Annotated in this window: 49 protein-coding genes and 1 tRNA gene; 29 read left to right on the forward strand and 21 right to left on the reverse strand. The window is 40.6% G+C overall.

What is annotated here, in order from left to right:
* Positions 1-106: 106 nt before the first annotated feature.
* Positions 107-682: a TIGR04376 family protein gene (locus tag ACFE93_RS16540; protein WP_292775396.1), complete on the reverse strand. Its 576-nt coding sequence runs from the start codon at positions 680-682 to the stop codon at positions 107-109.
* A 176-nt stretch (positions 683-858) separates the two neighbouring features.
* On the opposite strand from ACFE93_RS16540, the gene ACFE93_RS16545 reads away from it, so the two are divergent.
* The gene (locus tag ACFE93_RS16545) at positions 859-2,394 is read left to right on the forward strand and encodes a DUF3131 domain-containing protein (protein WP_375474303.1); all 1,536 of its coding nucleotides are present in this window, start codon (positions 859-861) and stop codon (positions 2,392-2,394) included.
* A 98-nt stretch (positions 2,395-2,492) separates the two neighbouring features.
* Here the strand turns inward: ACFE93_RS16545 and ACFE93_RS16550 are convergent, their stop codons facing one another.
* Both ACFE93_RS16550 and ACFE93_RS16555 read right to left on the reverse strand, forming a co-directional pair.
* Entirely contained in the window at positions 2,493-2,762 is a 270-nt protein-coding gene (locus tag ACFE93_RS16550; protein WP_375474304.1) for a hypothetical protein, read from the reverse strand.
* 207 nt (positions 2,763-2,969) lie between these two features.
* Positions 2,970-3,512: a Uma2 family endonuclease gene (locus tag ACFE93_RS16555; protein ID WP_375474346.1), complete on the reverse strand. Its 543-nt coding sequence runs from the start codon at positions 3,510-3,512 to the stop codon at positions 2,970-2,972.
* Positions 3,513-4,015: 503 nt separating this feature from the next.
* On the opposite strand from ACFE93_RS16555, the gene ACFE93_RS16560 reads away from it, so the two are divergent.
* A complete protein-coding gene (locus tag ACFE93_RS16560; protein ID WP_375474305.1) occupies positions 4,016-5,656 on the forward strand; it encodes a metallophosphoesterase in 1,641 nt (546 codons plus the stop codon).
* Positions 5,657-5,864: 208 nt separating this feature from the next.
* On the opposite strand, the gene ACFE93_RS16565 is transcribed toward ACFE93_RS16560, so the two are convergent.
* A complete protein-coding gene (locus ACFE93_RS16565; protein WP_375474306.1) occupies positions 5,865-6,797 on the reverse strand; it encodes a serine hydrolase in 933 nt (310 codons plus the stop codon).
* A 9-nt stretch (positions 6,798-6,806) separates the two neighbouring features.
* Here ACFE93_RS16565 and ACFE93_RS16570 point away from each other — a divergent pair, with 9 nt between their 5' ends.
* The 3 genes from ACFE93_RS16570 to ACFE93_RS16580 all read left to right on the forward strand — a co-directional run bounded on the left by ACFE93_RS16570 (position 6,807) and on the right by ACFE93_RS16580 (position 9,933).
* A complete protein-coding gene (locus tag ACFE93_RS16570; protein WP_375474307.1) occupies positions 6,807-7,511 on the forward strand; it encodes an NlpC/P60 family protein in 705 nt (234 codons plus the stop codon).
* A gap of 14 nt (positions 7,512-7,525) precedes the next feature.
* Positions 7,526-8,539, forward strand: coding sequence for a glycosyltransferase family 2 protein (locus ACFE93_RS16575; RefSeq protein WP_375474308.1), 1,014 nt, complete (start codon positions 7,526-7,528; stop codon positions 8,537-8,539).
* 140 nt (positions 8,540-8,679) lie between these two features.
* Complete coding sequence (locus ACFE93_RS16580) at positions 8,680-9,933, forward strand: MFS transporter (RefSeq protein ID WP_375474309.1); 1,254 nt, start codon at positions 8,680-8,682, stop codon at positions 9,931-9,933.
* 39 nt (positions 9,934-9,972) lie between these two features.
* Here the strand turns inward: ACFE93_RS16580 and ACFE93_RS16585 are convergent.
* A tRNA-Arg gene (locus tag ACFE93_RS16585) sits at positions 9,973-10,046 on the reverse strand.
* 34 nt (positions 10,047-10,080) lie between these two features.
* Between ACFE93_RS16585 and moaC the strand changes: the two genes are divergently transcribed.
* Positions 10,081-10,587: a cyclic pyranopterin monophosphate synthase MoaC gene (moaC, locus tag ACFE93_RS16590; RefSeq protein ID WP_375474310.1), complete on the forward strand. Its 507-nt coding sequence runs from the start codon at positions 10,081-10,083 to the stop codon at positions 10,585-10,587.
* A 70-nt stretch (positions 10,588-10,657) separates the two neighbouring features.
* Here the strand turns inward: moaC and ACFE93_RS16595 are convergent, their stop codons facing one another.
* On the reverse strand, positions 10,658-11,350 hold the full coding sequence (locus ACFE93_RS16595) for a Uma2 family endonuclease (protein ID WP_375474311.1): 693 nt from the start codon (positions 11,348-11,350) through the stop codon (positions 10,658-10,660).
* Between the two features lie 123 nt (positions 11,351-11,473).
* Between ACFE93_RS16595 and ACFE93_RS16600 the strand changes: the two genes are divergently transcribed.
* The 3 genes from ACFE93_RS16600 to ACFE93_RS16610 all read left to right on the forward strand — a co-directional run bounded on the left by ACFE93_RS16600 (position 11,474) and on the right by ACFE93_RS16610 (position 12,658).
* On the forward strand, positions 11,474-11,731 hold the full coding sequence (locus tag ACFE93_RS16600) for a hypothetical protein (protein WP_375474312.1): 258 nt from the start codon (positions 11,474-11,476) through the stop codon (positions 11,729-11,731).
* 119 nt (positions 11,732-11,850) lie between these two features.
* The gene (locus ACFE93_RS16605) at positions 11,851-12,159 is read left to right on the forward strand and encodes a DUF3181 family protein (RefSeq protein WP_104909101.1); all 309 of its coding nucleotides are present in this window, start codon (positions 11,851-11,853) and stop codon (positions 12,157-12,159) included.
* A gap of 283 nt (positions 12,160-12,442) precedes the next feature.
* Positions 12,443-12,658: an acetyltransferase gene (locus ACFE93_RS16610; RefSeq protein ID WP_375474313.1), complete on the forward strand. Its 216-nt coding sequence runs from the start codon at positions 12,443-12,445 to the stop codon at positions 12,656-12,658.
* A 68-nt stretch (positions 12,659-12,726) separates the two neighbouring features.
* Here ACFE93_RS16610 and ACFE93_RS16615 read toward each other — a convergent pair whose 3' ends face one another.
* Both ACFE93_RS16615 and cobW read right to left on the reverse strand, forming a co-directional pair.
* Positions 12,727-13,197 (reverse strand): ABA4-like family protein, encoded by a 471-nt coding sequence (locus ACFE93_RS16615; RefSeq protein ID WP_375474314.1) that lies wholly within the window; start codon positions 13,195-13,197, stop codon positions 12,727-12,729.
* A gap of 117 nt (positions 13,198-13,314) precedes the next feature.
* Positions 13,315-14,355 (reverse strand): cobalamin biosynthesis protein CobW, encoded by a 1,041-nt coding sequence (gene cobW / locus ACFE93_RS16620; protein ID WP_375474315.1) that lies wholly within the window; start codon positions 14,353-14,355, stop codon positions 13,315-13,317.
* Positions 14,356-14,578: 223 nt separating this feature from the next.
* Between cobW and ACFE93_RS16625 the strand changes: the two genes are divergently transcribed.
* Positions 14,579-14,725 carry a hypothetical protein gene (locus ACFE93_RS16625; protein ID WP_375474316.1) on the forward strand — a complete coding sequence of 49 codons (147 nt, stop codon included), beginning with the start codon at positions 14,579-14,581 and terminating at the stop codon, positions 14,723-14,725.
* Between the two features lie 55 nt (positions 14,726-14,780).
* Here ACFE93_RS16625 and ACFE93_RS16630 read toward each other — a convergent pair whose 3' ends face one another.
* Positions 14,781-15,965, reverse strand: a complete 1,185-nt coding sequence (locus ACFE93_RS16630; RefSeq protein WP_375474317.1) for an acyl-CoA dehydrogenase family protein — start codon at positions 15,963-15,965, stop codon at positions 14,781-14,783.
* A 654-nt stretch (positions 15,966-16,619) separates the two neighbouring features.
* Here ACFE93_RS16630 and ACFE93_RS16635 point away from each other — a divergent pair.
* A complete protein-coding gene (locus ACFE93_RS16635; RefSeq protein ID WP_375474318.1) occupies positions 16,620-18,305 on the forward strand; it encodes an iron uptake porin in 1,686 nt (561 codons plus the stop codon).
* Between the two features lie 226 nt (positions 18,306-18,531).
* On the opposite strand, the gene ACFE93_RS16640 is transcribed toward ACFE93_RS16635, so the two are convergent.
* From ACFE93_RS16640 to sfnG, 4 genes are all read right to left on the reverse strand, one after another.
* Entirely contained in the window at positions 18,532-18,963 is a 432-nt protein-coding gene (locus tag ACFE93_RS16640; RefSeq protein ID WP_375474319.1) for a hypothetical protein, read from the reverse strand.
* A gap of 17 nt (positions 18,964-18,980) precedes the next feature.
* Complete coding sequence (locus tag ACFE93_RS16645) at positions 18,981-19,580, reverse strand: hypothetical protein (RefSeq protein ID WP_375474320.1); 600 nt, start codon at positions 19,578-19,580, stop codon at positions 18,981-18,983.
* Between the two features lie 101 nt (positions 19,581-19,681).
* Positions 19,682-20,890, reverse strand: coding sequence for an SfnB family sulfur acquisition oxidoreductase (locus tag ACFE93_RS16650; RefSeq protein ID WP_375474321.1), 1,209 nt, complete (start codon positions 20,888-20,890; stop codon positions 19,682-19,684).
* Positions 20,891-21,044: 154 nt separating this feature from the next.
* Positions 21,045-22,142 (reverse strand): dimethylsulfone monooxygenase SfnG, encoded by a 1,098-nt coding sequence (gene sfnG / locus ACFE93_RS16655; RefSeq protein WP_292860314.1) that lies wholly within the window; start codon positions 22,140-22,142, stop codon positions 21,045-21,047.
* A gap of 572 nt (positions 22,143-22,714) precedes the next feature.
* Between sfnG and ACFE93_RS16660 the strand changes: the two genes are divergently transcribed.
* Genes ACFE93_RS16660 through ACFE93_RS16670 form a run of 3 tightly spaced genes read left to right on the forward strand, consistent with a single transcriptional unit; the run spans position 22,715 to position 26,031 of the window.
* Positions 22,715-23,764, forward strand: coding sequence for an LLM class flavin-dependent oxidoreductase (locus tag ACFE93_RS16660; RefSeq protein WP_375474322.1), 1,050 nt, complete (start codon positions 22,715-22,717; stop codon positions 23,762-23,764).
* Positions 23,765-23,786: 22 nt separating this feature from the next.
* Positions 23,787-25,805 carry a LysR family transcriptional regulator gene (locus ACFE93_RS16665; RefSeq protein ID WP_375474323.1) on the forward strand — a complete coding sequence of 673 codons (2,019 nt, stop codon included), beginning with the start codon at positions 23,787-23,789 and terminating at the stop codon, positions 25,803-25,805.
* 19 nt (positions 25,806-25,824) lie between these two features.
* Positions 25,825-26,031: a hypothetical protein gene (locus tag ACFE93_RS16670; protein ID WP_375474324.1), complete on the forward strand. Its 207-nt coding sequence runs from the start codon at positions 25,825-25,827 to the stop codon at positions 26,029-26,031.
* On the opposite strand, the gene ACFE93_RS16675 is transcribed toward ACFE93_RS16670, so the two are convergent.
* On the reverse strand, positions 26,018-26,734 hold the full coding sequence (locus ACFE93_RS16675; protein WP_375474325.1) for a heme oxygenase (biliverdin-producing): 717 nt from the start codon (positions 26,732-26,734) through the stop codon (positions 26,018-26,020). The two genes, ACFE93_RS16670 and ACFE93_RS16675, sit on opposite strands and share 14 nt — an antisense overlap.
* Positions 26,735-27,307: 573 nt before the next feature.
* On the opposite strand from ACFE93_RS16675, the gene glmM reads away from it, so the two are divergent.
* The 6 genes from glmM (at position 27,308) to hpsP (ending at position 35,520) form a co-directional block, all read left to right on the forward strand.
* The gene (gene glmM / locus ACFE93_RS16680; RefSeq protein ID WP_375474326.1) at positions 27,308-28,780 is read left to right on the forward strand and encodes a phosphoglucosamine mutase; all 1,473 of its coding nucleotides are present in this window, start codon (positions 27,308-27,310) and stop codon (positions 28,778-28,780) included.
* Positions 28,781-29,120: 340 nt separating this feature from the next.
* A complete protein-coding gene (locus tag ACFE93_RS16685; protein WP_375474327.1) occupies positions 29,121-29,897 on the forward strand; it encodes a glycosyltransferase family 2 protein in 777 nt (258 codons plus the stop codon).
* A 280-nt stretch (positions 29,898-30,177) separates the two neighbouring features.
* The gene (gene hpsL, locus ACFE93_RS16690; RefSeq protein ID WP_375474328.1) at positions 30,178-31,833 is read left to right on the forward strand and encodes a hormogonium polysaccharide biosynthesis protein HpsL; all 1,656 of its coding nucleotides are present in this window, start codon (positions 30,178-30,180) and stop codon (positions 31,831-31,833) included.
* 263 nt (positions 31,834-32,096) lie between these two features.
* On the forward strand, positions 32,097-33,077 hold the full coding sequence (gene hpsN, locus ACFE93_RS16695) for a hormogonium polysaccharide biosynthesis glycosyltransferase HpsN (protein ID WP_375474329.1): 981 nt from the start codon (positions 32,097-32,099) through the stop codon (positions 33,075-33,077).
* 52 nt (positions 33,078-33,129) lie between these two features.
* Positions 33,130-34,305: a hormogonium polysaccharide biosynthesis glycosyltransferase HpsO gene (gene hpsO / locus ACFE93_RS16700; protein WP_375474330.1), complete on the forward strand. Its 1,176-nt coding sequence runs from the start codon at positions 33,130-33,132 to the stop codon at positions 34,303-34,305.
* A 42-nt stretch (positions 34,306-34,347) separates the two neighbouring features.
* Positions 34,348-35,520 (forward strand): hormogonium polysaccharide biosynthesis glycosyltransferase HpsP, encoded by a 1,173-nt coding sequence (gene hpsP / locus ACFE93_RS16705; RefSeq protein WP_375474331.1) that lies wholly within the window; start codon positions 34,348-34,350, stop codon positions 35,518-35,520.
* 2 nt (positions 35,521-35,522) lie between these two features.
* Here the strand turns inward: hpsP and ACFE93_RS16710 are convergent, their stop codons facing one another.
* Positions 35,523-36,236 carry a hypothetical protein gene (locus tag ACFE93_RS16710; protein ID WP_375474332.1) on the reverse strand — a complete coding sequence of 238 codons (714 nt, stop codon included), beginning with the start codon at positions 36,234-36,236 and terminating at the stop codon, positions 35,523-35,525.
* Positions 36,237-36,663: 427 nt separating this feature from the next.
* On the opposite strand from ACFE93_RS16710, the gene ACFE93_RS16715 reads away from it, so the two are divergent.
* Positions 36,664-37,302 (forward strand): peroxiredoxin, encoded by a 639-nt coding sequence (locus ACFE93_RS16715; RefSeq protein ID WP_375474333.1) that lies wholly within the window; start codon positions 36,664-36,666, stop codon positions 37,300-37,302.
* A gap of 115 nt (positions 37,303-37,417) precedes the next feature.
* Positions 37,418-38,002, forward strand: a complete 585-nt coding sequence (locus ACFE93_RS16720) for a Uma2 family endonuclease (RefSeq protein WP_375474334.1) — start codon at positions 37,418-37,420, stop codon at positions 38,000-38,002.
* A 65-nt stretch (positions 38,003-38,067) separates the two neighbouring features.
* Here the strand turns inward: ACFE93_RS16720 and ACFE93_RS16725 are convergent, their stop codons facing one another.
* Positions 38,068-38,766, reverse strand: a complete 699-nt coding sequence (locus ACFE93_RS16725) for a DUF305 domain-containing protein (RefSeq protein WP_375474335.1) — start codon at positions 38,764-38,766, stop codon at positions 38,068-38,070.
* 239 nt (positions 38,767-39,005) lie between these two features.
* On the opposite strand from ACFE93_RS16725, the gene ACFE93_RS16730 reads away from it, so the two are divergent.
* Complete coding sequence (locus tag ACFE93_RS16730; protein WP_375474336.1) at positions 39,006-39,863, forward strand: sulfurtransferase; 858 nt, start codon at positions 39,006-39,008, stop codon at positions 39,861-39,863.
* Between the two features lie 41 nt (positions 39,864-39,904).
* Here the strand turns inward: ACFE93_RS16730 and ACFE93_RS16735 are convergent, their stop codons facing one another.
* Entirely contained in the window at positions 39,905-40,096 is a 192-nt protein-coding gene (locus ACFE93_RS16735) for a hypothetical protein (RefSeq protein WP_099099305.1), read from the reverse strand.
* Between the two features lie 586 nt (positions 40,097-40,682).
* Positions 40,683-41,330, reverse strand: coding sequence for a ribosome hibernation-promoting factor, HPF/YfiA family (hpf, locus tag ACFE93_RS16740; protein ID WP_375474337.1), 648 nt, complete (start codon positions 41,328-41,330; stop codon positions 40,683-40,685).
* Between the two features lie 621 nt (positions 41,331-41,951).
* Here hpf and lipB point away from each other — a divergent pair.
* Both lipB and ACFE93_RS16750 read left to right on the forward strand, forming a co-directional pair.
* Entirely contained in the window at positions 41,952-42,647 is a 696-nt protein-coding gene (gene lipB / locus ACFE93_RS16745) for a lipoyl(octanoyl) transferase LipB (RefSeq protein WP_375474338.1), read from the forward strand.
* Between the two features lie 269 nt (positions 42,648-42,916).
* Positions 42,917-43,117: a hypothetical protein gene (locus ACFE93_RS16750; RefSeq protein WP_094348136.1), complete on the forward strand. Its 201-nt coding sequence runs from the start codon at positions 42,917-42,919 to the stop codon at positions 43,115-43,117.
* 95 nt (positions 43,118-43,212) lie between these two features.
* Here ACFE93_RS16750 and ACFE93_RS16755 read toward each other — a convergent pair whose 3' ends face one another.
* Positions 43,213-43,977 (reverse strand): amino acid ABC transporter ATP-binding protein, encoded by a 765-nt coding sequence (locus ACFE93_RS16755; protein ID WP_375474339.1) that lies wholly within the window; start codon positions 43,975-43,977, stop codon positions 43,213-43,215.
* Positions 43,978-44,056: 79 nt separating this feature from the next.
* Between ACFE93_RS16755 and ACFE93_RS16760 the strand changes: the two genes are divergently transcribed.
* Both ACFE93_RS16760 and ACFE93_RS16765 read left to right on the forward strand, forming a co-directional pair.
* The gene (locus ACFE93_RS16760) at positions 44,057-45,556 is read left to right on the forward strand and encodes an ABC transporter permease subunit (RefSeq protein WP_375474340.1); all 1,500 of its coding nucleotides are present in this window, start codon (positions 44,057-44,059) and stop codon (positions 45,554-45,556) included.
* Positions 45,557-46,022: 466 nt separating this feature from the next.
* Entirely contained in the window at positions 46,023-47,546 is a 1,524-nt protein-coding gene (locus ACFE93_RS16765) for a SulP family inorganic anion transporter (protein ID WP_375474341.1), read from the forward strand.
* A 233-nt stretch (positions 47,547-47,779) separates the two neighbouring features.
* On the opposite strand, the gene ACFE93_RS16770 is transcribed toward ACFE93_RS16765, so the two are convergent.
* Positions 47,780-48,823, reverse strand: a complete 1,044-nt coding sequence (locus ACFE93_RS16770; RefSeq protein ID WP_375474342.1) for a glycerate kinase — start codon at positions 48,821-48,823, stop codon at positions 47,780-47,782.
* Positions 48,824-48,838: 15 nt separating this feature from the next.
* Positions 48,839-49,171 (reverse strand): DUF565 domain-containing protein, encoded by a 333-nt coding sequence (locus ACFE93_RS16775; RefSeq protein WP_375474343.1) that lies wholly within the window; start codon positions 49,169-49,171, stop codon positions 48,839-48,841.
* 804 nt (positions 49,172-49,975) lie between these two features.
* Between ACFE93_RS16775 and ACFE93_RS16780 the strand changes: the two genes are divergently transcribed.
* The gene (locus ACFE93_RS16780; RefSeq protein ID WP_375474344.1) at positions 49,976-50,614 is read left to right on the forward strand and encodes a hypothetical protein; all 639 of its coding nucleotides are present in this window, start codon (positions 49,976-49,978) and stop codon (positions 50,612-50,614) included.
* Between the two features lie 212 nt (positions 50,615-50,826).
* The coding region (locus tag ACFE93_RS16785) for an ArnT family glycosyltransferase (protein WP_375474345.1) at positions 50,827-51,421 on the forward strand (595 nt) is incomplete at its 3' end.

Raw genomic sequence — 51,421 nt, forward strand, 5'->3', positions numbered from 1 at the left:
GGCGTACTCATTTGTTATTTTGGCGTACTCATTTGTTATTTCGGCGTACTCATTTGTTATTTCGGCGTACTCATTTGTTACTTCGGCGTATTTTAGCCAATAGGCGCTACTTCTGCATATTCCGCTTCATTTGTTCTAATTCATCCTGAGTTTCCCAGCTACGGAACTTCTCTTCTAAGTCATCAAAACCACTCGAATAACTGCTAGTCTGATTCGACCAGCCACTGGTTTCAAAACGCTGCTGGGTTTGGGCTTTAGCACGGACTGTCTGTGCTTCAGCGGCTTTAGCTTGCACTTCCTGTCGCCGCTGCTGAATTTTTTGCAGTAGTTCCTGAGATTGGTTAATGCGTTCTTTCAGCCCTTGCATGTGTCCCCAGCGCTGATTTCCTTCGCGCAACAGGGCTGCTTCTCGCTCACCCGCCGCCGCCGCCAAATCCTCTCTATTGGCGTTTTTGGCTTTTTGAATGCGGATATGCCAACGCTGAATTTCTTGCGCGGTGGAGAGAATTTCTTCTTGCGATCGCTTTTCTTGTAATTTTAAATCTGCAATCAGCTTTAATGTGTCTTCTTCTTGCTCACGCAGCTGTTCTAGCAGCGCCTCTAACTCCAAATGTGGATTGTTACGCAAGAATTCTTCTAAACGGTTTTCTAGAAACCGACTCAAATCATCAAATAAGCCCACTGCTAGAACTCCAGAGATCGGGTGCGTGACTACTTTATTGTAGTGGGCGGAATGTAAATTTTAATAGTTCCCATCGGGTGAACTTCTGGGTGTTAGTTAGATTTCAAAATTGGGAAGAATGTATTTGGTGAAACTACGCAAATAACCCTGACTTACAAAATAAGGCTTTAATCAGTATGAGTTCTGATTTTCAACCACCACCTAAGAGCTTGTCCATACTAGCTTCTGTAGGAGGAGTGCTTACTGCTGCGATCGCGATCGCTATTTTAAATGGTTGGTCTAAGCAACTTTCCCAGACTTCTATAAAAAAACCGGAAATATCATCAATATCACCAACTACTTCCCAACCACAGAAAACCCAACCTCCTGTCTCTGGTGCGAAAGAAGCTGAAATAGTTGCCAGTCTTGATGCTAAATCCGTAGTTTTGCCAGGTCAACCCATTCCTAAGAACCAACTAACAGTAGCCATAATTCCCTATACTGCTCCTGGAGTTGGAAAACTAACCCCAGAAGAAATGACAACGGCCCGTCAGGCTTGGTCATACTTCCAGCGCAACTGGAACGATGAAACTGGCTTGATAAATTCCGTTGATGGCTTTGCCTCTATAAGTATGTGGGATCAGACAGCAGCGATCGCAGCCTTAGTCAGTGCTAGAGAACTCAATATCGTGCCTGCGGCTGAATTTAAAGCCAAAATGAGCAAAATGTTGAATACATTAGCATCAATGCCTTTGTACAAAGGAGAACTACCGAACAAAGTTTACAATGCGAAAACACTCGTACCCGTTAATTATGGTCAACTAGAAAAACGGGAAGAAATTGGTTGGTCAGCCATTGATTTAGGAAGAATGGCAATCTGGTTAAAGATTGTCGAGGCAAAGTATCCAGAAATGCGATCGCAAACAGCAGCAGTTTGGAAACACTGGCAAGTTAAGCGTTTGACCACAAATGGCCAAATGTACGGTACTGCTGTCATCAAAGGCAAAGAACAGTACAATCAAGAAGGTCGTTTGGGCTATGAGAATTATGCTGCTTATGGTCTGAAGCTTTGGGGCTTGGATGTTAACAAAGCTTTAGATTATCAGTCTCATACTGCCTTTGTCGATCTTTACGGACAGGGAATTCCTTACGACAAACGGGACTATAAAAACTCTGGAGCCAATAACTACGTTCTTAGTGAACCCTATATCTTAGATGGTATCGAGACTGGGTTTCAAGCTTTGCCTAAAACTTATGCCGATCGGATTTTAGCTGCTCAAGCAGCACGTTATGAAGCCACAAAACAATTAACCGCCGTCACCGAAGACAACTTAGATCGCCCGCCATACTTTGTTTACAGTAGCTTATTTGTTAACGGAGAACCTTGGGCAACCATCGCAGATACCAGAGAACAGTACAACAATTTGCGATTCCTCAGTGCCAAAGCTGCGATCGGCTGGCATGTACTTTATAACACTGCTTATACCCGCCAGTTATTTGATTTCGTTCAAGCCAACCTTAAGTCTAAAGAAGGCTGGTACAACGGCTTTTATGAGTCTCTGCATCAGCCGAATAAAACTCTTACCGCCAACAATAATGGTGTAATTCTGGAGAGTTTACTGTATAAGCAAGTTGGGCAGCCACTTACTGTTTGGGCAGGAGTCAAGAGTCACAAGTCAACCCAAAGGGCGATCGGAAAACCGCAAGTTACAGCTAAGATTCTAAAACAATGAAAAAACTGGCGTTGCATAGAAGTATAAATTTGAGCGATGCCGAATAGCCCGTCGTAGACCTGGCGCAGTCCAAGTACAGACCTAAGACTTGTCCTGCACTAGGTAAATAGCCCAGAGTTCTTGATAGCAACTACCATTTGTGCGCGAACTCGACCGCGATTAGCATTAAACGACCCAATATCTTTTTCCTTTGTATTTACTAGCACTAAGTAAACATCATCAAACCTATCTGTCTTCAAACTATAGAGAACAAATATCAAATTATCGAACTCATAAAATATTGATTTAATTTCTCCTGGATTAAAGTTGTTATGACTAATAACTACCTCATCTGAAAATTTAATAATGTCTAATACCCGCGAACCCAATGCATTATTATCAATGCCGTGGAAGTCACTTTCAGTACAAGTCAGTAAATATATTGGTTCTTCTTTTTTGGGACAAAGAATCAGTATACCTTTAGGAGAGAACAGAGTTTTTCTAGTGTTCTGAATATATACCAGAAGTCTCCGCCTATTTACTCAATTTGTCATAAATATATATAGAAATAGAAAAGGTTTAGGATGTAATTTGCCTTATAAAAAAAGCCTGTTAACAAAAACTGAAACGTCTGGGAAAGCTAGTGGTGTAATTATTCCTTCCCCAGTAGTATGTTCTTCAAGGTATTTTCCATCTTGAGGGTTGCTTAATACAATCACCTGCTTGCTAGATAAGTCTAAAATCCAATATTCCTGAATCGCAGCCGTTGCATAAATCGCAGCCTTGATATCTAAGTCTTTATTTAAGCTTGTCTTGGCAACTTCCACAATCCAAAAGATATCTTGAGGAGTAGGATGGCGATCCTTATAGGATGATTCTGGAAGTCGAACAATTGCAATATCAGGTTCGGGTTCCGAGTTGGATAGTGTAATGGGCCCATTGAAACGAACATCAGCTCTACTTGAGAGCAACTCTTCTAAATATTTTGCACCTCGTTTTGCTGTGGTGTAATGAATCGGGGTTTCTGGACTCATCTCAACAATTTCGCCTGCTAGTAATTCCAGATGACGACCATGCAGAATGCCCGCCTCAACCATGCGATGATAGTCGTCTACAGACCATTTAGCCAACGTCTTCATAGCAGAACTGCTCACATTCTTGTGATACACTTAGTTCAATTTTATAGTTGCTTGACTCAGAAGCACCCCAATCCTTTGAGCGTAATGCAATGTTCAAGGTGTGTATCAAACCATAATATCAAGTTCGGATAATTGTTTCAAGATGAATTGGCAAAACCGGGAATTTGCATCAACTACGATATAGAAAATTTGCAAGCAGATATTAAAACTTTGCAATCAATGGGCTTGCTCTGATTGTGCTTCATGATCCTGGTATATCATTGTTCGCTGTTAGACAGATATATCCCTCCGTATTATCTCGTAGCTTATTTCAGAAATCAAATATGATTCCTATAGTGGGAAAGAAGTAATAATAAAATACGTTCAATCGGTCAATACCCGAAAAATTTAGTATGTTACTCATGCTCAAACGCTTACGCAGCCGTAAAATTTCCTTGGTGGCTATACTTGTACTTGTTATATGCTTTACTCTGGTAAGTGTGCGTTCATTTGGGCAAACAATTATGACATCAGCACCCCAATTACTCACTGACCCATTTTTGCAATTGCCAACTGAAACTTCAGTACGAGTAGTTTGGTTTACTGAATTTGCTGGTGTTAATCACACAGTAACCTACGGCGAAAATCTCAAACAAACTGCTAAGGCAAATACTATCAAACTCAGTCGCACGCGTGAAGACCAACACTCAAGAGTTGCAAACCAAACCAAAGACGGACAAGTTTATCAAAAACCTGTCCAACGGGACATTTGGCGACATGAGGCTGAGGTAACTGGGTTAACTCCTGGTATGCGGGTTAACTATCGTGTCACGAGTGTGCGAAAAGACGGCGAGAGTGTTGACAGTGATGTTTTTACCCTCGCGGCTACTCCCAAATCAGATACACCACTGAAAATTCTACTTACCTCAGATCATCAATTAAAACCGATGACAGCAGCAAATCTGCAAAAGGTGGTAGAAACAGTAGGACGGGTTGATGGCGTGTGGTTTGCCGGTGATTTGGTCAATGTTAGCGATCGCGCCTCAGAATGGTTTGATGATAATATTGGTGGTGCGTTGTTTCCCGGTTTACAAGGTCGTGCTAAATATGAAATGACGCACGATGGTGTTAAGACAACCTATACTGGTGGACAAATAATTCAACATGCACCGATGTTTACTTGCATTGGCAATCATGAGGTGATGGGGCGCTTTGCCAGAATGGGAAGTTTAAATGATGAATTTGATGATACAATTCCCCGTGTGGTTGCTCAAAAAATCTACCCAAATAAATCTTTAATCGATAATTCTTTTAATACTAATACCTATGAAGAAATTTTCTCTTTACCAAAAAGTAAAGAAGGTGAAAAAAGGTATTATGCAGTCAGTTTTGGTGACGTGCGTTTGGTGGTACTGTACATTACGAGTATGTGGCGGACTCCCAGTTTAACCAGAAAGCATAAGGGTAGATATCTAGAAGCAGAAAAGGATTTAAATAATCCTGAAAATTGGGGCTATGGACAAGTTATTTATGAGCCAATTGCTAAAGGCAGCAAGCAATATAATTGGCTAGAGTCGGAACTTAACAGCCCTGAGTTTCAACAAGCAAAATACAAAGTTGTGATGTTTCATCATCCGCCCCACACTCTGGGTGATAACATAGTTCCTGCTTATACAGAACCAGTACAGATAATTGAACGTGATGGTAACAATATCAAAGCAGTGCGTTACGAGTATCCCAAAGACGCAGATTATATTATCCGTGATGTTGTGCCAATACTTGAAGCAGCTAATGTGCAATTGGTATTCTATGGGCATTCTCATTTGTGGAACCGCTTTATTAGTTCCAGTGGAATGCACTTTCTAGAAACATCTAATGTGGGCAATACTTACGGCGCTGCTTGGGCTGACAGAAAGCGAGAAGTACCAATTGGATATCAAGAGGATTATGTTAAGCTTGGCGATCCCAACGGGTTAGAACCGATAGTACCAACAATTGCCCCCTTGCTGGGTGAAAATGGAAAACCGATGCCTTATATTGCGAGTAATGATATTACAGTTTTCAGTATCTTTGATACGGGGGCAGGTACGATAAGTAGTTATCGTTTTGATACTCGTAAGCCTGATTCGGAAGTATTAAAGTTTGACGAATTTAAGTTGAAATAGTAAAGTAGCACTGTCAATTGGTGTCAGATTGTATAAGTTTTGCCCTCACCCCCAGCCCCTCTCCCAATTTTGGCTAGAGGGGAGCAAATTCTCCAGTTCCTCTTCTCCCATGTTGGGAGAAGGGGTTAGGGGATGAGGGCGACCCTATAACCCTTTCGTCTCACCTCTAAGGAAGAAATAGGTATTCTTGCGATCCGATCAGAGTAGATCATAGACTAGCGATCGCTTCGGCAACTCGCCCAGAAATAAAAGGCAAAATATCCCGACTCTTAGCCTGGGCTTTACCTTCAGTAAATACCACTAAGAGGTAAGGGCGCTGTTCTGGTAATTCAATATATGCGGCATCATGGTGAACTTGACTTGTCCAACCTGCCTTTGACCAAATTTGAGCATTTTTAGGGAGTCCACCGCCTAAAAAACCTGTTACCTGATCTTCGTCTCTGTCAGTGGGCAAATCGTTGAGAGTCCGTTTCAGTAAAGCCATCATGGCTTGCGATCGCGCACTTGAAACCGCCACTCCACCGACAATACTATGCAGTAACCGAGCGATCGCATTTGTGGTCAACATATTGCGATTTTCCAGTAACTCTCCCACAAATGCCCGTTCTCGTCCATAAGGGCCATCACTCCAAGTTTTTTGACAGACGTTAATCGTTTCCAATTCTTCCCAACCTAAAGATTGATAATAGCGGTTAACAATATTACGCTGATATTTCCAGGTTTCAAAGGGCCCGGTTGGTAATTGTGGCCCTGAGGTAGTGCCACTCAAAATATCCACAACAAAGCTGGTAGCATCATTACCAGAATCGACAATCATATCCCGCAAAGCTCGCTCCAACTCCTTGGAGGTTTGACTCATGCCTTTTTCTAGCCATTCGTTTACCGCCACTAGGTAAAATAGCTTGACTACACTGGCAGGATAAATCCGCTCAACACCGCGATAAGTAAAACCACGAACAGGGTGATCCCAAAAAGCGTTGGGAGTCAGCGCCCCACCAGTATTTACTCGCACTGGTGGATCGTAAACAACCCAAGTCAGGGCAATTTGGTTACGTGCTAAACTCCCAAATGCTGCCCAAGTTGCATCTAAAATGCCTAACCCAAGATTTTCGAGTTGTTCGTCTTTATTAAAAAAAATCATTCTCTGATAATGTCCTTTAATCTAAAATCCAAAATCCAAAATCCAAAATCAGGGGAGTATCAGTGTTTAGCTGACCTGAATTTATATGATTCTCCTGAATGTACGCGTTTAGCAACTCAAGCTGCATCTGGGAGACATTTGTGGGTAACATCAAATCATCAAAATTTAGCGGTAGAGGTGTATTTATGTGAAGATGACTATCCGGGATGGGTATCTGTTTCAGATTTTGATTCATTACAATCTGCTACTGTACCTTATCAGGCTGCAACATTTTCTGAATTGGAGATTAAAAAACTTCTAGTAGAGATTATCGCCTTTACCCAAAAAGCGATGCAACAATCAAATTATTATCTTTGGGGTGGTACGCTTGGGCCAAATTATGACTGTTCTGGGTTAATACAGGCGGCGTTTGCTTCTGTGGGTATTTGGCTACCTAGAGATGCCTATCAACAGGAAGGATTCACTCAACCAATTACGATTGCAGAATTAGTAGCCGGGGATCTGGTATTTTTTGGAACTAGCCAAAAAGCCACCCATGTCGGGCTTTATTTGGCGGATGGTTATTATATCCATAGTTCTGGCAAAGAACAGGGACGCAATGGGATCGGAATTGATATTCTCTCGGAACAGGGAGATGCGGTTAGTCAGTCGTACTATCAGCAGCTGCGAGGTGCTGGTAGAGTTTTTAAGAGTTACGAACCACAGAGACGCTGAGGACGCTGAGGCTTATGAGGAGTGGGTTAGTTGACCAAGGGGTGATTGGGGAAAATGGGGCGATTTCTGCAATTGTCCCAGATGTTTCGGTGGTAGTACCAATACATGACGAGGTGGAGAGTTTGCCGCTTTTACTAGAAGCGATCGCCTCTACTTTATCCTCTAGTCAAGTAAATTATGAAATCATTTGTGTGGATGATGGTTCTACAGATGGTTCTGGAGAATTTCTCAAGAAAGAAGCGCAAATCCGCACTGATTTAAAGGCGGTGATTTTGCGTCGCAACTACGGACAAACTGCGGCGATGGCTGCTGGATTTTATTATGCAGTCGGTAAAGCGATTGTCACTTTAGATGCCGATCTCCAGAATGATCCAGTTGATATCCCCATGTTATTAGCAAAGCTGGACGAAGGTTACGATTTGGTGAGTGGTTGGCGGCAAAAACGCCAAGATGGGGCTGTAAATCGGTTACTTCCTTCCAAAATTGCCAATTGGCTAATTCGCCGCACCACTAGCGTGAATATTCATGACTATGGTTGTTCGCTGAAAGCCTATCGTTCAGAACTATTGGCAGATATGAATCTCTACGGAGAATTACACCGATTTTTACCTGCTTTGGCGTACATTGAAGGAGCTAGAATTACTGAAATACCTGTACGTCATCACGCCCGCCGCTTTGGCCGCAGTAAATATGGAATTTGGCGGACATTCCGGGTATTGATGGATTTGTTAACCATTCTGTTTATGAAAAAATTCCTCACCCGTCCGATGCACGTTTTTGGGCTGTTGGGCTTAATTTCAATGTTTTCGGGGACTGCGATCGGAATTTACTTGACTTTCGTCAAATTTGCTTTCCATGAGGACATTGGCAATCGCCCCTTGCTGATTTTAGCAGTTCTCTTGTTAGTAACAGGAGTGCAGTTATTTTGCTTTGGACTTTTAGGAGAATTGCTCATGCGTACATACCATGAATCCCAAGGAAGGCCTATCTATCGCGTGCGAGAGGTGGTAGCAAAAAATGTTAAGTAACGTAACAATAGTAGTCATTGGGCATTGGTCATTGGTCATTAGTAAATAATTAAGAGTAAATATTTGGTTGACTCTATACAAAGGACAAATGACAAATGACAAATAACAAATAACAAAAAACCAATTAAATTGCATCTACCTTGAAAGCATTTAATACCTTTGACGCCGAACTGCGGCGCAACCTGCTAATTTTATTTACGGCAGGTTTATTATTCTGGTCAAGCATATCTTCGCTTTTACCAACCCTACCGCTTTACATTGATGATGTGGGCGCAAGCAAGCAAGAAATTGGGATTGTCATGGGCAGTTTCGCTATTGGCTTATTGCTATCTCGCCCGATGGTGGGAAGATTAGCCGATGAACGCAGTCGCAAAATTGTTTTGTTGATTGGTACGATCGTAGCTGCGATCGCACCTTTTGGTTACTTGGCAACCCGATCTATTGGGCTATTGATCCTGGTACGGATTTTTCACGGCATTAGTATTGCTGCTTTTAGCACTGGCTACAGTGCCTTAGTCGCAGATTTAGCACCCGACCAAACTCGTGGTGAAATCATTGGGTACATGAGCCTTGCAACTCCTATTGGTTTAGCAATTGGCCCTGCCTTGGGAGGCTATTTAGAAGCTACAAGTGGTTACGGAATATTATTTCTGTTATCCGCAGAATTGGGTTTTGTCGCCCTCTTGGGGATTGTACAAGTTACGAATCCGCCAGTGCAAAGGCAGGAGCAAACTCAGGGAGAAGATCGCAAATTTTGGCAAATTTTGGCTAGTCCACGGGTGAGAGTTCCAACTTTAGTTATGTTGCTGGTTGGTTTGTCTCTTGGTGCTGTACATACTTTTGTGGCATTGTTTCTCAAATCCACTGAGGTGGACTTCAATGGCGGTCTGTTTTTTACAGCTGCGGCAATTTCTAGTTTTGGGATCAGGATATTTATTGGTAAGGCAAGCGATCGCTGCGGGCGGGGTTTGTTTATTACCTTTAGTATTTTTTGCTACGTTTTGGCGTTAATACTGCTGTGGCAGGCTAACAGCGCCATCGTTTTCTTACTGGCTGCGATCGCTGAAGGTGCTGGTGGTGGTACACTGTTCTCGATGATGATTACCATGATGGCAGACCGTTCACTGCCGCAAGAACGGGGGAAAATTTTTGCTATAAGTATAGCTGGACTTGACCTGGGGGTTGCGATCGCTGCTCCTCTTCTGGGTATTATCGCAGAACTTGTCGGCTACCGCGATATGTTTGGCTACGGTGCTGCGATTACTTCTCTTGCACTTATCCTTTTCCTCACCAGTTCGAGCAAAAACTTATCCAACTCACTGCGCTTTGCATTAGGTCTAGCTCCAGATGCCTACGCCTTGAAAAACTTAAAAGTTAGGAGTGATGAAATTTAACTCATCACTCCTAACTTTCAACTCTTAACTTTTTAAAAACGGGCGAGGAGGGATTCGAACCCCCGACACCGTGGTCCGTAGCCACGTGCTCTAGTCCACTGAGCTACACGCCCCCACCGACAATCTATATTAACACGTTTTAACCAAATGGCGCAAGATATTCCATCTAATTTTGCCAACTTAACCCATCTAGATCGCCAAGGACAGGCACAGATGGTAGATGTGTCTGATAAAGCACCCACCATCCGCCAAGCAGTAGCCGCTGCCAATGTGCGGATGCTGCCAGCCACCTTCGCTGCCATTCAAGCTGGAAATGTCCCAAAAGGGGATGTGTTGGCAACTGCAAGATTGGCTGGAATTATGGCAGCCAAGCAAACAGCCACTTTAATTCCTCTGTGTCATCCGTTGCCTTTGCAAAAAATCGCAGTCGAAATCATACCCGATTCCCAACTACCGGGTTATCAGATTCAAGCCACAGTCAAAACCAAAGCTGAAACCGGTGTAGAGATGGAAGCTTTAACTGCCGTTTCTGTAGCTGCGCTGACTTTATACGATATGGCAAAAGCTTTAGAAAAGTCGATTCAAATCGAATCAATTCGTTTAATAAGTAAGAGTGGGGGGAAATCAGGAGATTATTCGCCGTCAGAGCAATAAGCTATTGGGCATATTAGGTGACACGTAATAGAGAATAATCTGTACCCTATTTCCTTCTTCATCTCCCCAGTCACGGCAGGTTGTCAGGATCAATGCCGAGATTACGTAAGTATGCTGCCAACTGTTCGGCGCGTTGACGTTCTTGTTCGGCGCGTTGGCGTTCTTGTTCTAATAAGAACTCAGCCCGTTCTGCCCGTTGATTGAGTTCCAGGGAGTTCAAAAATCTCTGTCCATCTAAACGGTAAATTACTAACTCTCCTTGCCCAGTCTCAAATCTAATTTCCAAACGGGGACTGACCCAATTATCCATTTGCCATAGCTTATTCAAATGGTTGTTTTGCCGCAACCAGCCATCTAGTTGAAAACTTTCAGGGTCGTATAAATAATATTCTTCAACCCCATAAGTATCGTAAAACTCTAACTTCCGATCCATTTCCTTGGCATCGTTACTTGGGGAGAGAATCTCGAAGACTACTTGCGGTGAAATATTGTCTTCTTGCCACTGACGATAGGAACGACGTTTGCCTTTTGGTCTACCAAAGACAACCATTACATCAGGTGCAGTCGGTGTAATCAGCTGGGAACGGACAGGATACCAAAGTAAATCGCCTACAATTAAAACATTGTCATTATTAGCAAACAGAATCTCCAAATTCTCTTTAATTAAGACAATCCAACGATACTGTTCTGTATTTTCTGCCATTGGTTTGCCGTCACTATCGGGATAAAGCAGATCGGAGTCTATTTGCCCAAAGATAGTCATAGGATTTAACCCAACTGCACTTGACTTGCAATTCAATTATGACTGCTTCTAGAAGTCTAATCGCAATGGCTGCCCCAAAAACCTTAGAATGAGTAAGTGTATTTAAATCTGTAACAAATATTTATGCCTCCTCGTTGGCCTCGCAAACCCGATCGCAAAGACCCTGATTACCGCAAGATTGATGACCGGATGAATTTTGCCATGCATGTAGCGATCGCTGCTACGATTAATTCTGGTTTATGGTTTTTTCACATCTTGAAAAGCACTACCTGGGACTGGCTGCCTTTGTTGACTGCTAGTTGGACAGGAATATTGTTGGTGCATCTGATTTATATTAGTGCGATCGCTAACTACACCGAAACTCCACCAAAATCCACCTGAAGATGGATTACTCATGCTGGGGCGATTGTAACCTCTGGTAGTAGGATTAGGCTGTTAATTGAGCAATAATGTAAAAAAGCCTGAGATTTCGCACTTTTTCTTAAAATAGGGTTATTTTTATGGCTAAGACTAACACCACAGAACTACTAGAAGCCCTAGCAGCTGAAATTGGCGAAAATGTCTACATAGACGTTGCCAAATGGCATCTTTATTTATCAAATGCCAAACTGCATACAGTTGTTGCCGAGCAACTGTATCCCTTAATTACTTCCAACGCTGTAAATGAAGACCGAGTTTTACAAGTTTTGGGATCGATTCCAATAAAAATTGGCGGCGGTAAACGTGAAGTTCCTTTAATCGATTTACTACCCCTGCAATGCCAGGTCACTTTAGTAGATATTTTGGAAAAATATCAACGTAATTTCTAATCGCTAAAACTAAAATTATCTTAGTCGGAGAATTTTATTAATCAGCATTCCCTGATTCAATTTTAGCTTCGGGATTAGGTATGTATTTGCTGTGTCATTTTATAAAAATTAACTTTACAGATACACAGAAATAAATCTTGTGTAATTGATCTGTCGATATCTAATAAAAATTTCCTTTAATAATTAAGGAATCTCCGCGTTCAAAATCAGTTAAGATTTGAGCGAGCTTATCTTTCTTGAGACTCGCTTTGAACTTCCATGCAAACTCATTGAGGCAATTTCTATGCTTTTACAAGTCAAAGATAGTGGCGAATTGGTAAAAATTCTTGAAATTCAGGAATTACTTGACCCGAATACTGATGTTGTTAAAGGAAAAGACCAAGAAGGTCAAGAAGAACAGCAACCTGAGACTTTTAAAAAAGAAAATCTCGTTTTTCCTTCAGGTGAAGTTCTACCGCGCTGTTGGTTAGATGCCGACTATAGACACGACAAAGCTTAATGATTTTAAAATCAGGTAATTGGTAATAGTAGGGTAGCACAGCTGTGTTACCCCTATTTTGTGGCAAATTATGACGCAGCTTTTTCTCTTACCGTCACCCCTTCATTCTGCTGAAACTTTGGAAAAAATGTCTTAGTAATCCAGTCAGTCAAGATGTGAGACAGTAATCCCAAAGGCCCAGCAAACAAAGATAGAGCCAGAGAGTGAATTGTCCAAATACCTGTTTTCTGTCCTTCCCAATAAATCCACCGACCGACGAATAAATCCATCACTAAAAAATGAATCCAACCTGTTGCCGCAGCTGTTTCGTCTGCAAAAAACCGTGCAATATCAGCTAATTGAGGATTTGATAAAGCTTCAGCATTTTCTGGAGTAATGCTGTTAATAAACAAATATAAATATGTTCCTGCTAACAGCACAAAGGGTAGATATGATGACATTATCCACCGTGTGACTTTCCAGTTCGGCAATAAAATCATCAATGCCCAAAATGGTAATACGAAAAGATTGGCAACGTTAAATAGTTGAGAAATCGTCATATTTGTGTAAAGCGAGTAGTTAGGAATTTGAAGTTATTATTGTTTTTTGTTTTGAATTAACTTCAGGAGATATATCCCTGACTTTTAAAATAAGTAGGGGATCTGGGTATACTTATCTTATAAAGCTATAAGTTGCGATTCGATTTCTGAAGACTTCAAATCACGCCCGATAAAAACTAAGCACGTTTGCCTAGCCTCTTCTGGTTTCCAGGGGCGATCGTAAAATTTATCAAATCGGTTTCCCACACCTTGCATCACTAAGCGCATGGATTTATTTGGCACTGCAACAAAGCCTTTAATCCGGTAAATTTCTTGTTGTTGTACCAATGTTTGCAACTGCTGTTGCGGCTTTTCTGGATCAAAAGTACGATCCAAAATTAAATTAGCTGAAGTAATTTCTTCATCGTGATTGTGGTCTTCTTCAGTATCGTGATGACTAGGACGAGAATCTAGATTGTCTTCGACTGCGGCTTGGAATCCTAATAATATAGATGCGTCTAGTTGAGAACGGTCGCTCTCGACAATCTTCACCACTCTGGGCAACTCTTGCTTAATCAATTCCTCAACTCTGGCTTTTGTCTTTGCATCTACTAAGTCAATTTTATTCAACACTACCAAGTATGCACAAGCAAGTTGGTCTTCAAACAGTTCTTGCAAAGGTGTTTCGTGTTCTAGATTATCATCTGCTTGTCGCTGGGCTGCGATCGCCTCTGGATCGCTAGCAAATGTCCCGGCTGCAACCGCCGCACAATCTACCACGGTAATCACCGCGTCTACAGTGGCGGCATTACGAATTTCTTGCCAGCGAAAAGCCTTCACCAGTGGTTTTGGTAAAGCTAAACCAGAGGTTTCAATCAAAATGCAGTCGATGCTATCCCGCCGTTTGATTAACTCTTGCATCGTCGGGTAAAACTCTTCCTGCACGGTGCAGCATAAGCAGCCGTTGGTTAATTCAAAGATATTAGTGTCACCCTCACCATCTTCGGGGCAAATTTGACAAGATTTTAACAATTCGCCATCAATACCGAGTTCGCCAAATTCATTGACTAAAACGGCAATGCGACGTCCTTGGTTATTTTGTAGCAGGTGGCGAATTAGGCTGGTTTTTCCACTACCTAAGAAGCCTGTGATTACTGTGACAGGAATTTTCGGAGCCATATTTTTGCCTGATTTACCCAGTATGGTAAGTTTTACGGGTTACAAACTTAAATACTGAGATTAAGCTTAGTTTGAAGATTGACTTAGTTATTTTAAGCTGAAAATCTATAGTAAACCTGAAAATATTGCCGTTATTGTTGAGTTTAGGTTTGGCTTTAATTCCTCAAATCATTGTGGCACAAACGGTAGAGGAGTTGGAACAAAAGCAACATCTGCCGAAGAAGTGAAAAATTATGAACAAGCCGCTCATATTTGGCTGAATTTCATTGAGCGCGATGTCTACGAAGGGCTACGCCTACGCAAAAACAGCTATGCTTACGCCAAGCTGGCAGAAGATATCCTATCAGATAAGCTTAAAACCCTAATTTAGAGACGCGATTTATCGCGTCTTGAAAGACCAATTATCTACACTAATAACCCTATAACTATGAATAAAAGTTAGGTTTTGGTAGTTGATCGTTTAACGCCCAATTTCCGATCTCTTGAATTTTGTAATCTACCGGATCGTGGAGAGTGAACGTGCGGAGATTACGCCAATAGCGATCAAAGCCGTACTTTGCCGTAGTAGCGCGTGCGCCCATAACTTCAAAAATGCGGTTGGTAATGTCTAAACCGACTCTAGTCGCTGCAACTTTGGCAGTAGCGACGCAAAGCGCACATTCCCCACGTTGTTCGGCGGTGAGTGACCATTCTTTTTCCCAAGCCGCTTGTAATAATTCTCCTGCTTGCTCAGTCAAGCTCTTAGCTGCTTGGAGTTCAACCCATATTTTGCCATAGTGCTGGAGGATGTAAGGATCTTGGGTTGCACTTTCTACACCTGATGTCAGCCAAGGTTTTGTATTAATGGCAGTATATGCTTTAGCAGCTTCAAATGCTCCTTGGGCAATTCCCAAGTAGATATTAGCAAGATTCAATTGAGTTAAGCAGGCGCGAATAGTGTTGAAGGGTTGACTGGGTTTGTCTCTACTACCAAGAATTTCGTCAGGGTACACCAACACATTTTCAAAAGTAACACTACCACTATCTGTTTGACGTTGCCCGATATTATCCCAATCATCATGAACAGTAACCCCTTGCCGTTGGGTAGGAATTACCAAAATATTCAATTCACCAGTTTTTTGATGAATAGCACCGATCGGCAATATATCCGAGTCTTGAGAGCCAGAGCAAAAGCTTTTAATCCCGTTGAGACGAAAATAATCATTTTCCGGTGTCAGAGTCGCTCTTTTATCTAAAGGGTTGAGGGCATTGCACCAAAACCAATTATTGTGAATAGTTTCTGAGTAATATTGCTGTTTTTGCTCTGCCGATCCAAAGATATGCGGAATTACTACGCCTAAATGGTGGTAAGAAAAGACGTGAGCAATGGAACTATCCACCTTAGCAAACTCGCGGCTAATTTGCAGAACGGTAATCCAGCTTTGCCCTAAACCACCGTACTCTGTGGGTACGATCAGTTTCAGTAAGTTACTTTGGCGCAAGCGATCGCGTTCGTGCTTTGGCGTTCCCCCTTTAGCATCCCGCTCGACAGCAGTCTGGGCAAATTCCTGTGCTAAAGACTTAGCTAGAGCGAGATAATTTTGAGACTCTTTCGTTTCGATTAATTGCATACTTTACCACTTCTCCTACTAACCTTATTGTGAGAAGTAACTATACTTGTGACTGAAAATTTTTAATTTGAAATAGTTTTACAAAACTACTTTACTATAAAAACAGTATTGCATATCCTAACTAACAAAGCAAGCTAAAATAAAATAAATCTTGCTAAATTATCTAAGTTGTTAATGCAACATAAAAAATATTTTATCGAGAAGAAAGCCAAATCATAATTGAAAATATTTTTTCTACTCTACTTGTCTTTATAGAATATATATGCAATATTATTAATTTAAAGGCAAAAATCTACTTAAACTTGATACATCTATAGTATCTTGTGGTTAATTGCCGAGAAAATCTGATTATTCTGTAAAATCACAATGTTTTTCCAGATAGATATTATTTTGGGAAATAGATTAGCTTGTGCAAGAAATCTATTTGTGTGAGAACAAGTTTTTTCTACACTGAAATATGCAGATAGAAATACCAGAAATTAACTGATATATCTGGTTATCTCTCAAAGTTTAGCAATATTAGTGAAAAATTTCGAGTGTTAAATTAATTCCACATTATCAGGGCTAGTCATGATTTTTTAGCTTGACAAGTCACTGAAATGTGTGATGGCTTTCACTAAATTTTTCAAACCAAAAATATGAGGAGTGGTAGAAATGTTCAATCGTTCATTTCATAATTTATTCATAGAATCGATGGTTTTGGGGGCTACTTTGCTAGCCAGTACATCAGCCCATGCTGAAGACAGGAATTTAGTGGCTAGGATTGAGACTCAAACAAATATACCAATTGCGATCGCGCAGCCCACCGCAAGCATCACCAATTTTAGAAACAATTCTTCGGTAACAACCATAACACAAACACCTAAAATTCCTGCAATCAATACTGATGCAAATGTCCAACAGACAAATAGTATGTCTCAGGTAACTTCTGTATCTCAGTTTTCAGATGTACAGCCAACTGATTGGGCGTTTATTGCACTCCAGTCTTTAGTTGAGCGTTATGGATGTATTGCGGGCTATCCAAATAGTACTTATCGGGGAAACCGCGCCATCACTCGCTATGAATTTGCAGCAGGCTTAAATGCTTGTTTATCTCGGATCAACGAGCTAATTGCAACAGCTACATCTGACTTAGTTACCAAACAAGACTTAACTACCCTACAAAGACTGCAAGAAGAATTTAGTGCTGAACTAGCAACTCTACGGGGTCGCGTTGATAATTTAGAAGCTAGAACTGCGGAACTAGAAGCAAATCAGTTTTCCACAACTACAAAGCTTTCTACCGAAGCCATCTTTGTGATTACGAATGCCTTCCAAGGCTCAGTTAATAGTGATAACACAGTTTTTCAAGATAGAGTTCGCCTCGTATTCAAAACTAGCTTTACAGGTAAAGACTCTCTATATACTCGTCTAAGTACTGGAAATACTAATATTTTGCAGCTTCCTGGTGGTTCAGCTGAAGGTTTGCAAACCTTCAATCTTGCTCCTAGTAACAACAACCTGGCCGTAGATTGGCTCTCTTACTATTTCCCAGTTGGTAGCAAAATTGATGCTTATATAGGAGCCGTTAACGGAGTATATTTTGATTTTGTTCCGACTCAGAGTCCCTATTTGGATAGTGCCACAGGAGGCCGTCGCGCTTTGACAGAATTTGCTTCCTCTAGTCCTATCTATCGTATTGGTGGTGGTGCAGGTGGCGGATTCAATTATCGATTAAGTGACCAATTGGTATTGAGCTTGGCTTACTTAGCAGGAGACCATGCCAATCCTCAGCCAGATAGCGGTTTTTTTAATGGTCAATATAGCGCATTTGGACAAATAGCATGGAACCCCAACAGTAACTCTGGCATTGGTTTGACTTATGTAAATGCTTACCAAAATCGGGGAGGAATATTTGACCTGGGTAGTGGTTTTACACTAGTCGGAACAGCTCAAGCCAATACTCCATTTGAGCGGACGATTACCAACTCCTACGGAGTAGAAGCTTTCTATAAATTTAATCCTCGATTTGCAGTCAATGGGTTCTTTGGCTACACTAACGCCAAGAATCTGGCAGGTAGTGGTAGTGCAGATATTTGGTACTATGCTTTAGGATTGGCATTCCCAGATTTAGGGAAACAAGGCAACCTTGGTGGCGTTCTTGTGGGTGCAGAACCTTATCGAGGTGGTAATCCTGAACCTGCAAATGATTTATCCTTACATATTGAAGGCTTTTACAAGTATCAGCTTACAGATAACATTGCTATCACCCCTGGCGTAATTTGGATTACGGCTCCTGCTCAAAACAATGACAATCAAGATGCGGTAATTGGCACTCTCAGGACAACCTTCACGTTTTGAATCATCTCAGCAACGTTACAAATGCGTTGCTGATTGAGAATATGAATTTGCTTAACGCACAGACGCAGAGAGTAAAATTTGAGAATGTTTTCATTTATTTAGATAGCACTTCTATATTCTTCTCTGCGCCTCTGCATGAGATAACAAATGCAGAAATGAAAGCCAAATTACTAATTTTTAATTCGTAGTTAACAATATAATTACGAATTACGAATTACGAATTATTCTAACGTCCTTCACGATTCAAGCTCAGGGGTTGTTCTTCAACTAGTGGCAGCACATCCTGCCAAAGGCTAATTCCGTCGTATAATCCTGGAGCCATTAAAAATACTTGCACCCAAAGGATATTAAACCACCAGTAAAGCCCTTGGATAATATTTTCCTGACCTATCAGATATACTGTCAGCAGGTACAACAAGACCGAAATTATTAAACTAGCAACAGATGCAACTATGCCTTTTGTGGGCTGTGACAACTCTGTGAAAGGCCACATATTAAATTGCCAAACAAATCCTAAACCAACAGTTGTCCAAATTGCTGCAAAGGTTGACCCTGTCGTTGTTGTAAATAAATCCAGTCCTAGTTGTTTGAGGAATAATTCTGTAATCAGAGTGAGTAAAAAAATAATACCTGTATGAAGTAACCCCAAACGTGGCATTCCTAGTTCCAATTTGTTCAAAGGCCAACGTTCAAAGAAACTGCCGAATACTGTCGAACAAGGATACCAATACCAAGGAATGTAAAATGGTTGAAGTCCCCACATTTGCGGCAAAAAGTGAGGGCAGGGGCAATAAAGAAGATGGCAAAAAAGATATTGAGAAAGCCGCTCACTGGATGCCAGTTGCGTACTTTTTCGGTGGTGACAATCGTATTGTCAAAGAAGAACAAACTGGCGGCGGCTACAATGATTGCTGTTTGTCCCCACAAGCCAACAGCTGTATCAGTGAGAATTGCTTTTGCAGAGATGATTTTCCAAATTTCTCCAGTTATGTAAACTAGCGCCAACAGCACTAATAAATTCACTGTTCCTCGTCCAAATCGGGTGGAAGAAAAGCGAGAACCTGGATAGCCATTGAGGGAAAAACCTAGATGCCACCACCAGACGAAGCATATCGTGATGTAAGTCAACTTTGTTCCCACATTCAGCTGAATAACTTGACCAAAGATGAGTTCAAAAATATAGCTAATGACAGCAATTACAGCAATAAAAAACAGCCCCTTAAATGGCTGACTTTTCCAAATGCTCCGCCTCTGGGTTGGGTTTGCAACGCTCATAGTATCAACTTAAATAATGTTGGATTTATCAGGAGTAAAGCATTCTGGTAAATATTAATTCTGAAAGCTTCACCCCAGAGAGAATGTTGCAATTACTGCAATTACAACCAAGGATGGCGCGGGGGATAGACACCATTGAGGAAGTAGTTACCAACAGCGTAGTACTTCCAACGCACGGGATCGTGGAGTGTGTGAGCGCGGGCATTTCGCCAGTGGCGATTGTAGTTGAATTCCTCCAATGTGGATTTAGTACCAGCTAGTTCAAATAATTTGTTGGTAGCTAGTAATGCTGCTTCGGTAGCTAAGGCTTTGGCTTCAGCAACTGCAATTGATGCTTCAACTACCTTGGGTTCTTCTAAGCCTGACTCGTTGGCGATGTCAAGAAATTCGCCTGCACGATGCAGCAATGCTTCAGAAGCGTGAACCTGAATTTGGACATTGCCTAAGTTATAGAGCGTTAGCGGGTCTTCGTAACCTTTTTCTAAATTGCTGTCAACCCAAGGGCGGGTATGCTTGCGAACGAAGTGGATGGTATCACGGACTGCGGCTTTAGCAATTCCCACATCTACGGCGGCTTGGATGATTTGCGCGATCGCACCCATTGGTGTAGCCCTCTCAAAGGCTAAGTAGTGCGGAATCACGTGTTCTGCCTTAACTTTCACATTTTCAATAATGGTAGTGCCGCTAGCAGTGGTACGCTGTCCGAAGCTTGTCCAATCATCAAGTAGGGTTAATCCTTCGGCATCTCTTTCGACAAATGCCACCACTGTCTTACCATCTGGATTACTGGCAATCACAGGAACCCAATGTGCCAATAGTGCCCCAGCAGAGTAGTATTTACGTCCGTTGAGTGCGAAGTCAGAGCCATCTGGTGTTAATTTTGTTTGGACATCAGTCACAGACTTAGTGCCAATTTCTGAGAAGGCGTTACCAAAGCGCTTACCTTGTAGAACCAAATCAAAGAAGAACTTCTTTTGCTCATCTGTACCATCCAACCGGACTGCTTCCACCATGTAGAGATGGTTTTGGGGAATTTGACCGAGGCTAGAATCAGCTTCGGAGATGATTTTAATTACTTCTGCCAGGGTGGCACTTGATACAAAAGCACCGCCATACTCTTTTGCGACTGTAATTCCCCACAATCCACTCTGGGAAAACTTTTCTACCTCTTGGGCAGGTAAACGCCGAGTTCGATCGCGCTCTGAGTCTCCCTTGGCAAACTCAGCTGCTAGTTCGTGAGCGATCGCGATCGCTTCTTTGTCATCCCGAATAATATGCGCCTTCTGGTCAGTATTAATTACTGATGTCATGGTGAAACTCCTTGATTGTGATTGAATGACTGATAATCGTCACTACTATGAGACAGCCTTTGGGTTTTTCTTAGTGCCGTTCGGATATAGCTGTTATCTACAACAGTTTCAATCCACAAAACCCGCTCCTACAGAGTATGTTGCTGTTAATCTTTTACACTCCAACCAACTCATCAGCTGTCCGACGATTAGCTTTAAGTTCGCGCACAATTGGTATTACTGTCTTACCAAATGCTGGTAAATCATCTGTGTAGTGTAAGAAGCCACCGAGAATTAGATCGACTCCCGCTTCATGGAACTGGCGAATCTTTTCAGCTACTTGTTCAGCCGTGCCAATCAAGCCCGATCGGAAGCCATCGTTATACTGTACCAAGTCTTCAAAATTGGAATTCGCCCACATTCCCTGACGTTCACGAGTAGAAGATCCCGCCTGTTTCACCGCTTCGCCAAATCCTTTCACCGCCTCTACATCCGCTTGGGCAATAATATCGCGCAATACTTCATGCGCTTCTGCTTCTGTATCTCGCACGATGATAAAGGAATTCAAACCAAACTTAATTGTGCGTCCTGCTTGACGAGCTAATTCAGACACCTCTGCAATCTGCTCTTTCACGCCTTCTATGGTGTTGCCATTCATGAAATACCAATCAGACACGCGACCAGCCATCCGCCGTGCTGCCTTGGAGTTACCACCTTGGAATATCTCCGGGTGGGGATTCTGATTAATTGGTTTAGGCTTCACCCAACCACCGTTGATGCGATAAAAGTCGCCTTTGAAGTGAAACTCCTCCTCAGTCCACAAACCTTTGAGAACGCGGATAAATTCTTCTGAACGACGATAGCGTTCGTCATGGTCTAACCAATGTTCACCATATATAGTGAATTCATCTTTGAACCAACCGCTAACTACATTCAGAGCAAACCGACCGTTAGAGAGAAAATCAATACTTGCACCCATTTTGGCAACTACTCCCGGATGCCACAATCCAGGGTGAACTGCTGCAATCAATTTCAATTTCTTGGTGACTGGAGCCAAGGCTGACACAGTTGTAAGTGCCTCTAGCTGATATTCAGCGCCATAGCTAGCGATAAATCTGGCTTGTGCTAGAGCATATTCAAATCCAACTTCTTCAGCCGTCTGAGCTAGTTGAGCATTATATTCGTAAGTCCAATCTGTGCGTTGGGGAATTTTACTAACAACTAACCCACCGCTAACGTTGGGAATCCAGTATGCGAACTTAATATCTACCATAATTGTGCGTTTGTAATTGAAATTGCTTGGTTATTTGTCTAAGTTTGCAAGTGAAGTAACAAAATCTAAATTTGTGATCACTAACAAATCAGCTAAAACTTGATAGGGCAAAATTTTAGTCAAAATCGAAAGCTTGAGAGTGGTTGCAAACTACTTTGAGTTTACAAGTAGACAATTCTTTGATGGCAATAATATACCATAACTCGACTGTGCTACCGTAGTTTTTAATGAATCAGACTTTATCACAACAATTTTTCTGATGTCGTGACTCGATATACTTAAATTCCATTTCCATATTCCATTTTGGAATACTGCCCAATTTTCCTGGGTATTTAATTATTTTTTATACCTGCTGGCTATTATCCTGATTCAGTCAGAGCAATCAGGAATCAGGACTCGACAAAGTATCGATACTATTCCAGATCGTGATAAATAAATGCTTCTCATCTGTCATCTGCAACTATACATAGCAGAAATAAATGTGGTAGTGTGAACTATTAAATTACGGTAAAAAGATATAGCTACCGTAGTTTACTGAATGCCTCGTAAAAAAAAGCACAGGAAAAACATTTATGCCACTTCAGTTTGGAATTTGGTCGCCGGTCTGTGGTGGATGGTTGCGGGTTGTCAACCATGAAGCTAATTTATCTACACAAGACTTGGTAAAGCTGGCAGTTCAGGCAGACGAGTTAGGTTATGACTTTTATTACATTCCCGAACATTACTTAAATGCAGTTCATGGGCCTAACTATAATGTCGCTGACGCTTGGATTACAGCAGCTTTAGCAAGTTTGAACACCAAGAATATCAAGATTGTTGCGGCTGTACAACCTGGTTTTAAACTGCCTGCGGTAGTTGCCAATTTGAGTGCAAACATTCAAAATCAGCTTAGTAACGGCAGATTTGCTCTCAGTGGTATTGCAGGTTGGTGGAAGTTAGAAGTAGAAAGCTATGGAGATATCTGGCTACCTCACAGCGATCGCTACGCACGATTAGAAGAGTACATTGATGTAATCAAGGGGCTGTGGACAGTCGAAGGGTTTAATTATGTTGGCAAATACTACACTATTAAGGGTGGTATTCTCGCAGATCGGCCGACACCAACACCACCCATTTTCATTGCTGGTGAATCAGACAGGGCAATTAACCTAGCGGCTCGTCTGGGAGATTATCTATTTATCAACGCTGATGACCCAGAAAAAACGGCAGCATTGGTGCAGAAAGTGAAAAGATTGGCTAGCGATCGCTACGGTCGTCAGATTAAAGTAGCAATGAGTGCGTTTGCGATCGTTGGCGAACATACCGCCCAAGCCCAAGCCAGATTAGAAGCGATTTATCGTTCTGCCGATTGGCAGCAAATCGAGTACTTTCAAGAGCAAATCGATCCTAACGTAGTTGCCCACAACAAACTAGATATTAGTCAAACCATTGAAGCCAATCTCGGTTTATCTGCTCAACTGGTTGGCGATCGCTATACTGTTATTAACCGCCTGAAAGAATACGAAGCCGTTGGCGTTGACTTAATAGTACTGAAATTTGAATCTATGTTGGAAGACACTATTCGCTTCCACAAACTAGTTATTTCCGAATATAGACAGCAGAGTAGCTTAATTACCTTGTAATTAAAAATCTTGCTTACCTAGCATGAATAATATTAAACTCGAAGACATTACCCTAAATCACCTCAAAATCTTAAAAGCAGTAGATGATTGTGGTAGCTTCTCTAAAGCAGCACAGAAACTAGGTTATAGTCAAGCACTAATTAGTAAAAAAGTCAAACAAATAGAGGATTATTTTGGAGTAATTCTCCTAAATCGCTCACCTGGCTCTATCTGCTTGACTAATAAAGGCAGGAAATTGATTTCTCAGACACTTAATCTAGTAGAAACTGTAGAAAATCTGCAAGAAGAATTTCAGGCAACATTTAGCGCTGAGGGCGAAGATTTGATATTGGGGGCTACTAGTTTAATTTTAGAAGTCTGGCTCAAACAATATTTGCAGCGATTTCAGCTTTGTTTTCCAGGTAGAAATTTTAAAGAGATTGCGGTTAAAAATAGCAGATTTTTTTCCAATTCTCAACTCCTAGAAATGGATCTTTTGCTCAACAGTTGCGCTGGATACAAAGAAGAACACCACTGCACTAGATTAAAAACTCATAAAATGCTGTTGGTATCCTTTGGGGCAAGTAAATATCTCAATGAGCATAGCTTAGTTAAAATAAATGATATCGATCTGGCTGATGTTGTACTTTTAGATGAGGTTCATCAGGAACTATCTAAAAATGAATTTTTGATGAACAAATTAAATGGTGTACAGCTACTACATAGCTATCAAGATGTACTAAATTACGCTTCAAAAAATCAAAAGCTAACGATTTTACCTGACTTTTGTCAAGCTGATATAATATCTCAATACCAAGTCCTAACTTTTCCGATTCAAGATGTCAATGAATATGGAATTTATCTTCATGTTCCTCGCTTTAGTGAATTGTTAATATCCGCAGAGAGTTTGGTGAGAAGTTTTAGACTAGATCCGGATAACTTAGAAAGTTTGCCCAACGTAAATCTATTTTTAGGTAGCTGTTCTCCTAAAGAAGAAAATGTTCTTAGGATAGGTATTCAGAGAGATTCCATAGGACAGTTTATTGCTGGATATGGAACTAAGTATATTTCTGATTTACAGAAAACCTCATCACTTGAACAGCCTATTTTCAAAAATATTGAAATTAATCGAGATTTCGAGTTACAAATTCTACCCTTTGCTTCTGGGGAACAAATGAACCGACAGATGAAGCGGGGAGAACTAGATATTTGTATTTTAGATGATATTTCTCTCTTGAATAATGGTAGCCAATTCTTTGATGATTTAAGTTTTGGTTCTAAATTAATTGGGATTGCTTCGTATAATCTTTTGGGTCAAGATATAAATATTGTTTTGCATAAAGATTCTTCTATAAACACTATCCAGGATCTAAAAGGTAAACGAATTTCTACTTTATTTGGTTCAAATGCCCATAGGTTCATCATTACTCTTTTTGACCTCTATGATATGAATGTCAGTAAAGATTGCAGATTAGTGAATGAAGATCCTCGTAAAGCAAGTAAGAGTTTGGCAAATAAAACTATAGATGCTTACGTATGTTGTCACACTTTTGCCTCAATTTTAGAAGCTTATGCTTTTGTCAGAAAGCTGCCTCTATCTCAAACAATTACTTTAAGAATTCCATCAATCAGAGGAATTGTTTGTCGCTCGCAGTTCATTAAAGAAAATCCTAAAATTGTCGTTGCTTATTTACATGATTTAGTGGTTGCTAACTATTGGTTTAATTCATCTCCAATCAAGGCAGCAGATTTATTAACTAAAGTGATTGATGTGAGAACAACTCAAGTAAATCAGTTTTTTAATCCTGTATTTGGGAACCGCATCGATCCAACCCTGAAACCTCAATGGTCTTGGTTACTAAAAACTTTAAATCGCAGGTTAGAAGGGAAATATGGTATTTCACTATTTGATGTAGATTTCTGGATAGATGATTATTTTTTAAGACTTGTCTATAATTTGCTGAATCTAGATTATCACTTTCATCAAGTTTCTTTTGCAAGTGAATTTTCTAGCAGCTATTTTGTTGAGGAACAGTTTAGCCGACACATAAAAGTTCTCTAATGATTCAGGTTTGAGGTAGTTGACTCCTTCAATCATAATTGAGGGGCAATCTCCCCATGCTTGCTTTCACGAATCAAAAGCAGTCACAAGGCTATTGCCCCTAAATATTTTGAGCTGCGATCGCTCTTTCCCCAGAAACACCTATGAATTATCCTTCATCAGGCTATCTGAACTTATGACTCCACACACCATACTCCGCAATCTCAACACGATTACTCAGCAGTGACGAGTTCAGTACTACCGCGTGTACGACGCCGTGTGAGGCTATTATATAGCATTACACCGATCGCCTTGATTAAATTGCCTTCCAATTCTTGGAACAGCTTCATGTTCGTGCCAAAGGCGGCGTTAGCTTCATCAACAATGCGATCGGTTGCCGCCTCGTCAAGGGGTAATTCATCCAAAATTTGCCGATATTTGGCTTTGAATGCCTTCTCATCAGTAATTTCTGGAAACTCATAAAAGGCTGTTCCTTGTCCATCAGACAAATTCATCGCTGTTACAGCAATATTTTTGAGAATTTGTCCCCCGGATAAGTCACCTATGTAACGAGTGTATGAATGGGCGATTAACAATTCCGGTTCTGTAGCAGATATTTCTCGGATGCGCTGTACATAAGCTTCACCCGCCGGAGATAGTTTGATTTGCTCTCTCCAGTTTGCACCAAAGTAATAACTCAGGTCTTGCTCTAGGCTATGCTTGCGATTTAACTGAGGAAAGTTAATTTTAGAAACTATTGGATGCTGGCGGTGCTTTTCCATTTCCTCTTCCATCGCTGAGTAGACGAAATAGAAGTTAGCAACTAGTTTCCGGTAAGAATTTTTTTCCACTACTCCTTTTAAAAAACACTTGACAAAACCTACATTTTCTGCCATCGTGTGGGCTTTTTTAGTGCCTACACGTAATTTGGTTGCTAAATTGCTGCTCATGCTAAATTTCTCAACTTTAAAAAGTTTACTGCCGGAGTTTTAATTCACTAACGGCTAAAAAAGCCATTAAAACGTTACCTTAAAACTATTTGATGAGAATTTATATTAAAATTTTTTAAGCTGCAATGATTTTGTCATTTTTTACACAACAACAAGGTCAAGAGAACATAAATTTAGTTTTTAGTTTTTTAATTTTTTGTTGTTATTAGCTGAATTTTACTTTCATTCTCAGCTTTGCAGAGAATTTTTGTGATACAGTCACAGTAATATTTATTACATAGTTATTGGTTAGTAGCATTGCAATGTGTGAACTAATACAGATAAAAATCAAAACGAAAATTGCTGGCATAAAGGGAATAATTGGCTAAGATGTGGAGACTTTATTAATAACGTAAAAAACAATACTGGCTTTATCAAAGATTTACAATCAAAGAAAGGCAAATTCAGTATTATTACGTAATGATAGCTCGTTCTAAAATGAATTTCTTAAAGAGAAAAAGCATGTCAAAATTGCTGAATAAAGTCTTAAGTGCTATTTATTTTTCAGTGTGATTGTGTGGAGTGTTTAAAAATATGGTTTCATCTATAACTCGGACATCGGGCATTTATGGGGGTTCTACTTCCGAAATTGAGGGATTGGGCAAAGGGATTGAGAGCAGTTTTGGAATGAATTTAATCCCACTACCAGCAAATCCCTTATTTGGTACAGATGGGATTCGCGGACGAGTGGGAGAATTACTGAGTGCCCCTCTTGCATTGCAAGTTGGTTTTTGGACGGGGATTGTTTTACGTAACCATGCGACTCAAGTAGGGCCAGTCATTCTCGGACAGGACTCTAGAAACTCCAGCGATATGCTGGCAATGGCTTTGAGTGCAGGGTTAACAGCAGCAGGGTTAGAAGTCTGGTATTTGGGATTATGCCCCACTCCTGGCGTTGCCTATCTCACCAGCGTCACTGATGCCATTGGCGGAGTGATGATTTCTGCTAGCCACAATCCCCCAGAAGACAATGGGATTAAGGTTTTTGGTGGCAATGGTGGGAAGTTACCGCAAATATTGCAGGCAGAAATAGAAGCGGGACTGCGTGGCAAGCTATCACCAATAACTAGAGTCAGTAATTGCGGACGGCATTACTCACGTTTCGAGTTAGTGGAAGATTATGGTTCGGCGTTGAAAAAACCCTTGAACAGTGCCCTAAATCTTCAGGGAATGAAGATTGTTTTAGACTTGGCGTGGGGAGCCGCAGTTGGATTAGCACCATCAATATTTACACAAATGGGAGCCGAGGTAATCTGCTTGCATAACGAAGCAGATGGCGATCGCATTAATGTTAACTGCGGTTCCACGCACCTAGACATTCTGGCAGCAACGGTACAAGAACACAACGCCGATATCGGCTTTGGCTTCGATGGCGATGCCGATCGCGTCTTAGCAGTAGACAATACAGGCAGGCAAGTTAACGGCGATTACATTCTTTACCTGTGGGGACGGCACTTACAACAAAACCAACAATTGCCAGATAACCTGATTGTATCTACAGTCATGGCCAACTTAGGCTTTGAGAAAGCTTGGCAGCAAATTGGTGGTAACTTAATTCGTACCGCAGTTGGCGACCAATACGTGCAAGCCGAAATGCAGCGTACTGGAGCAATGTTAGGTGGCGAACAATCAGGGCATATTCTTTGCCGTCATTATGCCGTGACTGGGGATGGCTTGTTAACCGCATTACACATAGCATCTTTGGTGAGAGAGGCGGGTGTTCCTTTGAGCGAATTAGTAGATCGAAGCTTCCAAACCTATCCACAATTGTTGCGGAACGTGCGAGTTGTCGATCGCGATCGCCGTTTGGGATGGCAAGATTGCCAACCTGTGCAACAAGCGATCGCTCTTGCTGAAGTTGCAATGGGCGATTCCGGCAGAATTTTGGTTCGCGCTTCTGGCACAGAACCAGTCATCAGAGTAATGGTGGAAGCAGCCAATGCCGAACTCGCTAACTACTGGACACATGAATTAGTTTCGCAAGTTCAGCAGCATCTGATGGACTAAATTAGCTAAAATCTCATCTTTGCTTTAAAAAAACGCCAAGTTTAATTACAGCTTCTACGAATTAACCATCCTTGGTTATGTGTAGAAGCTGTGACATTTTGATTATTCATTAAACCCAAACAATCCCAAAGAGCCAAAGCTATGCTTCATCTCCCCTCACCGTTTGCCGAGAAAGGATTAAGAGGAGCCAGCGCGGTCTTCTCCCTTGGCGTGTGGGGTGCAATGACTGTGGGAATCACAACTCAATTATGCGAACATTATATGAATTCAGTCTTAGCGTCAGTCAGAACGTGGTATTATTTACTCCGAGATTCCTAGCTATTTATTCTGATAAAATACAGTGCTTGTTTTTGTGATCCCACTCAAAAGTGCAAAAGTTTCCAATTCCTGGGAACGTGTTACACAATTATTTGAAAGATGCATTAAATCAGTTTGCAATCAAACCTCACCTAACTTTCATGTTATTGTTGTTTGTCACGAAAAGCCCAAAATAGAATTCACTCATCCTCAAATCACATACATTACAGTTGATTTTTCCCATCCAAACGAGCCTACCCCTGAAGCCAAAGGAGACACAGATAAAGGGCGTAAAATTTTAAAAGGATTGGTTTATGCTCGTCAATTTTCTCCCACTCACACTATGACAGTTGATGCTGACGATTGTGTGAGTGAAAAGTTAGCCAAATTTGTTCAACAACATCCTGATTCTAATGGATGGTTTATAAATAAAGGTTATAAATATCAAGAAGGCAGTAATTACATATATATCAAGAGAAGCAATTTTTATAAAATGTGCGGTACTTGTAATATTCTTCGATATGATTTGAATGATTTGCCAGAAACCGCAGAATATAATCGTGGCTATGGATACTATAGATATTATATAGACCACGCTAAAGTTAGAGACATTTTAAAGAGCAAAGGAAAATCAATCAAATCGTTACCATTTCCAGGTGCGGTTTATATTTTAGCAACAGGAGAAAATCTTTTTAAAAATTCAACAAGATTAAGATTTAGCATTTTTAATCGCAAATCATTAAATCAATCACTTAGAGACGAATTCGGATTATACAAGCTACAGCAATCCCAAGAGATTTATCAACTCTCAGAATTGTAAATTGTTTTTGAAAAATTATAATAATTAGTCTTTTAGGACTTATATTTGATTTTTGAATAGAACTCCGTACACTTTTATTTCTTGTTCTCTGTTCTCTCCCTACGCAAGTAATTTCAGAAATCAAATCGGATTGCTATATATGGCGTGTTAGCGGAGTGTAACGCACCAACAACTTGAAATTGTACCGTAGTTTCAACGCTAACAGACCCTACGTGTCAAAATCAAATATTAGTCCTATATAATGGAGTATTTTGCGAGGCTGATAGGCTACAGTGCCACTATGCCAAAATTCAAATCAAAATCTCAGCAATCTAAAAAATCGAAAAAGCAGGCTAAAAAGGAAACTTCTACCCTTAGCCTCAAAGAACAGTTAGCCCAAAAGCGCAAATCTGCCCAAGTACGTAAAGAACTCACTAGCTTACTCATTACCGCCACTTTTGCTAGTGTCTTGGTTGGCATTCTACTTTTTTTCGTAGCTGGAATTAAAGCAGCAGTCCCTGGTGTGTTAGGGATAATAGTCATTTCCCTTTCCTACAAATATCCGCGCCAAGCTTTATATGCCTTCATCATTTACATACCTGTGGGAGGTACTGTCACCTACTACTTGGGCAATAGTCCCATACTCCAATTAGCTAAAGATGCTTTTTACGTCCCAGCGCTAATTGGACTTTGGCAGACTTGCCGTAGACAGGGGCTACCCTTAATTATTCCCAAAGGCATTAAAATCCCACTTTATATTGTTTTGGCTTGCAGTCTGCTAACACTATTGTTTGTCAATGGTGGACAGCAATTTAACCCGCCTAGTGCGGGACTATTAGAAAAAACACGCCAAGAAATACCATTAGGCATGGGAATTCTGGGACTAAAAGTATTTTTAGGCTATGTCCCCCTGATTGGTTGTGCCTACTATCTAATTCGCGATAAGCGGGATTTTCTATTTTTATTGCGCCTCCAAATTGTCCTTACACTGATTTGCTGCGCGCTGGGATTTATTCAATATTTTTTACTACTAACTGGTGTGTGTCAAGGCACTAGAGGTCTGGAAGGAGATGCCTTATTTAGAGCAACACTCGAAGCTCGGTGTTATTTTGGTGGAGCGCTAGTATATAGTCCCGAAGAAGGGATTATTCGCCTACCAGGGACATTTGTAGCTCCTTGGCAGTGGGCATGGTTCTTAATTTCTAGCACCTTTTTTACTTTTGCCACCGGCTTCAACGATCCCTCCCCAATATGGCGGATAATCGGTTTAGCTTCTTTAGTGGGAGTCTTTATCGATGCTGTAATCTCTGGACAGAGAATCGCCTTAGCTTTAGTACCAATCTGCTTCGGGATTTTGCTATTACTCACCGGACAACTTGGCAACCTGAAACGATTTATCCCGATAGGCGTGGGACTTGCCTTCATTCTGGGAATTGCGATGGTGACTAACCCTGCTGTCGTACAAGAGAGAACCGATAGTTTTGCCAGTCGTTGGAACGCTTCACCACCTCAAGATTTTATCATCCAGCAATTTGAAGAAAATTGGAAAAACGTAGACGGCCCATTAGGAAGCGGCTTAGGACGAGCAACCAATTCTGCCCGTGTGATGGGTGAAACTAAGCTTGTAGAAACCTATTACCCCAAAGTACTTTATGAAGTGGGAATTTTTGGATTATTAGCGTTTCTGGGTTTGGTAACAACTTTAACAATTCTTGGCTTTAAAACCTATCGCTCCATAAAGAACCGTAATTTCCGCAGTTCCGGAGCAGCTTTGTGGGTGTTTATATTGTTTATTAGTTACAACACTTACTATTATCCTCTGGATGTCGATCCTGTTGCTGCCTATTATTGGTTTTTTGCAGGAGTTCTTTTTAAGTTGCCAGAATTGGAGAAACAAGATAAGGAAGATGCCAACCCTCAACAAAAAAATAAGAAAAAACGTCTAAAAACAATTTAAATGAAATAAAAATGCCCAAAGATATGATTAGAGGTCAATAATACCTCAGTATTTCAAACTTACCTCGAAATTCTCGCTATATACTTATTCTTCGATGATACTTATTGATGAGTAAGCAATTTTGTAGTCATGGAGAGAGCGAGGTTTTCCAGAAGCCGTGAAAATACAGTGTGTAAATTAAAGCAATAGCCACTTACTGAATTTCATGAAAATTAATTTTTACAAGGCTATTATAGAAGTAGTAAAATTACTTAATAAAAATTATGAATAATTGGCCATTAGTTACTGTAGTTATCGCAACCTACGGACGAGAAGAAGCGCTACGCGATAGCATTGTGGATGTCTTAAAACAAGACTATCCAAATTTTGAAGTTTTAATTGTAGACCAAACTCCAAAACACCAACCAGAAATTCAAGCCTACCTAGAAGAGATGGCAAAAGCAGGTAAAATTAAATGGTTGCACTTGAATTGGGCAAGTTTGCCAGGGGCGCGGAATTATGCTGTCCGGCGGTCATCTGGTGAAATAATATTGTTTATTGATGATGATGTTCAGTTAACCCCTGGATTGTTAACAGCCCATGCGAAAAATTATGTGCAAAACCCAGAGGTGGGGGCTGTCGCCGGTCGGGTTTTTGACAGAATGAAATTAGGTGATTCTAGAGGAGATTTAGAGATTGAATATCTGCCTCCCGAAGCTATGGACCCAGGAATTGCTTGGTATCATATTGATTTAGTACATACTATCAAACCCCAACAAGTACTGACAGCGAGGGGTTGCAATATGTCATTTCGCCGCGAAATTTTTACTAAGTATGGATTGAGGTTTGATGAGAGATTTGGTGGGAGTGCAGTACGCGAAGAGTCAGATTTTTGTTTGCGGTTGCGACAAACGGGGTATAAAATTTGGTACGACCCAGAGGCCCATTTAGTACATTTAGGCGAAGAAACAGGAGGTTGTCATGATATTAGTATGCGATCGCTAAAATATCAGCTCACCTTCTACCACAACCATTTTTTACTGGGGCTGAAAAACCTGACTGTGACTCAAGCTTTGCGCTTATATGGTCGTTTATTTGACTGTCACGTTCTCGGACGCCCACCTTGTCATAAAAGCGGTTCCCCCATCAAAATTGCCACTCGCGCTATTTTTTACACTTTGGGTTTTTTCAAAGCCTTGGGTACTGTCATCCAATCACTATGGAACGATGGTCAAATTTACAGTCGATTGGATGAACAAGTTTAGGCATTAGTCATTTGTCATTGGTCATTAGTCATTAGTGAATAACAAAGGATAGATGAAAATCTTAGTTGCTAGTCACACTTATATCGTAGACCTCAACTGTGAAAAATTACGCGCTTTATCTCAACTAGAACCTGACATTGAAGTTACAGTTGTAGTCCCAAAGCGCTGGAAACCCGGCGGCGTGCAAAACAGAATTATTAAAACTGAATACCGTGATGAAGGCAGATTCAGAATAGTACCAGTTTCTAATTTTAGTCAAAATCATCAGGGACTCCTTACCTTTGGTGCTGATTTGATATCTTTATTAAAACAATTTCGCCCCCAAATCATCCAAGTAGAACAAGGGTCTAGAGCCTTGGCTTATACTCAAATGATTGCCTTAAATCAGCTATTAGGACTCAAGGCAAAAAATGTATTTTTTACCTGGTGGAATCTTCCTTATGAACTGAAACTACCAATTTCTTTATTAGAAAAGTATAACCTCAACCACAGTCACGGCATTATTTCTGGCAATCAAGATGGAGCAGAAGTTTTGCGACAACGAGGATATAAAGGGGCAATTAAAGTCATGCCCCAACTGGGTGTAGATGAAAGTTTATTTACTCCCAAAAACCAGCCAGAGTTAGCAGCTAAGTTTGGCATTAAAAAAGATGATTTTGTAGTAGGTTTTGTGGGGCGATTTGTGCAAGAGAAGGGTTTGTTAACGCTTTTGCAAGCCTTAGTAACTTTGAAAAATAAACCTTGGAAATTACTGTTATTGGGACGGGGAGAGTTGCAAAGTAAATTAATCAAGATTGCGGCAGAAAACAATATTAAAGAACGGTTAATTTTGATAGAAAGTGTTCCCCATGATGAGGTTTCAAGCTATATTAACTTAATGAGTACTTTAGTATTACCTTCAGAAACAACTTACAAGTTTAAAACCTTAACTTCTGCTGGCTGGAAAGAACAATTTGGTCATGTGCTAATTGAAGCTATGGCTTGCCAAGTTCCCGTGATTGGTTCTGATTCTGGGGAAATTCCCTATGTAATTGGTGAGGCTGGTTTAGTATTTCCTGAAGGTGATGCTCAAGCTCTTGCTAATTGCTTAGTTCAATTAATGGATAAACCAGATTTTGCTCATAATCTCGGTAAAATGGGTTATCAAAAAGCAATGGTTCAATATACAAATAAAGCTTTGGCTAAACAGCAATTAGAGTTTTATCAAGAGTTAATCATTAGTGAATAACAAAGGACAAATGACGAAAGACAAAGGACAAATGACAAAAAAATGAAAATATTACAAATTGTACCCTCAATTTCTCTAATTTACGGTGGGCCTAGTCAAATGGTATTAGGATTAGCTCCAGCCTTAGTAAAAGAGGGAGTAGAAGTTACAATTCTCACAACTGATAGTAATGGTGATAATGGTCAAACACCTCTGGATGTCCCTTTAAATCGCCCAATTAAACAAGATGGCTATGAAATAATTTACTTTCGTTGTGCCCCATTTCGTCGCTACAAATTTTCCCTAGATTTATTAAACTGGCTAAAACGTCATGCTCACGAGTTTGACATAGCACATATTCATGCTTTATTCTCACCAATAATTAGTGCTGCTGCTCTTGTCTGTCGTCAGCAAAAACTACCTTATATTTTCCGTCCTTTGGGTACTCTCGATCCGGCTGATTTGCAGAAGAAAAAGCAATTAAAACAGCTTTATGTTGCAATTATAGAACGTCAAAATTTAGCTAGTGCCGCAGCAATTCATTTTACCAGCGACCAAGAAGCTAAAATATCAGAACGATTTGGAGTATCTACACCAGATTTGGTGATTCCCTTGGGTGTGATTCCCCGTCAATCTTCTCTTAAAAATGTATGTAGTCAGTTAGAAATACCAAAGGATGTACCGTTAGTGCTGTTTATGTCACGAATTGACCCGAAAAAGGGATTAAATTTGTTGATTCCAGCGCTAGAGAAGCTGTTAGCGCTTGGTTATAAGTTTCATTTTGTCTTAGCTGGTACTAATCCCCAAGAACCAGATTACGAACAAAAGATAATATCCCAAATTCAAAATTCACCATTGCGATCGCACGCTACAATTACTGGCTTTGTCACTGGCGAACTCAAAGTTAGTTTACTACAAGCTGCTGATTTATTTGTCTTGCCTTCCTACTACGAAAATTTTGGGATTGCTGTAGCTGAAGCGATGGTAGCAGGTGTACCCGTAGTCATTTCTGACCAAGTGCATATTTGTCAACAGATACGTGATAGTGAGTCGGGTTGGGTAGGCGCAACAGATGTTCAAGCACTGGTAGAGTTACTGCAAGAAGCTTTGCAAAATCCCGCAGATCGCCAACGCCGGGGATTAAACGCCCAAAAGTATGCCTTGGAAAATTTTAGCTGGGATGCGATCGCCAAGCAAACAATCCAAGCCTACCATAAAATTCTGGCAAATAAATGAATTTAACCCAACGCAGACAACAGCAATTTCTGCCAAATAGGCGCTAAAACTGCTTTGACAACAATATCCGCAATCACAAAACCAATCCCAATCAACATATAAGTTTTCGGAAAGGGAGATTTAGGAACTTCACCTCTGATGCGAGTTACTAGATTTAATCCTAAAGCAGCTAAAGCTACTCCAGTGGCGATAAACCCGATTATCCGCAAAATTGACCACGGATACCACCCTAAGATAGCTGCAAGCCAGGGTTTAGCACTAACTTTCACTAATTCTGCAACATAAAAATTCATGTAGTTCAGCATCCAAGTGCCGAATATTAATGCCATACTACTTAAAGTGACAACGCAGAGAATACAAAAAATACCATAGTGCAATAAATGGTCTGGTAAAAATAAACTCAGTGTTCCTTCTGAACCTTCTCCCGTGCGAATCCAGTGCAACATCTCTGTAGTGTATGACTGTCCACGGAGAATAACTTTTGCTGCTGTTTCTGGTACGATCGCTGTTGCTATAATTACGGCAATACTCTGCAAAACTCCCCACAGTAACATCCACCAAAAAGCACTTTTATATTGTTGACGACGTACTTGTAAAAAGAAAATGGAATAAGGGACAGCAGCACCTAAAATTGGCATCAACTGGGGAACTCCAAAAACAAAACTCGCAGTTGTGCTGAGGATAACACCAATCACTAAAAAGGTTACTATCATCATAAGTAATTCAAAAATAAGAAATATTTTGTAGTCTTTATTCTCAATACTTGCGTTATAAAATTGATTTTTAACAGTTTAGAAACTTCTCAAAATATTGTATCTATGCTAAAAAAGTTTCTCGTAATTCTGCAATAATGTGGAAATGTTGCAACTCAATAAGCCTAGACCTGCAATAGCTTGTAGTCATCTATTGCCCTGATATTTACAATCCTCTATGTAAATAAAAATCTGTATGGAAAACATATTAAATTGAGGCATATAGGTGTACTTTAGTCAATAGCTTTTACCTCTCTTTCTTCCTTTATCTGAGAGCGTTAACAACCTAAAATTTTGTTTCAAACTGCTAAAGTCCGATTGGGAAATAGGGGTTTTATGTCATGATGGCATACTAGAATATATATGCCTTTCTAACTACAGGGAATCTCTCATGGCTCTCCGTCTAGGTGACACAGTACCCAACTTTACGCAAGCCTCAACACACGGCGACATCGATTTTTACCAATGGGCAGGTGACAGCTGGGTTGTGCTGTTCTCTCACCCTGCTGATTTTACACCTGTTTGTACAACAGAACTTGGCACAGTTGCCAAGCTCAAACCAGAATTTGACAAGCGCAATGTCAAAGCGATCGCACTCAGCGTTGATGACGTAGAATCCCATAAAGGCTGGGTGGGAGACATTGAAGAAACTCAAAGCACCACTCTTAACTATCCAATTTTGGCAGATGCAGATCGTAAGGTTGCTGACCTTTACGATATGATCCACCCCAATGCGAATGCGGCTGTGACAGTGCGATCGGTTTTCGTGATTGACCCCAATAAGAAACTCCGTCTCACTTTCACCTATCCTCCCAGTACGGGACGCAACTTTGATGAACTTTTGCGGGTGATTGATTCTCTGCAATTGACTGATAACTACAGCGTGGCGACACCAGCTGACTGGAAAGATGGAGAGGATGTTGTAATTGTCCCCTCACTCAAAGATCCAGAAGTACTAAAACAGAAATTCCCCAAAGGCTATGAGGAAGTTAAACCTTATCTGCGGGTAACTCCTCAGCCTAACAAGTAAATCTGAAAATGATTTCGGATAAAAAAGCAAAGACGCCAAGATATAACTTTGCGTCTTTGTTTTTTGCGTGAGAATATAGTCAGTGGGCTAGCATCCGAACCTGGAGGAAATCCCTATGTTCTCATCTCCTTTAGTTTTGCAAATTCCGTCATCAATGCAAATGACAGACGAACAATTTTTTGAATTCTGTCAGGTGAATCGTGACTTACGCATTGAGCGGAATAAATTTGGAGAATTGGTAATCATGCCTCCTACTGGTTCAGAGACAGGAAATCGAGAAGGTAACATATTTGGGCAGCTGTGGGTTTGGTCGGAACAAGATGGTACAGGTATAACTTTTAGCTCTAGTACCGGATTTAAGCTATCAACAGGTGCAGAACGCTCTCCAGATGCTTCCTGGATTAAATTAGAACGGTGGAATGCTCTATCTCCAAAACAACAAGAAAAGTTTGCTCCCATTTGTCCAGATTTTGTAGTCGAACTCAAATCTCCCAGCGACAACCTCCAGACTTTGAAGGAAAAAATGGAGGAATATATGAACGAGCCAGGAATACAGTTAGGCTGGTTGATCGACCGTAAGCAGCGTAAAGTGTATATTTATCGTCCTGGATTGCCAGAAGAATGTTTAGATGATCCTGTTAATGTAAGTGGCGAATTAGTATTGCCTGGGTTTATTTTGAATATGAATAAAGTGTGGTAAGAAAGTTTTATTTAAATTCAGGTCCAACAGCCAGCTAGCTGTTGGCGTTTGACAGGTTCAACAGTTTACTTGTTGTACCAAGCTTTTCGCCACTGTTGCATTTGTTTAATCTCTACATCTTGGGCTTTAACAATTTCTTGGGCTAATTTCTTGATTTCAGGGCGCTTAGACTTAGTTAAGGCATCTTTTGCCATTGTTACAGCTCCTTCGTGGTGAGGAATCATCGCATTGATAAAGCGTAAATCAAATTCAGCATCGGCTGCACCTAAGTCTTGACTCATCATCATACCTTTCATTTGGTCAGACGACATCTCCATCGTATGACCCATTTGGCTGTTATAAGCCATTGGTTTATCTCCCGCCTTGGCATACCAAGCTTGTCGCCACTGCTTCATCTGAGTGATTTCTTGGTTTTGCGATTTGATAATATTGTCTGCTAGTTTTTTGATTTCAGGACGTTTTGATTTCACCTGCGCAACATTCGCCATTTCCACAGCCCCTTGATGGTGCGGTATCATAGCGTCGATAAATCGTAAATCAAAATTAGCATCGGCTGGGCCTAAATCCATTCCCATGCTGTGATTCATCATGTCACCATCGTGATTCATCATCTGCTTGTCATTAGTATTGGTGGCGGTTTCCTTTGGCGTTTGGCTTTGGTTCTGGGAAGCAGTACTAGTACAGCCTGTAATTAATCCACCGCTTGAAGCGATCGCAGTAAAAGTTAACGCCAAAAAACCATTCCTTAAAAATAGCAGTTGCATAAATCTTACCTAATAGTTTTCTAATTCTAACGATTTGACAATCTCATGAAATTAAAGTGTTGTTAATGAACTTTGGTGAGAGTAATTTATTTAGAATTCTGACTTTTTACTTAAAAATAACACAGCCGTAAAAGTTATTTCATAACATTTAACATTTATTTTTCTGTAATTTGCATTCCAAAATGCGAATCTACCAAGAGCGATAATGCCTAATAGCACGATAACAGAAGCATGAAAGCGTGAATACAAAACTCCTCATTTCCCCTCAAGAAGTCACGTCACTGTTAGCAGAAAAATCATCAAATACTGTCATTATCGATACGCGAAGTCAAGAAGATTATGCTATTTCTCATATTTCTGAATCCATAAATATTAGAGATTTTTTCACCTATCTTTTAGAGAATTCCTCCCCAGCAGGATTAAAGGAATTGCAAGAGTATTTTGCAGAAATTATGAGCAGGGTAGGAATATCTGGTGCAGAACAGTTAATCGTTTATGAAGATGCTTTAAATAAAGGTTATGGTCAATCTTGTCGAGCAGCTTTTTTACTGAAATATTTGGGTTGCGCTCAGGTATCTATTTTACACGGAGGATATAGAGCATGGCTCAAGGCAGGATTACTTACTACCGATGAAGTACCGCAGCGTGAAAGCAGTATATTTAGATTGCATCCCAACGCTGACATGATGGTGACTACCACCGAGATGTTGCAAGCAATTGACAATCCAGCAATTATTAAATTAGATGTGCGCGATCGCAACGAATGGCTTGGGTTGAGTTCTTCTCCTTACCATCCTGATTTTTGTCCTCGCAAAGGTAGAATCCCTAATGCAGTATGGTTAGAATGGCATCATCTAATGAATTCTGAATCGGAAATTCCCACCTTCCGATCGCCTGATGAAATCCGAGAAATTTGTCAGTCAGTAGGTATTACTTCCGAGTCCATTGTGTATATTTACTGCTTTAAGGGTTCAAGGGCTGCGAATACATTAATAGCACTTGAAGAGGCGGGAATTTCTGCTAGAAATTATTTTGGCTCTTGGAATGAATGGTCTCGTGATTTTGCACTACCAATTGATAGCAGAGTCAGGCAATGAGTGTATCAAGCAATACGCTTAGGTTAAGAATAATAGTAGATTCAAACATCAACATTTATTTGTTCTATCTGTCTAGCAGCTTTATCCCAAAGCTTTGCTGAAGTCTCATCTTGCCAATGAGTTCTTAGATTTTCCGCTTTTTTGTGACATATTCGCTCTAACATTTCTAATATTGCAGATAATGTCAATTTATTAATTAATGATTCTAAAATTTCCATATATTCTTTTTGCATGATATTTTGCTCCTTAACGTCATCTGATATATGTTGACAAAACACACTTATTCTTAAATAAGATATTAAGATTAGTTGCAAAGTAGGACTAATATCCTACCAGCTTTTATACGCAGTTTAACCTATTTTGAATACTCAATTTTGAGAATTGATTTTTGATAGATTAAAAAACTGCTGTAAAAATAGGATTGGATAACTAAAAAGTATAAATTGTAATGCGATGGGCTATATTTTACCGGAGGCGATCGCAATTGGTTACGTAATGAGTTGCGTAGTGATGATGGCATTGCAGCTATCAAAGGTGAAATCCATTGCTGTCCACCAACTTACCCCCGAACTTACTGAAGCGTTGGCAAATACTGATTTGGCAGTCGGTACAACACAAAAATCTGATGTCTACTTCCAAGCTAGAGAAACTGTCAATCCTTACTATCTAGCTTGTGCAGACATCACCCAGAAAGTTATGGATGAACAGTTTGTGAAATCAGGGAATAGTTACAAGAGGCAGAGGTGCAGAGGGGAAAGAACTTGGTATTTGAACTCTCCCCTGCTCCCCTGCTCACCTCATTTGCTTATTCCCCAGTCCCTATTTACTCGAATGCGACTTTTCTGGCATGACTATATTAGTGTGGCTTGCCTTGCCATTTTTGCCGTTAATATTTCCGTTACCATTGCGGGGATGGATAACACCATAACCGCCGTGGTTACGTTCGTAAATTACATTAATCTCTCCTGTTTCAGAATTGTGGAACATATAAAAGTCGTGTCCCACGAGTTGCAGTTGTTCTAGGGCTTCTGCAACTGTCATCGGCGGCATGGAAAAATATTTAGTGCGGACGACTTCGTTGGGCAATTCGGGGGTGCGATCGCCAATTAAATCTGTTACTATCGACTCTGGAATAACTACTTCTGTTGGTTGAGCATGAGTTTTGTGGTCTTGACGCCGTTCTTTATATTTCCGCAGTTGACGGGCAATTTTATCTGCAACTAAGTCAATGCTGGCATATAGACTTTCGCTGCTTTCCTCGGCACGAATCACGCTACCATTAGCATAAATAGTTACTTCAGCCGCTTGTCTTGGATTAATTCGGGGATTCCGAGCGACGCTCAGATGCACATCCACTTCATTTGTAATGCTTTGAAAGTGATTAACTGCTTTTTCAATTTTTTGATGTACATACTCACGAATCGCATCGGTGATTTCAATATTTTTGCCGTGGATGACAAGCTTCATGTAATACTCTCCCACTGAATATTTTGGATGTGTGAATTTGCTTTGTATGAAAAGAAATTGCGGTAAGCTTTATTACTCCCGCCAAAACAAATTGTGAACTATATTGTATCTACTGCTGTTAAGCCGTCTCTTAGCTTATTGCATCTGAAGAATCATCAAGTATATTCTTGATTTACCTCCTCATCTCTGCGCCGATGTCTAATTGTATATCCAATTAGCACTCAAGAGTTGAGGAAATCTAATTGTAGCTCCTATGACTACCTTTTCCTTTAAAGGAATGCGTACAGAACTGTTGATATTTGCTCCTTCTGTGTTCAATTGAGGTTTGCTTGCTGTTGTTCACAAATACAAGGCTTTGTGGAAGTTTGATTCTGTTTGAAATGCAAACAATGGTATTAAAGTCATTAGCCAGTACATTCTTCCTTATTGTCTTGGCATAATGCTTATTGCAGAGAATTCCTCCTAAAACCTATTGAGGTTATCTATTCAAGCTAGCACTTTGTATTTTCTTATGCATGTTCCCTTGACTTTCCTTTAAAATCCTTTGCAAAGCTTGACAATTTTTGATTCTAATTCTGTAACTTGAAATATATTTAGTTCTTTATACGGTTGAATTTTGGCATGATCCATAGTAACAATAAACCACATAAAAACATTTGTTTGCTATATAACCAAGGATTAATGCCTTACTTGGAAGCTCATGGATGGCAGCGATCGCTCCTCACTGAGCGCATCCACGACCCCAGTCTAGATGATGTGTTAATTTTGCTAGAACATCCACCTGTCTACACTCTGGGACAAGGAAGCAACTCAGATTTTATCAAATTTGAGATTGACAAAGGTGAATACGATGTGCATCGAGTTGAACGAGGCGGCGAGGTTACTTACCATTGTCCCGGTCAACTGGTGGGCTATCCAATTTTAAATCTGCAACGTTATCGTAAAGACCTCCATTGGTACTTACGGCAACTCGAAGAAGTGATAATTCGCGTATTGGCAATTTATGGATTGCAAGGAGAAAGAATTCCGGCTTTTACTGGCGTTTGGTTGCAAGGGCGAAAAGTTGCAGCTATTGGTATTAAAGTCAGCCGTTGGATTACTATGCATGGCTTTGCGTTAAATGTTTGTCCAGACATGACAGGCTTTGAGCGCATTGTACCCTGTGGTATTTCTGATAAACCTGTAGGCAGTTTAGCCGAATGGATTCCAGGTATCACCTGCCAAGAAGTGCGTTTTTACATAGCACAATCTTTTGCGGAAGTCTTTGGCGTGGAATTAGTAGAATCTCAGCCTCAAGGATTTTTCCTGTCTGAGTAAATTCAGCTTGTAATATGTAATAAATACTATAGCAGTCCTACTTAAATTGTGAGACACTTACTTATGAGAGTAGTCCATATCTAATAGTATCAAAATAACTATTTAATACCCATTTGAAAAAAGAATGCGAGCGATACAAACCTGAAAAGCCAGATTAAATCAGACTTTTTGAGTTTTGAATTGGTATAACTGCGGTTGTCAAAGCTAAAATCTGATTATTTTTAAATTTCCATACTAACTTTTTACAGCTGTCAAGCACAACTTTGCGCGTGAATTACTCAAATAATCTCCAGGTATATGCCCCATCGATAACGTCTCTGAGAGAACGTGATTGGACAGCTTTGATAGAACTATTTGATAGAGACGATGGTGATGAAATTGAAGCCGACATCAGCGGTAGTTTGTTTTGGCTAATACCTGAACCTTGTTGGGAAGATGATCCCTTTGATTTCTTGCGCGAGTACCTTTAAAGAGTGCTGAGTGATGTTAGTGGTAGCGGGGCGTTTAACCCGTGATGAGTAGTGAGTGAGGAGTTTAAAGGAAGTCTTTAATTACGAATTACGAATTACGAATTACGAATTATTTGAAGGCGACTTAGGAAAATACGTAGGCGATCGCTTTGGGGATTGGTCAGCACTTCATAGGCTGGGCCTTGTTCTGTCACAATACCTTTGTCTAAAAATATCACTTGATGGGCTACTTCCCGCGCAAATTGCATTTCATGGGTGACAACTACCATTGTCATCCCTTCTGTGGCTAATTGCTGCATCACTTGCAGAACTTCACCGACGAGTTCGGGATCTAGAGCGCTGGTGGGTTCGTCAAATAGCATAATTTGGGGATTCATACATAAACTACGAGCGATCGCAACTCGTTGCTTTTGTCCGCCAGAAAGTTGTTCGGGATAAGCAGAGGCTTTGTCAGATAAGCCAACTTTTTCTAAATATAATCTCGCTAGTTGGGCGCTTTCTTTTGGTGTTTTACCCAAGACTTTACGCGGTGCAAGTGTCATATTTTCTAAGACGCTGAGATGGGGAAACAGGTTGAACTGTTGAAAAACCATGCCTACTTGTGTTCGTAGTTGTCGCAGTTGGCTATAGTTGACAGTGGGTCGGGATAAGTTAATTCCGTTGATGATTAAACGCCCTTTGTCAATGGTTTCTAGGCGGTTGAAGCAGCGTAGTAGGGTACTTTTACCACAGCCGGAGGAACCGATAACTGCAACGACTTCTCCCCGGTTGATTTCGCCGGTGATTCCTTTGAGAACTTTCAGGGAACCAAAATTTTTTTCGATACTGTCAAAAATAATCGCGGGGATGGTATTGTTCATTACTTATGTCAAGCTGCTCTAAAGTTGATTGTAAGGTTTTCAGGCTACCGCAGAGGCGCAGAGGGAAAGAGAAAATAATATGGTTAAATTTGGTTTTAGGCGTTGGCTGTATTTATGTGTCTTTGTAGGTTTTAGCTGTCTATTACTGATTAGCTGTGCTGTGAACTCTAGCGCAGGGAAAACTTTGCGGGTTGCTACAGAACCAGCGTTTCCACCTTTTGAGTTTCAAAAACAAGGTGGTGAGTTGCAGGGGTTTTCGATTGATTTGATGAATGCGATCGCTTCTTCTGCTAACTTTAAAGTTGATTTTCAAAGTCTGCCTTTTGATGGCATTATCCCAGCTTTGCAAGCCAAAACGGTAGATGTAGCCATTAGTTCGATCACAATTACTGAGGAGAGGGCAAAAACGATTTCTTTTTCTCGTCCTTATTTTAAGGCTGGGTTAGCGATCGCAATTCGCACAGACAATCAAGATATTACTAGTTTTGACAGTCTCAAAAATAAAAAAATTGCTGTACAAATTGGCACAACTGGGGCTGCAAAGGCTAAGAGTATTCCTGGGGTACAAATTCGCAGTTTTGATTCTGCACCCTTAGCCCTGCAAGAATTACTCAATAGTAATGTGGATGCGGTAATTAATGATGCGCCTGTTACTTTATATGCAATTAATACGGGCAATCTTCAGGGAATTAAAGTAGTACAGAAATTGCTGACGGAGGAGTTTTATGGAATTGCTACAACTAAAAATTCGCCGAATTTGACATTGATAAATAATGGCTTGGATAGGGTGCTGAAAAATGGCACTTATTCCCAAATTTACCAGAAATGGTTTAAAGTTGAACCACCATCACTACCAGCTAAATCACCATTTGAGAATCAAACTAACGCTGGCGCACCTAAAATATTAACTTCAATTAGCGTGGTATTGCAGGCTTTTCCAAGTCTATTGCAGGGTGCATTGATAACGTTGCAATTGACGATACTTTCTGTAGTATTTGGTTTAATTGGCGGTTCCTTAATTGGTATTGTTCGCCTTTCTCACATTGCACCTGTGCGTTGGTTAGCGAGGGCGTATGTAGATTTTTTTCGAGGAACGCCTTTGCTATTGCAAATTTTTATGATTTACTTTGGTTTACCAGCAATTTTACAAGAATTTGGTTTGACATTTTCTTTCGATCGTCTCAGTGCTGGGGTAATTGCCTTAAGTTTGAATAGCGCTGCATACATTGCCGAAATTGTACGTGCTGGAATTCAATCAATTGAACCAGGACAAGCAGAAGCAGCAAAATCATTAGGTTTGAGTTCTCTACAAACTATGGGTTATGTAATTTTTCCCCAAGCTTTCCGGCGGATGATTCCACCTTTGGGTAATGAGTTTATCAGTTTGTTGAAAGATACTAGCTTAGTTTCTGTGATTGGGTTTGAAGAATTAGTACGTAAAGGACAGTTAATTATTGCTGATAACTATCGCGCCTTTGAAATTTACGCAGGTGTAGCAGTGGTTTATTTGTGTTTGACGCTACTTTCTTCCCAAGCATTTAGCCGATTAGAAGCTTGGATGAATCCCATCAAGCGCTAAGAGACTTTCAAAAATAATTTCTCAAAATCCAGAGAATGATAATAAATATACTTGTAAAGCTGATTTTTAGGATACTTAGCAGTTGTGCGTTAAGAGCCTGAGAAAATTAAATTGTAGGTCTAGGATTATACCTTTTTTGGGTTAATTATAATTTATTGTTTAATTTTAATTAATGTTTTGTGGCGAATCCAATAAAAAAGTTATGTAATATCAATCAGATAACACTATTGTTATGATGGACTTGTAATCATTAAGAAATGTAAATAGTAACTATAACCGTTAAGTCAATTTAACTTAATGATTTCGTGCTTGCTATTTGAGGGCTGAGTACATCGAGACAATTAAGTTGCAATTAAAACTCAGTGAATAGGCTTGAACTATTCAATGCAAGTCTAGTTTTGGCTGGATTGTAACAGTTCACTTTGCCAGCCAAAAAATTAAAAACTTTTCATTAGAGGAGAAGCAAATGAGAAATTTGAAAGCAATCATAGACAAATCCTCATTGACTAGTGAAGTACCGGCATCATTTGTGGTATTTCTTGTCGCCCTTCCTCTTTGTATGGGTATTGCGATCGCTTCGGGACTTCCGGCATCTCGCGGCTTAGTTACAGGAATAGTAGGCGGAATTATTGTTGGTGCTGTTTCCGGTTCTCCAATGCTAGTCAGTGGCCCTGCTGCTGGGCTGGCGGTGATTGTTGCAGAAATAGTTCAAGAAGATGGCATTGAAATGGTTGGGCCAATTCTGCTGCTGGCGGGTTTAATCCAATTACTCGCAGGTATATTTAAACTTGGCCAGTTGTTTCGCGCCATGTCACCGGCTGTCATCTATGGAATGCTTGCAGGTATTGGGATATTAATCCTCGCTTCCCAATTTCATGTCATGCTAGACGATCGAGCGCGCATACACGGCATTGAGAATTTAATTTCTATTCCCAACAGCATTTACAAAGTTTTGTTCCCTATTGATGGTAGCGTTCATCACCTTGCAGCACTCATAGGTGTAATAACTATTATCAGTCTTCTGCTGTGGGAAAAATTTAAACCCAATAGTTTAAAGTTGATACCTGGTGCGCTTGTCGGCGTTGTAATTGCCACCGTCATAGCTACAGTGTATCGATTACCGATTCAGTATGTTGATGTACCTGGAAATCTGGTACAAGCAATTCAATTACCAACACTTGCCAGCTTACCACGCCTAATTCAGGCACCAGTTTTGCTAGATGCGATCGTGATTGCATTCATTGCTAGTACAGAAAGTTTGCTTTCAGCCGTAGCAGTAGATCGATTGCATACCGGGCCAAGAACCGATTTCGATCGCGAATTAACAGCCCAAGGAATTGGCAACATTATATGTGGGTTCTTGGGTGCTTTGCCGATGACAGGAGTGATAGCCCGCAGTTCTGTAAACGTAGAAGCTGGTGCTAAAACTAGATTATCGACTATACTTCACGGTCTATGGCTATTAATTTTAGTAATTGCAGCCCCAACCTTGCTCAAAATAATTCCCATTTCTAGTCTGGCAGCAATTCTAGTTGTTACTGGTTACAAACTAATCGAAGTAGAACATATTCGCCACTTAAAAAAGTATGGGCGTTTTCCTCTGGTAATATTTGCTGCCACTTTAATAGGGATTGTTGTTACTGACCTGATCACAGGTGTTTTAATTGGTATTCTGTTGACAGGAATTTTACTAATTCACAAAATGTCTGTGCTGAATATCCAAGTTATTAAGTACGAAGATAATCAGAGAATAGACATTTATTTACAAGGTGCGGCAACGTTTGTGAGGCTACCAAAATTGGCGAATATTTTAGAACTTGTGCCTCCAGGAAGTGAATTGCATGTTTATATGCAAGACTTGGCTTATATAGATCACTCTTGTTTAGACCTACTATCGGTGTGGGCAAAACAACAGGAAAAAATGGGAAGCACCTTAACTATGCAATGGGATCGTCTGATAGATCGTAATCGCAAACCATTTACTTTGTAACACTGAAACTAGATTTTTTCTCACGATAGGGTAGCACAGCTGTGCCACCCGCGGACTGCCGTTCTAATATGCTCAGGTGTTTAGCTAGTTCATCCCGTAGAGCTTCGTCTTTGTGAGAGTAAGAAAAGAAAAGCTGTAACGATACCTCTGGCATTTTTGGTCTAAGGAGTAGGATAAATCACACTTTAAGCAAATTATAGTGTTTTTAACTGATTTGCTTGAGAACTAACGCCCTAAGTGCGATCGCAATACACTTGACCAAAACTATGATCGGGATTAATCTCAATCACTAAATCAACCACTGTCGCATCTCTTACCAACGGCGTGATGAATAATTCCGGGTGAATCGAGCGCCAAAAATAATTGACAAATTGCTCTATCTCTGCATTACTCATTCCCGATTTCCCCGCAGCAATCATCTGCTGTTCTGCCTGTTTGCGCCACTCCAAAGAACAGCGGTAATCGGTGGGATAAAGCACAATTAAGCTGTCCAATCGATCCCACAATGGTAAATAATCGTGGAGGCGAAGATTCATATCGCGAGCAAATGCTCTATCTTCATCTGTGACTATTGGCGGTGGCGCAGTATCAAATACATCTGGTTCGATTGGTCGCACACCCACAAACCAGCCTTCAAATAGTACAATATCTACATCCGTCACCATTTCGGAAGTAGTGCGATCGCCAGCACCTGCAAAAGCTGATTTATCAAAGCGGGGAAGCATCACTGGACTTTGCAACTGGCGGATTTGATCTAGTACATTTAAGCCTAAGTTTATATCGTGAGTTCTTGGTGGGCCGCGCCAAATCAAGCGGGGATCTTGCTGCGTTAGGAGTAAGCGATCGCTGTAAGTTTTATATAAGTCATCCAAAGATAAACTTACAGTCCTGTATCCCAAATGATCGAGAATCAAAATCAGAACCTTTGACATTGTGGTTTTACCAGTGCCTTGTCCTCCCAATATTCCTTGAATCAAGGGGCGTCCCAACTGTTGGCGCTGCGATGCTAGTTTGATTCCCAAAGGCAGCCACAAGTCCCACAATACCTGTAACATTTCCTGGGGTTGTACTTGGAGAGTAGTTTGACAGAATTCGCTAAAAGCTGGGAAGACAGATTTTAGTAAATGCGATCGCCTTTCGATCATTTCATCAACATTTTCCGGCGCGATGCCAAAAGCTTTTGCCTTTAACCGATCTGCCAGTGCAGCAACTCTAGCTTCCTGCTTCCAAGTTTCCCCCACCCCATTGGTTGCCAAACCACTCAGCCACAAACTCATAAATTCTCCATCTGACTACGATCCCAGCTTAAAAGCTTCGAGAAACAGGCTGTAGATGAAACCAACTTTGAGAAGATTTAGTGAGTCTACCAGGAGCGATCGCCTATCCAAAAACCTGCGACTATAAAATATCCGGCTGGTAATTTCTGTTAACAGTACCAAAAAAGCAGCTACCACAATATCCAATACACCTTCTTGTCCAGCGGTAGTGGAAACTGCGTTTCCCAGAAAAAAACCGAACAAAAAACTAATTATCAGCAACGATAGTCGTCGCCAAGGATTTAAAAACCATTGCCCAAAGCGTTTAGCAATGGCATCGAACAAGTTATTGAGACGAGTATTTTGCATCAAAAGGACTTCTGGGAAAAGTCAAGATACCTTGAAATATATCTATAATTAGGGTAAGGAGGATATTGGTTTTAGCATCAGTTTGTTTGTTAATATTATAGATATATACTGGAATTCCAGTATTTATTCAAATTTGACCATTCTCTCATCTTCAGAGAAGTACAGTTTCTTAGAGGGTGTTGGGAAACAATAATATTTAGTTTAATCCCCACGTTCAAGCCTTAAAAAATGGGAAAATAATTCAAAATTCCCCTTTTTAAAGGAGGCTAGTTTTTTAGCGGATTTCCTGACTTGTATTCATATACGGAAGTAAGCTACCCGTAGCGTCTCTCAATAGGAGAAGGACTTTCGTAGATTTAAGAAGGAGGATCTTTAAGCACTTGTTATATTACCAGACACTTTCTAAATATCCTCTTAAGGTAGATTTTCCTAGCAAAAGATAAAATATACCACTTAGATTTATCTGACGTTTAGCAAAGGTCACCTTGTTGAGACCGCTAGCGGTTTCAGGAAACTTTTGTTTTTTATACAACTCAATTACTTAGATAGGTATCAAATTATCTTGTTTTTATCAATACTTACGGGCAAACTCCGAAGGAATGGATGTCTGTGCCTCTTGTTTGTCAAACATTAAAGAGATTATTTCCTTCAAATATTTTCTAATCAAAATGATATTTATTATACATTTGTATTTCTAATTTTAGGAAAGTTTATATTCGGCTATTTTGTGTGATTGCCTTTTGGGATAATAGGCTACTATTTGGTCAAGCCTAGACAAAATATTTATTTCTAATAACTATCAATATGAAATCCTCAGTGTATCGTAACGTCGGTATTACAGCTTTGTGCTTGGGACTGCTTGTTGCTCTGGTGGGATGCTTTGGAGTGAGCGTATCTTTTGAGTCTACCAATCCAGATACAAACCCAGATACATCTTCACAACTGCCAACAGAAACTCAAGAGTGGCAGACAACCTCGGTTGTACCAGAAAAAGGTATTTCCACTAATCTATCTACTCCAGCACCTACGCCAACCAATCAAGTAGAACGTAGCATTAAAGAGAATACTTATCCTGTCTTGGCAAATCGTGATAAATCAGCAAGCATTGCCAAGGATCAAGGGACTTTGCGAATGAGCAATCAAACAAATCAGCCGGTGCGGCTGGTTTTACTGGCACGACAATCGGTAGCAAAAGGATCTAATAAAAAACAAACTCACTACGATGTACCGGCGCATTGGGATTTTGCTCCCGAAGAAGGTAGTGAGAAGGGACTGGTTCTATCCCTACCTCAGAATAATTTAAAGCTGGAGAAGGGAGATGTTTTAGTTGCTTTTGCACAAGATGGTTCCCGTCGTTACTGGGGCCCCTATGTTGTTGGCGAAACTCAATTACCTAAGTGGAATTCCCAAAACAGAGAATGGCAACTAGTGCTGAGTCAATAAATATTGCTAAGTAGTAAGTATTGAGTACGGAAGCAATTGTTGTAAAGTAAGCATTGTTTGCCGTTTGCTCAAAGCTTTATTTTTACATCCTTACCCGACAGTTGGTAAAGTGTTAAGTAATGGATAGAGGAAAATTGTTGAATTAAAAACTTTCAAGAACAAAAGATAGATAACTAACGACTATTGATTAGTGATTGTTGACTATTGACTAAATGAGAATGAAATTGAGTGTTAAGCACACTGTTGATCGGTGGTTCAACAAAATAGCAAAAAATCCAGCCCTGAGTGTAACTGTGTCGATTTTGTGGTTGATGGTAGTTAGCTGGGTGGCTTTTGGGTGGAATTTGGGCAACACTGGCTTGATTGATGAGACAGAGCCGCTCTTTGCCGAAGCTTCCCGTCAGATGTTCGTCACAGGTGATTGGATTACCCCATTTTTCAATGGTGACACTCGTTTCGATAAACCTGCTTTAATTTATTGGTGTCAGGCGATCGCATATCACATAATTGGTGTGAATGAATGGGCAGTACGCCTTCCTTCCGCGATCGCAGCATTCGGCTTAGTTTGTTTAGCTTTTTACACCATCCAATGGTATCTGGCTAAAGAAGACCAATTAAAACAAGTTTCACGTCCGACTCGCCGCTACTTAATATCTTTTACAGCAGCAGCGCTCATGGCACTCAATCCCGAAACTATTATTTGGGCGAGAACGGGTGTCTCTGATATGCTGCTCACCGGATGCATAGCATCGGCTTTGTTATGTTTCTTTCTAGGGTATGCAGGGAAGGGAGGGAGCAGGGAGCAGG

It is taken from the genome of uncultured Nostoc sp. (genome assembly GCF_964247315.1).
GTDB lineage: Bacteria > Cyanobacteriota > Cyanobacteriia > Cyanobacteriales > Nostocaceae > Nostoc.

Bases quoted from the DNA above. Each gene is read 5' to 3' on its own strand.
- glmM (WP_375474326.1), top strand. From the start codon at position 27,308: ATGGTTTCATCTATAACTCGGACATCGGGCATTTATGGGGGTTCTACT.
- ACFE93_RS16605 (WP_104909101.1), top strand. From the start codon at position 11,851: ATGGCTAAGACTAACACCACAGAACTACTAGAAGCCCTAGCAGCTGAA.
- ACFE93_RS16600 (WP_375474312.1), top strand. From the start codon at position 11,474: ATGCCTCCTCGTTGGCCTCGCAAACCCGATCGCAAAGACCCTGATTAC.
- ACFE93_RS16775 (WP_375474343.1), bottom strand. From the start codon at position 49,171: ATGCAAAATACTCGTCTCAATAACTTGTTCGATGCCATTGCTAAACGC.
- ACFE93_RS16575 (WP_375474308.1), top strand. From the start codon at position 7,526: ATGAGGAGTGGGTTAGTTGACCAAGGGGTGATTGGGGAAAATGGGGCG.
- ACFE93_RS16640 (WP_375474319.1), bottom strand. From the start codon at position 18,963: ATGCCACGTTTGGGGTTACTTCATACAGGTATTATTTTTTTACTCACT.
- ACFE93_RS16725 (WP_375474335.1), bottom strand. From the start codon at position 38,766: ATGCAACTGCTATTTTTAAGGAATGGTTTTTTGGCGTTAACTTTTACT.
- cobW (WP_375474315.1), bottom strand. From the start codon at position 14,355: ATGGCTCCGAAAATTCCTGTCACAGTAATCACAGGCTTCTTAGGTAGT.
- ACFE93_RS16665 (WP_375474323.1), top strand. From the start codon at position 23,787: ATGAATAATATTAAACTCGAAGACATTACCCTAAATCACCTCAAAATC.
- ACFE93_RS16715 (WP_375474333.1), top strand. From the start codon at position 36,664: ATGGCTCTCCGTCTAGGTGACACAGTACCCAACTTTACGCAAGCCTCA.
- ACFE93_RS16610 (WP_375474313.1), top strand. From the start codon at position 12,443: ATGCTTTTACAAGTCAAAGATAGTGGCGAATTGGTAAAAATTCTTGAA.
- ACFE93_RS16770 (WP_375474342.1), bottom strand. From the start codon at position 48,823: ATGAGTTTGTGGCTGAGTGGTTTGGCAACCAATGGGGTGGGGGAAACT.
- ACFE93_RS16650 (WP_375474321.1), bottom strand. From the start codon at position 20,890: ATGACATCAGTAATTAATACTGACCAGAAGGCGCATATTATTCGGGAT.
- ACFE93_RS16615 (WP_375474314.1), bottom strand. From the start codon at position 13,197: ATGACGATTTCTCAACTATTTAACGTTGCCAATCTTTTCGTATTACCA.
- ACFE93_RS16545 (WP_375474303.1), top strand. From the start codon at position 859: ATGAGTTCTGATTTTCAACCACCACCTAAGAGCTTGTCCATACTAGCT.
- ACFE93_RS16570 (WP_375474307.1), top strand. From the start codon at position 6,807: ATGTCCTTTAATCTAAAATCCAAAATCCAAAATCCAAAATCAGGGGAG.
- ACFE93_RS16595 (WP_375474311.1), bottom strand. From the start codon at position 11,350: ATGACTATCTTTGGGCAAATAGACTCCGATCTGCTTTATCCCGATAGT.
- ACFE93_RS16555 (WP_375474346.1), bottom strand. From the start codon at position 3,512: ATGAAGACGTTGGCTAAATGGTCTGTAGACGACTATCATCGCATGGTT.
- ACFE93_RS16645 (WP_375474320.1), bottom strand. From the start codon at position 19,580: ATGAGCGTTGCAAACCCAACCCAGAGGCGGAGCATTTGGAAAAGTCAG.
- ACFE93_RS16755 (WP_375474339.1), bottom strand. From the start codon at position 43,977: ATGAACAATACCATCCCCGCGATTATTTTTGACAGTATCGAAAAAAAT.
- ACFE93_RS16635 (WP_375474318.1), top strand. From the start codon at position 16,620: ATGTTCAATCGTTCATTTCATAATTTATTCATAGAATCGATGGTTTTG.
- ACFE93_RS16780 (WP_375474344.1), top strand. From the start codon at position 49,976: ATGAAATCCTCAGTGTATCGTAACGTCGGTATTACAGCTTTGTGCTTG.
- hpsP (WP_375474331.1), top strand. From the start codon at position 34,348: ATGAAAATATTACAAATTGTACCCTCAATTTCTCTAATTTACGGTGGG.
- ACFE93_RS16720 (WP_375474334.1), top strand. From the start codon at position 37,418: ATGTTCTCATCTCCTTTAGTTTTGCAAATTCCGTCATCAATGCAAATG.
- ACFE93_RS16560 (WP_375474305.1), top strand. From the start codon at position 4,016: ATGACATCAGCACCCCAATTACTCACTGACCCATTTTTGCAATTGCCA.
- moaC (WP_375474310.1), top strand. From the start codon at position 10,081: ATGGCGCAAGATATTCCATCTAATTTTGCCAACTTAACCCATCTAGAT.
- ACFE93_RS16630 (WP_375474317.1), bottom strand. From the start codon at position 15,965: ATGCAATTAATCGAAACGAAAGAGTCTCAAAATTATCTCGCTCTAGCT.
- ACFE93_RS16565 (WP_375474306.1), bottom strand. From the start codon at position 6,797: ATGATTTTTTTTAATAAAGACGAACAACTCGAAAATCTTGGGTTAGGC.
- ACFE93_RS16760 (WP_375474340.1), top strand. From the start codon at position 44,057: ATGGTTAAATTTGGTTTTAGGCGTTGGCTGTATTTATGTGTCTTTGTA.
- ACFE93_RS16675 (WP_375474325.1), bottom strand. From the start codon at position 26,734: ATGAGCAGCAATTTAGCAACCAAATTACGTGTAGGCACTAAAAAAGCC.
- sfnG (WP_292860314.1), bottom strand. From the start codon at position 22,142: ATGGTAGATATTAAGTTCGCATACTGGATTCCCAACGTTAGCGGTGGG.
- ACFE93_RS16710 (WP_375474332.1), bottom strand. From the start codon at position 36,236: ATGATGATAGTAACCTTTTTAGTGATTGGTGTTATCCTCAGCACAACT.
- lipB (WP_375474338.1), top strand. From the start codon at position 41,952: ATGATCCATAGTAACAATAAACCACATAAAAACATTTGTTTGCTATAT.
- hpsL (WP_375474328.1), top strand. From the start codon at position 30,178: ATGCCAAAATTCAAATCAAAATCTCAGCAATCTAAAAAATCGAAAAAG.
- ACFE93_RS16660 (WP_375474322.1), top strand. From the start codon at position 22,715: ATGCCACTTCAGTTTGGAATTTGGTCGCCGGTCTGTGGTGGATGGTTG.
- ACFE93_RS16765 (WP_375474341.1), top strand. From the start codon at position 46,023: ATGAGAAATTTGAAAGCAATCATAGACAAATCCTCATTGACTAGTGAA.
- ACFE93_RS16735 (WP_099099305.1), bottom strand. From the start codon at position 40,096: ATGCAAAAAGAATATATGGAAATTTTAGAATCATTAATTAATAAATTG.
- hpsO (WP_375474330.1), top strand. From the start codon at position 33,130: ATGAAAATCTTAGTTGCTAGTCACACTTATATCGTAGACCTCAACTGT.
- hpf (WP_375474337.1), bottom strand. From the start codon at position 41,330: ATGAAGCTTGTCATCCACGGCAAAAATATTGAAATCACCGATGCGATT.
- hpsN (WP_375474329.1), top strand. From the start codon at position 32,097: ATGAATAATTGGCCATTAGTTACTGTAGTTATCGCAACCTACGGACGA.